This window comes from Paenibacillus sp. 2RAB27 (assembly GCF_052115445.1).
Lineage (GTDB): Bacteria > Bacillota > Bacilli > Paenibacillales > NBRC-103111 > Paenibacillus_E.
Genome location: NZ_JBFRGR010000013.1, coordinates 115,343 through 173,013, shown reverse-complemented (window position 1 = coordinate 173,013; position 57,671 = coordinate 115,343). Strand labels below are relative to the sequence as shown.

Below are 57,671 nucleotides of genomic sequence, written 5' to 3'. Positions count from 1 at the left end.
CGGGAAATATGCTGCAAGCGGCTCATATGGCTGCACATCTTGCTCATATGACGGGGTGCGAAGAACTAGCTGAGCTCGTTCGGATGATTACCCTGCGAGCCGCCCGGACGTTACAGATTAAGGATTACGGTATTGGATTAGGTCTACCTGCTAGTTTCATTATGCTTCCTGGCGAGACGGCAATGGATCTTATTCGCGGGCAGTCTCCGTGCCGTAATGTCGTTAGCCAGGGTCAACTCATTACCGAAACATTACCAGCCAAAACGTTTTGGTTCACTGATAATTAAGAAGCGCTCGCCTGTTGGAATGAGGCGAGCGTTTCATTTTGTTTGTAGAATGTTTACTTTGTTAAGAAGGAAAGCACATAACCCCGTCGAATTCATTTAATGTAAATTACTTACAGTCATTTGGGGRGAAGGTGAATGCATGCAACAATGGCTTCAAAAACATCATTTGCGGTGGAAAATAGGGTTAATTATCATATTTGGCTTATTATTTATGGCAAATCATGGTTTCGCGGAGCAGCCCAATGGTGTGAAAACGATTCCAAACTGGGAGATGAAGTGGGGGGGGCCCGATGATAAGATTCAAGATATCATAACTTCGTCAGATAAAGATCAATGGATGACGATCAAGAGCGGAGCGGAAATGCCGGACAAACCAAAAGATGTTTCTACTGCTTGGGTTCGTATCCATTTGCCAGATCAGCTTCCGAAGGACTACGGCATATATATTGACGGTATATATGCACAACAGGTATCGGTTTACATAGGTGATAGATTACTTAATCAGGTGACATTTGACTTTCTTTACGATGAGCAGCGGAGCTTGCTGCCTATAAGCACAGAGGACGGAGGGGGAAGTGTCTATTTAAAACTTCAGACTAGCATGGACCGATTGGGCATACATTCCGATATCCGATTGGATCATTATACTTCCCTGACACATACAATCATATTTCGCGATTTGCAGAATATCATTCTCGGGTTTGCTTTTCTATTCATTTCTGTCATTATGCTAATTTGTTCCTTCTTTCTCAAACAGAAACAACGTGCAAGCTGGATTTCACTTAGTCTCATCATTCTTACATTAGGTACGATCTTTCTTACCTACTCGCCTTTTCTTTATGCAAATTTCACACCTTTCGGTGCTTTAATCTTGAACACTTTTGATGTTTCTTTAGCCGTATTATTAGCCTCACTTACTTATTTTTTTGAGAAAATATTCGATAATGGCAAATTTAAATGGATCCGTATTTTTCGGAAATTTCAGATAGGGTATTCAGCTTTCTGCCTTATTTTTATGGTATTTAATCAGCTAAATCACTATAAATTCATAGGAATATATATCTTTTTCTCACTCACCCTGTTAAGTGTGATTATGATTTTCCAATTTATATTAATTATTGGTTTGTCCATCGTTTATGTCATTCGAGGCAACAGAGAGGCTGTCATTTTCTCTTCGGGCTTCGCTATATTTGCCTTAATGGGGATATTCGATCTCATACTTTACTACACGAATAATCAAAAGTATCAGTTCTTCCTATGGAAATTTGGTGTGGTTGGATTTATTATCGCTCTCATTGTGATCTTGGGCAGACGTTTCGCAATCAATCAGGAGCAGATGTCGAATTATTCAAAGGAACTGGAATTTTATAATCATCAGCTGCAGCTTTCCGAGAAAATGGAGATGATTAGCTCCTTAGCGGCTTCGGTCGCCCATGAAGTTAGAAATCCATTACAGGTTACCAGAGGGTTTCTACAGCTAGTTGCCGCTAGAACCGATGATAAGAACAAGGAATATATGACGATTGCCATCGAAGAATTAGATCGGGCTTCGGTCATTATTACAGACTTTTTGACATTTGCGAAGCCGCAGCTCGACGAATTAGTAGAATTGAATGTGAGCAAAGAAATTAGTCAGATTGAAGGTATTATTGTCCCCTTAGCAACGCTGAATGGCGGGAGAATAATAGTCAATGTTCCTCCTGATTTACACATTTGCGGGAATTCATCAAAGCTTAAGCAAATCTTGATCAACATTATCAAGAATAGTATCGAGGCTTTCCAAGTCGATGGGCAAATTCATATATGGGCTTACGAAAAAGATGAAGAGGTTTTCATACATATTAAGGATAATGGTGAGGGAATTGAGCCAATACAACTAAGGAAATTAGGTGAGCCTTACTATTCCACGAAGACGAAGGGAACGGGACTAGGCTTAATGGTGACGTTTCGGTTGATCGAGATTATGAAGGGGCATATCGAGTTTAAAAGCCAAAGATTCTTAGGTACAGAAGTGATTATACGTTTCCCCAATATGACGGTAAATTAAGAAAAGGTGTTCCGCTAATTGAGCGGGACACCTTTATTATTTTACCAAACTACTTCTACGGCATTAGATGCTACTAAGATCTTAGCTGGATTTGTAGGGATTACTAGAACAAATTCTGTCGATGTTTCTTCAACAGCTTTAACCTTGATGTCTTCAGGAAGTGTAATGTTAAATGCTTGTTTAAGCGCTGCTCTCGGGTTGGCTAGAAGTTGTTGTTTAAAGGCTTCATCTTCCCAAGCTTTTTGAATAATTTGGGCTTTTACGCTATCATTTGTGGACATTTGTAATCACTCCTAGTCATTTGGGTAATTTTTCCTACAAGAAAAATTATACCACGAACATTTCTATTAATCTATCAAAATCTATCAGAATTAGACAAAAAATAGTAGAACCCACCAGAGACTAAAGTCGCTCTTCGTTCTTTAATTTCTTGGGCTTCCCGATGGATGTTTTGCACGAGAGAATCATGGAAAGCAAGCAGTTGCTCCATGCCTACTGACAAGGTTAGTAGATGCTCGTGGTGAGAGTCAGCAGTCTTTCCGTAATCGACGAAGAAGTCATGGACATAGAGTTGCTGCTTAATCATTTCAGGTGATAGCGTATCTATTGTCGAAAGCTGCAATTGCTTGCGGATCGATGCTATTAAGCAATTATACGATCCATCGGCTAGATCCTCTTCCCAGTCTGACCAGTCATCCAACATTTGTAGTGTTACAAGGGTTTGTTCAACGGCATTGGTAACTACAGGGATGAGATCATCTTGGTTGGCAAGCAGTAGTGCTCCTGTGCTGGCATTTTTAACAGGACTAGCTTTCTTGGCAATTTGAAATTTGTCCTCGTGGAAATAATCGGATTGTCGTTCATTTGTGACACTTTTCGACCATTCTAGGATGTAGGATTCGTAATAGTCCCAGAAGGGGGAATCTGAAGGGAATAGCTCTAGATAAATCGAGAGGAATTGGACATGGAATAAGTTGGCGAGTGGCAGCTTGCTTGCGTGTTCACCTTTGCTAGCGTCCATAATATCATCTTGTATGAAGTAGTACAGCATGACGAAGACATTTGCAAGGGAAAGCTTGTTAAACGACTCCGCAGGCAGCTTGCAGAAGTCTTTCATCCAAAACGGAAGAAGATAACAAATATAATTCTTGCTGCTACCTTCGTGAGTGGGGTCAAACTTAGCTAAATAGGCAAGTCCTAACTGGTCCAATGGAGAGGGAAATTGGCGTACAGTTTCCTTTGCTTCTGCAAAAATAAGATTTAATTGATTCTTGTGATCATTTAGCCAATTCATCGTTCTTCAATTCCTTTCTGTTGGAGCGTATTTTCATATTTGAGTTGTTTACGGAAATCGTTCGGTGTGATTCCGTTATACTTTTTAAATAAGCGATAGAAATAAGAGTCGCTCGTGAAGCCTGTCTTCTCTGCGATTTCAGCAACGGACAGCGATGAGTTTAAAAGTAGATCTTTGGATTTGTTCATCCGCACATCTTGAATCACATCGGTAATGGCAGCCATCGTGTGCTGTTTGTACAAGCGGCTAATATAAATGGAAGACATCGCGAGTTCATCGGCAATCGAGTTCAGTGACAAGTTCTGATTCGCATAATCCCGATCAATGATGTCGTTCATTTTCTTGATCAGCTCCACATGCTTAGAGCTTCTTTTCTCATCTAGCTTTTTCTGAAGCTGCTTGAATACGTCAATGAACTGCGCGTTAATTTCTTCAATGGTCTCGACGTGGGTCAGTGAAGCGACAGCAGCATCCAAGTAGAGGGGGAAGGCTAGCGCATTATTCTTGTTGATTGTCGTTAGGACGTTATTAACGGTTAAGGTCAGGTGGGAAATGGCCAAATGGACGACCGTGTAAGGATATAGGGATGTTTCATTCACAATGTCGGTATAAAGCAGTTCAGCCTCTTCCGAATCGCCTGTCATGAGGCAATCGACAAGCTGTTTTTCCTTCTGCGATGGGAATTTGTACTCCTTGGTACGGTAAGCAATAATTTCATCCGACCATATGATACAGCCATGTCCTCTAAATAAACGATGATAAGAAGCCTCCAGCAGCTGCTTATAAAGTTGGAAGCACGTTATCGCTTCGTCCTGCAGCGGGCTTACTGTAATCGAAACGGATAATTTAATGAAGGAAGAGATGGAGGCTTGCATATTCTGGAGCAACTCTGTGTAATCAACAGGTTCCCATTTGAAATCTGCTTCTTTCGCAGAGAGAAGCAACAGAATATGATCATCTCCCATATCGATGCCTTCCGCGTGAAAGGTGGAGGCGCTGATTTCGGTACCGATATTCATGATGGCATAGCGTAACAAGGTAAGTTGATCTTTATAAGTCCGAATGTTTTCTTCATATTTATCAATTTTAACCATGAGAAGTAGTGAAGGGTGATCAATGGTGATTTTGGAGCCGAAATAAGTTAATTTCGATTTCAAGACTTGAGGGTGGTAGGCGTCTCTGCCCAGCATAATATTTCTCAGGAAATTTTGTCGTAAAATTTGCAAGTTATCGCGCTTTTCGATTTCTAACGTTTTTAAGCTTCGAATGACCTTATCAATGGGACCGAATAATCGTTTGGACATGAAGAACGAAATGAGCAGCCCAAGTAGAAGAATGCTAAGGGAGATGTAAATCGTTTTGAGACGCATGTCTCTGATCTCTTTTGTGATAATGGTGTAAGGGGTTGTACGGACGTAACGCCATCCTAGGGAATCAGGCGCTGTATACGAAATCAATGACAGATTCTCATTGACCTTATCGACCAAATAACCCGGTGAAGAAGCATTGGCGATAATTTTCTGGATGTAGCTTTTATCTGCATAATTGGAGAGGACAGGATTAGAACCATCGGTGGAGATCAGAATTCCTTCTTTATTAATAATAAATTCGTTGCTTGCCCGATTGTTAGCAATTTTCTTCAATGATTTATTGAAGAATGATTCTGAGATATTGACGACAACGGCTGAATTCAAGGAATTATTCAAATTGATGGCATCATAGCACAAATAGGAATAGATCCCGACAGTTGTTGTTTGAAGTGTACTGACGTTGGTTGACTTGAAGGTTCTTGGAATCGGCAAGAAAGGAATGTAATCCTGAAAATGATCAAGGATATCGACCATGCCAGGATCGCCAAGGTTGGCTTTTGTTTGGATGCCGCTCTGAAAGTTGTTCGAGCTGACGTAGAAAAGCTCTGAGGTTCCGTTATACACATAAATGGAATCGATAAATGGCATCGCTAGCCGATATAAATTCAATTGCGCCATGCTGCCTTGGACATCATAAATATCTGGTTTATCGTAAAACAGCAATTTACTGATGACGAAATCACGATAAATTTGAAATGACAGGGAGGTAGCAGTTTCTGTTATGGTTCGAATTTCTTGACTCGTTTGGAGCAGGGAGTTGGAGTCGGATTCATACACTTGTTTCAGTGCAATATTGTCGAAGTTGACATAAAGAATTGTAGAGGAGACAAGCAAGGTAATGACAATGGATAAAACAATACTGAGAAGTATGTTGCGATACATAAATTTGCTCTCTTGATTTCGAAGTATCATGCTATCCGTCCCCCCCCTTTGGTAAAAAAAGTATATCCCAACTTTATTCGGCTTGCAATGGAATCGGAGAGCTCAAGGGCTGAAAAAGCGCTATAAACGCCGAATTCTCCATGAAAGTTTACATTGTGCATATGCCGTTTAGACGATTTTGGGTGGGTTCGTTCATAAATGTTAGCAGATCTTCAGTATCCTTGATGGAACGATTCTGTCTATAATTCGAGTATGGCAACCGACAAGATGAACAGGACAATTAACGCAKGGAGGTTTACCAGCATGATCCGAAAGAAAGGATTTTTCTATGAGTTAAACAAAAATAAATTGTTGTTTCTCATGATAGCGCCAACGTTGATCTTCTTCTTTATTAATTCGTACGTACCGATGGTTGGGATCTACTTCGCATTTACTCGGTTTGATTTTAATGGGGGACTTTTCGGAAGTCCATTTGTAGGCTTGGAGAATTTCGAATTTTTATGGAAATCAGGCGTGCTGTGGACGCTTACGCGGAATACGGTGGCCTACAATTTGGCATTCATCGTGTTTTTAAATGCGGCAGCCATCTTTTGCGCCATCTTATTAAGTGAAATGACAGGGAAGTTCTTCAAGAAACTTACGCAATCCGTGATGTTCTTACCTTATTTTATTTCATTTGTTCTTCTGAATGCAATCGCTTACAACATGTTTAATTATGATACTGGTTTTGTGAATACCACGCTTAAATCGTGGGGATCTAACCCGGTGGACATTTATAACACACCTTCTTCATGGGTTTTTCTGTTGATTATGTTCTATGTATGGAAGAATGTGGGCTACACCATGGTGATCTATCTCGCCACGATAACTGGCATTAGTGATGAGTACTACGAAGCGGCAACGATTGATGGAGCGAACATTTTCCAACGGATTTGGTACATAACGATTCCGATGCTGAAGCCAACCTTCATTATATTGCTGTTATTCGCACTGGGCAGCATCATGAAAGGTCAATTCGATCTCTTCTACCAATTAATTGGGAATAACGGGATCTTATACAATGCAACGGACATCTTGGATACTTACGTTTTCCGCTCTTTGAAGGTTACGTTTGACATCGGGATGGCGACCTCAGCTGGATTGTTCCAGTCGATCTTCGGCTTTGTACTTATTATGACTGTGAACTATCTGATTAAAAAATCAAATGATGAATATGCACTTTTCTAGGAGGTGACTGCACTTGCGTACCAGAGGAATTGATTCCGTTACATTCAACATGATTGCCTATCTTGTCATTATCGCGTTTTCTGTGATCTGTTTGTTTCCCTTCCTTCTCATCATTTCGGGTTCACTAACGGATAATGAATCCATTATACGAGATGGATATCACCTCATACCGAATGTCTTTTCATTGACAGCCTACAAGGCGGTTCTAACATTCCCAGAAAAAGTATTAACAGCCTACGGGGTTACGATCTTTGTGACGGTAGTCGGGACGGCACTAGGGTTGTTCATGATGACGATGGCCGGTTACGTGCTGCAAAGGAAAGATTTTAAGTATCGGAATAAGCTTTCCTTCTATATTTACTTTACGACGCTTTTCGGTGGTGGCCTTGTCCCTTGGTACATCATGATGACGAAATATCTACAGTTAACAGATACGTATGCAGCACTGATTTTCCCAGGACTCATGTCTCCCTTTCTTATTATATTAATGCGCAGCTTCATTAAGTCATCTATTCCAGAAGAGTTAACAGAGTCTTCGAAGATTGACGGAGCGAATGACTTCACGATTTATTACCGTGTAGTTCTTCCACTGGCGATGCCTGGGATTGCCACAGTTGGACTATTTCTGGCTTTACATTATTGGAACAGCTGGTTCTCGACATCGCTCTTTATTAATGATCAGAACAAATACGAGTTGCAGTATTTCTTGTATAACATCATTAACACAGCAGCAGCGGTTTCACAGCTTGGTGTTAGTACGGGAGTGACGATGAGCCAGGACATTCCATCGGAATCTACCAAACTAGCAATGGCTATTATTGTAACTGGGCCGATTTTATTCCTGTATCCATTCGTTCAACGATTTTTCGTTAAAGGCCTAACCATAGGCGCTGTGAAAGGTTAGAACTGTAACGGAGTTATTCCGTCAGCTAACATAGATTATTGACTTATTTAAATTATGCACAAATAAAGGGAGGATTTACATGAAAAGTAATGCGAAAAAGATGTACAGTGTGTCAATGGCATTAGTGCTTGCGGGTTCCGTTGTTGCAGGGTGTAGCAGTTCCACATCCACAAGTTCGCCAAGTCCTTCCACAGCCCCAGCAACGAAAGCACCAGAAGCTACAGCAGCGGCGGCTACAGCTAAGCCAGCAGGAATAGACACATCGAAGAAAGTAGAATTGCAATTCTATATGTTAGGACCTGCACCGAAAGATCTTCCAGTTATTGAAGAAGAGATTAACAAGCTGGCCTTGAAGGATCTGAACGCGACAGTTAAATTCAATTTCACAACGTGGACGGATTGGGATCAGAAATATAAGTTATTATTATCTTCCGGCCAAGCGGTTGATTTGATCTTCACAGCAGAGTGGACACAATACCAATCCTATGCCAAAAAAGGAGCTTTCCTAGCACTGGATGAGTTGCTTCCGAAAGCAGCGCCTAAATTGAATAGCTTCGTACCGAAAGACATGTGGGAAGCTGTCAAAATTGATGGCAAAATCTACACCGTTCCTGCCACTTATAAAGAGTACGTAACGACAGGCTTTATCTGGCGTGAAGATCTCAGAGAGAAGTTCAATTTGCCGAAACCGGATTCCCTTGCTAATTTCGAAGTATATCTAGCTGGCATTAAGAAAAATGTACCTGATATGGTACCACTAGCAGCGAATAGTGATGTGAAAGGCAGTCTTTCTGATCAATACAAAAACTTAACAATCGATCCAATTGGAGCCGTTCCTTATGGGTTGAACATTGGCTATAAAACGCCATCTGATGTTAGCTTGTACTGGGGTTCTGCGGAGCACTTGAATGAGCTGAAAGCGATGAAGAAATGGCAGGATGCCGGCTACATTACGAAGAACGTCCTGAACACGAAGGATGCGATGACCGATTTGATTACAAGCGGTAAAGCAGCAGCGAATCTTGGAGATAACCCTAGCCGCTTCAATGATCAAAAGCTGAAAATTGCTTCTACTCACCCAGACTGGAAGCTTGAGTACTACCCAGCGCCAATGATTAAAGGGCATGCAGAGCCAGTTCACCCGATCCACAATGGCTTCGCAATTCCGAAAAGTAGTAAAAACGCCGAGCGTGCACTTGCTTTCTACGAAAAAATGGTAACAGACAAAACGTACAATCAATTGACTGAGTACGGTATCTTAGGCAAAAACTACACGGTTGATAATGGTTACTACACCATGATCGGTGACACGAACAGCAATGGTTTCCCTAGAGAAGCTATGCAGGGCTGGGCATGGAGAAATCCTGAGTTTATGTTATTCGATAAAGGCTACGATGGCGTGAAAAAAATCTTCGCTGATCTGGATAAAATTGCAACACCTGATAAATACACAGGATTTGCAGAAGACTACACGAGCTATCAAGCAGAAAGAGCGGCATTAGAGCAAGTGGAGAAACAATATCTGTATCCACTTGAAGCAGGTCTGGTTGCGGATGTTGAAGGCGGATTGAAAACATTTATGGAAAAAGCCAAAGTAGCCGGGCTTGATAAAATCCAAGCCGAATACAAGAAACAATGGTTGGAGTATGTGAAAAGTCAAAATATTAAATAAATAATCTTGAAAAACGCGGATGTGTGCCTGATAGATGGGCGCTCATCCGCGTTTTGTATTGACAGTCGGTGACTTTTTGTTTAAATTGGAAGCAAATCGATTGTTCACAATATGACGGAGGAAAGGAAACAACTATGAGTAGCAGTGAATTTTTGAAGCTGGAGAATCAGCTTTGTTTCAGCCTATATGCAAGCTCCAGAGCGATCACTCGGATGTATCGCCCTTTTCTCGAGGAGCTTGGTATCACGTATCCGCAATACTTGGTTCTGCTTGTGCTCTGGGAGCAGAAGGAGAGCACGGTGAAAGAGCTTAGTGAGAAGCTAGATCTGGACTCAGGAACACTGACCCCGATGCTCAAAAGAATGGAAGCGCAGAAATTGCTCGTTCGGAATCGCTCACAGGAAGATGAGCGAGTAGTCCTCATTCGCATCACAGAAGCCGGACTAGCTCTCTACGATCAGGCACTATGCATTCCGCAGACACTGTTCGCTTCGAGTGGTTTATCACCGGAAGAAATTACGAATTTCAACGCGCAGTTGAAACGAATTATCACAAGCGTTAATGCCTCCATGTAAGGAGCATCATGGGGATTCTCGATGAATTGAGGCTATGCAATGAATTATTTTGTGTATATTCTAATCAATAATATTGTTCCGATTTGTATCATGATCGCGGTTGGCGTGACCATGTATCGCGCCTTTCAAATTGACATTCGTACACTCTCGAAGCTGAATTTCTATGTATTTTCGCCAGCACTTGTTTTTGTAAAGCTGTATGAATCCGAAATGAGTCTCTCCATCCTCATGCAGGTGCTCTTATTTTTTGTCATTTTCTTCAGCCTTCTATTTGCGATCATTGAAGTGATCATCCGCATACAGAAGCTGAAGCGCGGCATGCGGATCGCCATGCGAAATAGTGTTATTTTCTACAATAGCGCTAATTATGCACTGCCACTCAATCAAACCGTATTCGGCGGCAACGCCTATACACTAGCTATCCAGATCGTTATTATGATTATGCAGACGCTCATCCCTAATACCTATGGAATTTACACCTTAAATGCACATAAGGCTTCTTGGAAGGCGACGATGAAAACGATTCTCTCGTTACCTGTCATTTATGCCATTCCAATAGCACTCTTGTTACGTTATTACCATGTGCCGGTGCCATCCTCGATCAACATCCCGTTGAACTACATCGCAAATGCCTTTATGGCCACAGCGCTGTTGACGTTAGGCGTACAGCTTGGCGCCATGAAATGGACATTTCAGTTCTCGAATGTCTTGTTGTCAAATATGCTGCGCTTGGCGATAGGTCCGCTATTAGGGTTTTTGGTTGTGTGGATGCTGGGAATTGAAGGTTTAACCGCGAAGGCGTTGATTCTGTCCTGCGCAGTTCCTACATCATTAAGTAGTGTGCTCCTTGCCATTGAGTATGAGAATGAGGCTGAGTTTTCTTCACAGGCGGTCTTTACTTCGACATTATTTAGTATGTTTACGATACCAATTGTCATCTATTTGTTGGATTTTATTTGAACATTGTGGGGAATCATGAAACTAGCAGGAATATCGACAATTTTCGGCGAATGGGTATATCTACCTAAATACATCCAATTCGAGGGGGATTTTTTACGATGAGATACCAATTTTGCCAGTACGTCACGATTGTCGATATGAATGATGAGATTATGTCCGAGGTGATATTTGAACACGGAGAATTCGAGTCGAATGCAGTCTCGATTGGTTCTTCCGTTTTGATTCATCAACTAGGTTTGAAGCAGTTCGACGTTGTCTATGACAAGCGTGAGGGAAAGACGATTCGTTATAAGATCGAAGATATTGAAGTTAATTTAATCGAGCAGCCAACCGTTACGCGTGTTTTCTTGGAGCCTGTTCGTTTAATTGTAGGCCAACATGATATTGGTGAAGTCGAGTAGTTCATTACAGCAGTGAAAGGAAATAAAGTCTTATGATGAAATTGTTTATGATTTTAGGAAGCTTGAATGCTTTCCTATCTGTTGCATTAGGTGCGTTTGGCGCCCACTATTTGAAAACGAAAATTCCTGATAAGATCGACGTGTTTCAAACAGGCGTTCATTATCACATGATACACGCGATTGCTTTACTCGTGATCGCGCTGCTCTCGGACAAGCTAGGAAATACTTCCTTGGTGAATGCCTCAGGGTGGGCTATCTTCATCGGAATTATCTTGTTCTCTGGCAGTTTGTATGGATTAAGCTTGACAGGTATTAAAGCCTTTGGACCTATAACTCCGCTAGGCGGATTAAGCTTCCTTGTCGGTTGGACCCTGTTAGCCATTGCAGCGTTTAAATTAAATTAGTCGAAAGAGCCGGAGAAATCTGGCTCTTTTTCGCATTTCATGGCAAGTTAGCAGGAAATGGCGCAACCTTTGTAGAAAGTAAACACTGATTGGTAATGTGCGCGAGATTATTTTACATCATTTGGGAGCTTGGATCGGACATCTACGAAAGGCCACCCTATTGAACATAGAACTATAGAAGGAGGCGAATTCGTGAACAATCGGCTCTATATTGGCGTATATGTCGTCGTAGCCATATGCGTTAGCATTTTCGTAAAGCCGTACGCCCCATGGATTTGTCTCTCGGGCGCACTCGCACTACTTTACGTATTGCGTGCTAAGAACTCGCTGCGACAACCGCCGATGCCCAAGGAACTCCCGAGAGATCATGCGTATCTAAGTGTACTGGATTCGCTATTTGAACATAATCCCAATGCGATCGGGATTTTTAATGATGAAGGTAATTTTATTCGTATGAATCAAGCAGTAGAATCGATTCTGGGATACTCGGTTACAGATCTAATGCATCAACCTTTTACAGGCATTGTAACGGAAGAACAGTTGGAGACAACCGAGTGGCAATTGCAGCAAAGTCGCAACGGAATTCCATATACCTTTGATACGTCGGTACTGCATCAGCGCGGTTATCGTGTCGATTTGCACGTAACAGCTGTTCCTGTCGATATCCATCATCATGCCAAAGGTAATATTCTGATTTGTCAGGACATTACGGAACGTAAACGTGGCGATGAGCAAGTCCGTTTCATGGCCTATTACGATGATATGACGGGGCTTCCGAATCGACGGTTATTTAAAGATCATTTGGACGAACGACTGCGTCTTTGTAAAGAAGAAGGACATAAGGTCGCGGTGTTTTATTTGGATATTGATCGCTTCAAACTTGTAAATGATAGCTTTGGGCATGACTATGGCAACATGCTGCTACTTCAACTTGCAGAACGGTTCACTCGCTGTTTGACCGCTGAGGATTTCTTGGCGCGTACGGAAGGTGACGAATTTGCCTTTTTCTATTCCAATGTAGAAGATGTGAATGATGTGATGACCGTTATTGCTGAAATCAATCGTGTCTTGGAGAAGCCATTCCTCCTTGAACAATATGAGCTGCATGTCACGGCAAGTATAGGTGTCGCCATTTCTTCGGAAGATACAGGTGAAGCTGATGAATTGATGAAATATGCGGATATTGCATTAGCCCGGGCCAAAGAGAAAGGGCGAAACGATTTTCAGATATTCAATTCGGATATGAAATCTGTTTCGATCAATCGTTTGAGGCTGGAGAATGAGCTGCGCAGAGCGTTAGTTAATGAAGAATTCGTACTGTACTACCAGCCTCAGGTGGATATAGGATCGGGGCGAATTGTTGGTGTAGAAGCTTTAATTCGGTGGAATCACCCGGACAAGGGGATGGTTATGCCTAATCATTTTATCCCATTAGCGGAAGAAAGTGGATTGATCGTACCGATTGGCGAGTGGGTGCTCCGCGCGGCTTGTAAGCAAAACAAAACATGGCAGTCTGAAGGGTATGCCCCTATTCCGATCTCAGTGAATTTATCGATGCGACAGTTTTTCCAGCATAATCTGAAAGGGAAAATAAGGCATGTTCTTGAGCAGACCGAGCTGGATCCGCAATATTTGGAGTTGGAAATTACTGAAAGTATGACGATGGATGTGGATCATGCCATTCAATCACTGCTTGAATTGAAAGAACTTGGTGTGAATGTGAGTATCGACGACTTCGGTACAGGTTATAGTTCGCTTTATTATTTGAAGAAATTTCCGATTGATAAGCTGAAGATTGACCGCTCCTTCGTCCGCGATATCATGGTAGATCCGAATGACGCGGCCATTGTTGCGACCATTATAGCCATGACGCACCATTTGAATCTGAAAGTTATCGCAGAAGGTGTAGAGACCGAAGATCAATTGAAATTCTTATATCAAAATCGATGCAATGAGGTTCAAGGATATTGGTTTAGTCCTCCTGTTGATCGTTTAGAGCTGGAGCATATGCTAAAGCATGGCATTTCAGTTGCAGCTGCGTCAGGTGAATAGAAAAAGGTACCCATGCAGATCGTTAGCAAGGGTACCTTTTATTCAATTTGTTGCTACGTAGTCATCAATTTCATTTAACTTGAATAGATATACCTTTTTCTCATCAACATGATAGACAGTCACATTCTGGCTGCTCGCGTCAAAATTGAGGATTCGACAAGGGAGGTTTAGTTTAATTCCTTGCGCTTTGATCACCGTCAAACGAATCAAGGTATTGTTCGTCTTGAAACTCTCTAACTGCTCAACAATGTGTTTCGCGGCTTCAGTGGGGTTCGTTCTGCCAGTTGAGGTTGGCGTAGGAGCGCCAGTTTTTTTATTTGTATGTAAGGAAGCGGGACTTCCTTGTTTCGTATTCAATTCAATAAGTTGACCGAGCTGGATGCCTTTAAGGATTTGATAATCTTTGATCGCGTCTGCATTTAACAAATGAAGGAGCTTTTCCATTGCTAGGCCATTGGTCTGATCTTCAATTAAAATCTCTACGGTGAATAAATGTCCATTCTTCGGACTTGTGTTTGAATCCCGTTGGTTCATCATAGCCTCCTAACTGCACGAAAATCGCACTCATCTTAACTATATCATGATATCATATTCAAATGTAGCCTCGTTTTCATAAATGGCTCTTCCCCTGAGTAATTTCGAGTAAATTCGAGTAGAGAAAATAAATCATTTTTACGGAGGTACTACATTGGATGATTATACGGCGAGAGAAGATTTGAGATTAAAATTGATGGAGGCAGAAGCCATTCTCAAAGAAGCAGAAGAGGAATATGCTTTATTTGTAAAGCAATTAAAAGTGTATGAAGACGTTATTAAAGAACAGAAAGAAAAAATTCGCATGATTAAGGCAACAACAGATTTGCATCTCCAGTAAACCTGAAAGAATATGGCATGAAGGAAGGTTGCGCTATGAAATGGATCGTACTTGTTATCATCCTATTGAGTGTGCTTCTTTTGATTTATAGACTAACTTTTAGAATTAGAGATAAAGTTGAGACGACGAAGATTATACAGATGTCACTTCATGGGAAGCGAGTATCCAAAGTGAATAAGCAAATGTGTTCGTTTTGTCGTAAAAAGGAAAAGAAGCTGAGTTTCTATTCAGACGAACAAGGAAGAGTTGTTGGCGTTTGTCCAGTATGTAGACCTCAAGCTGAGYGGAGAGCGCTAATGAGGTTATGAAAAAACACACAGAATCTTTACAGTGACCTCACACCGTACTAGCCGCAGGCGCATATACTACCGTAAGACTGCGAAGAGGAGCTGTGCAGAGCATGATGCGCGTAGAACCCATTCTTCTTGAAGGACATACAGCAATCGCGATAGAGGTCAAATTGCCGAAGACGACCTTGTTAGTGGTGACGACGGATAAAGGATATATTATGTGTGGCGCCCTCGATGTGGCGCTGCTCAATGAGCGTTTAAGTGACAGGAATATTGTAGCGGCGCGAGCTACCGGGGTTCGAACGATCGAGGAGCTTTTGGAAGCACCGCTTGAATCAGTAACCTATACGGCGGAAGACTTAGGTATTGTAGCAGGGATGACTGGAAGAGAAGCGATACTTAAAATGATGTAAATCATGTAACGGCAAGCTCGAGCGCTTGGGTCTCTAAGACCTAAGCGTTTTTTTGCATCATGCATGATGACAAAGCTGTGTGTGCCATCTGTGCATGAATCTGAAAATGCATTTAAATTCATACTTCCTGCAATTTCCTTGCTTTTTTTACACATAAAAGTGTTGTTATTTTATTGACCAAGTGTTAATATATGATTCGTCCATTACATAGAGCGGGGGAAAAATGATGAAAAAATTAATGATTTCTTTGGTAGCAGCAGCTTTAGTTATAACAATGGCAGGTTGTGGCTCCAAAGATAGTGGTGGTACGAAAGTTAAATTTGCAACAGATGCAGCTTATGCACCGATGGAATATATGGATAAAGACAAGGTAGCTGGCTTTGATATCGACTTCCTTGCTGAAGTGATGAAAGAAGCAGGTCTAGCTTATAGCATTACGAACACGGGTTGGGATACGATGTTGACGAGTGTTCAACAAGGTAAAGAGTATCAAGCAGGTATTTCCAGTGTATCCATTACGGATGAGCGTAAACAAACGTATGATTATACAGCTCCTTATTTCGAGTCAACGAATATGATTCTTGTTAAAGAAGGCAGCCCGATCAAAACTGCAGTTGATTTGAAGGATAAGAAAGTAGCGGTTCAAATCTCTACTACGGCTGATACACTTATGACGAAAATTATGGGTGGAGATAATAAGTCCCTCAAACGTATGGATAATAATACGCTTGCCTTGATGGAACTTGAGAGTAACGGTGTTGACGCGGTTGTTGCGGATATTGCTATTATTCGTGAGTATGTTAAAAACAATCCAAACAAAAAAATCGTTTCGATATCTGACAGCAAAAACTTCGAATCCGAGTACTATGGCATCTTGCTTCCTAAAGGCAGCGACCTGAAAGCGAAGCTGGATCCTGCGATCAAAAAAGTAATTGAGAACGGCACTTATGCAACAGTGTACAAAAAATGGTTCGGTCAAGAGCCAGATATGAAGAAATTGCTCGATCAAAAATAAAAGTTCAAAAGCATGCGTGACTCAACCTTACGCATGCTTTTCTTCTGTGAGTAGCAGAATAATACATGGAAAGGAAGTGTGGAATGGATTTTCGGTTTGATATTATTCTTGATTATGTCCCCTTGCTGCTGAAAGGTACGCTATGGACGATTGGTATTTCCATTCTCTCCATCTGTTTCGGCTCTGTTTTGGGTCTGGCAGTTGGTTTAGGTAAAATGTCACACCGCGGCTATTTGAGATGGCCGACAAGTATATATGTTAACTTCTTCCGCGGCACTCCGTTGCTGGTTCAAATATTGCTTGTTCACTTTGGGGTTGTTCCTTTGTTTTTAGGGTCAACAAACCCCATCATTGCTTCCATCGTGGCATTGTCCTTGAATTCGGCGGGGTATATGGCGGAGATTTTCCGTGCAGGTATTCAATCGATTGATAAAGGCCAGACGGAAGCCGCGCATTCTCTAGGCATGACGCATTTCCAAACGATGAAATCGGTTATTTTACCGCAAGCGATCAAACGGATGATTCCGCCTTTCGGGAATGAATTCATCGTACTTATCAAGGATTCCTCGTTATTCGCCATTATCGCAGCGCCTGAGTTGATGTATTGGTCGAACGCGATGCGCAGCCAATATTTCAAAGTATGGGAGCCATATTTGACAGCTGCACTTATTTATTTCATTCTTACTTACTCTCTTAGCAAGCTTCTTGGCTATATCGAAAGGAGAGTATAATATGACGGCTTTAATAGAAGTTAAGAACTTGAAAAAAGCGTTCGGAGATAACGTTGTTCTTCGTGACATTAGTACGGAAATTCGGCACCAAGAAGTGCTGGTTGTAATTGGTCCTTCCGGATCCGGGAAATCTACTTTCTTACGTTGCTTGAATCTGCTGGAGCAGCCCAATGGTGGAACGATCACGATTGAGGGTCGCAATCTCATGGACCCTGCGAACAAAATTAACGAGATCCGCATGGAATTAGGTATGGTTTTTCAGCGGTTTCACTTATTCCCTCATATGAAGGTTATTGATAATATTATGCTTGCGCCAATCCAGGTACGGAAATGGCCGGAGGATAAAGCACGGAAGAAAGCCTTGGAGCTTTTGGCCAAAGTTGGACTTGCAGACAAAGCAAACGCACTTCCGGATTCTTTATCCGGTGGTCAAGCTCAGCGTGTTGCGATTGCACGTGCACTTGCGATGGAGCCGAAGATCATGTTGTTCGATGAACCCACTTCCGCGCTTGATCCAGAGATGGTAGGCGAAGTGCTTGCGGTTATGAAACAATTGGCCAAAGAAGGTATGACAATGGTTGTCGTGACGCATGAAATGGGCTTCGCGCGTGAAGTTGGCGATCGCGTCATGTTCATGGAGCAAGGAGTTATTGTCGAGGAAGGCAACCCGAAACAAATTTTTGAGGCACCGACTCAGGAACGTACGAAATCGTTTTTGTCCAAAGTGCTATAGGGATATATAGGAGGAGGCTCGCGCCATGCGCGGGCTTTTTTTGTTTCCTGTTGAAGTAGCCAATCTAAATATATCGAGGAGTTACCAAAATATTTTATTAGTTTGGAGATGCGATTCAAGTAATTGGGAATCTAATGGGAAAAACTACTGAAAAACTAAACAAATGATCTAATTTTCATTTCTTCACGCAAAAGAAAGCGCTATCTATAATAATGAAGTAGGCCAATGAGATTCAAATACTACACAAAAGCACAATAGGGGAGTTGTATAAAATGAATATCAAAAAAGTAACCGCTTTATCTCTAAGTACGGTCATTGCAGGAGGACTATTAGCTGGATGTAGCTCGACAGACAAGCCAGCAGCAACCGAAACAGCGAAAACAGCAACGGGGACTCCTGCTGCAGCGAGCAAAGATCCTGTTAAACTAACGTTCTGGTTCCCGGGCGCAGATAAGGCCAATGATGAATATTTCAACAACGCCGCTAGAGAATTCGAAAAGCTTCACCCGAATGTCACGATCGAAACAACCGTGCTTCCATCTGCAGCTGAGGATATTGATACCAAGCTGAACTCTGCGAAGCTAAGTGGCACAATGCCAGATATTTTTTCTGCCTACCTTGCTTTCATGGGAACAAGAGGGGCGAAAGGCGACTTTGCTCCATTAGATGCATACATCGATAAGTGGGATCAAAAAGCAGATATCATGGATAGTGCTTTGAACGCAGGTAAATATCAGAACAAAACATTAGGCTTAGGATTCTTCCCAGCACCTGAAATTCTGACATATCGTAAAGACTATTTCCAAGAAGCAGGCCTTGATCCGAACAAACCACCAGCGAACTGGGACGAGCTTGCAAGCTACGCGGAGAAGCTTACTAAGAGGGACGCAAATGGAAATGTAACGCGTGCAGGCTTTGATATTCCACTTACGTCCGCAGACGTATTCGTTGAACCGTTCCTTCGCCAGAATGGTGCAAAGCTCATCGACGAGGCGCAAAGCGTACCTGATCTGAATGATGCGAAAGCCGTTGATGGTCTGAAATACTTAGTGGAGTTGAACAACAAGAAAGTAAGCATTCCTTACAATTATCAGAAGAAAGATGAAATTCCTTTTGTAAGCGGTAAATCGGCGATGTCGTTCCTGCAAACAAGTGGAATCAGCAACCTGATCAAAAACAATCCAGACTTGAAAGACAAGTTAGGTTTCGCTCCAGTACTTCAAAAAGAAACAAAAGTAGGCTTCAATGGCTACCGTCTATTCACAATTGGAAACGCAAGTAAGCATAAAGATGAGTCCTTCGAATTTATTAAATTCATGATGTCCAACGAGCAAGTTTGGAAGCGTTATAAAGATTTGAAAATCCCTGTGGTCAAGAAGTCACTTGGCAAACAATTTACAGATGAAGATCCAGCATTCAACAGCGTATTGCTCGATTATGTAAACAATGGAAAAGGTAAGCCAGTTGTGCCTTGGTTGGCTTTGTATAACAAATACATCATCCAATCCTATGAAGAAGCGATCAGCAAGAAGAAAACACCTGAACAAGCACTCAAAGATGCACAAGAAAATCTTCAAAATGAACTCAAAAATATAGCTAAATAAATTTCGTTAAATCAGGAAGAAGCAAGCGGGCTTTCAGACAGTGATTCATCGGAGCTGTCTGCCCGCTCATCTTACTCCGTTAACAGGCTGGAAGGAGAGTCACCATGAATGCAAGCCTAGCACCTCGTGAAGCTTCAACTGTTCCAAAAGTGAAGAAGGGACAGCTTGATAGCGATCCCATCGGATATGTACTTATCGCGCCATTTTATTTCTTCTTGCTTATTTTTGTGTTAGTTCCGATTCTCATGAACATTTATCTCAGCTTCACGAACTATGACATGAACAGCATGGATTTTATCGGGTTCAAAAATTACAAAATTTTGTGGGGAGATAAGTTTTTTTGGATCTCGCTCAAAAATACGTTCATATACACATTCTTTACGCTCATCTTTACACTAGGACTCGGCTTAATTTTCGCCAGCTTATTGAACAATAAATTAATCGGGCTTTCGTTTTTCCGAACAGGATTTTTCACACCGCATGTGACATCCATGGTTGCTGTATCGATGATTTGGTTGTGGATTTATGAACCATCTCGCGGCATTGCGAACAGTGTACTCGGATTTTTCCATATCGCAGGCAAGCAATGGTTGTATGACCCGAACTGGGCGATGGTTGCCCTTATTATTATGGGGATTTGGAAATTCGTAGGCTACAACATGGTGATTTATTTAGCAGGTCTTCAAGGTGTACCGCGGGATTTATACGAAGCAGCTTCCGTAGACGGGGCTAGTACGCTTCAGAAGTTTTTCCGAATTACGGTTCCAATGCTTAAGCCGATTACCTTCTTCCTTCTAATTACGGGACTTATTAATAATTTCAATGTATTCGAACAGATCAAAATTTTAACAAACGGCGGTCCGATGAATTCGACGACTACAATTGTTCATCAAATATATAACCGAGCTTTCGGGGAATTCCAGCTAGGATACTCTTCAGCAATGGCAACGGTTTTACTTGGAATTATTGCGGTTATTACCATCGTCAATTTCAAATATGGCCAAGGTAATGACATCGATTAAATAAGGTGGTTGATGAAAAATGGAACAAACCAAACCCAAAATTGCGCTCTCCATTATTGTTCTGATTTTTTCGCTTCTCATGATTTTTCCTTTTCTACTCATGGTACTGACATCGCTCAAAACAATGGGAGACATCATGTCACCAAGCTTTATCTTCTTCCCCAAAACATTCGTCTGGCATAACTACGTGGAAGCCATGTCGCGTGGGAACTGGAGTCGCTACTTTTTCAATTCGCTCTTTGTTACCATGATCACGGTTGTAGTCAGTTTGTTACTAAACTCCATTGCGGGTTACAGCTTTGCTAGATTGAATTTCAAAGGACGAGATTTGCTCTTCTTAATCTCTTTGATTGGACTTATGATTCCTCCACAAGTGACCATGATTCCCGTGTTCTTAATTCTGAGACATGTCCCGTTCGCGGGTGGAAATGATTTCTTAGGGCAAGGCGGCTTAGGGTGGATTAACTCCTATATGGGCTTGATTGCGCCTTATGTAGCTGGTTCCTTCGGAGTGTTTTTGTTCAGACAGTTCTATCTCGGCTTTCCGAAAGAACTGGATGATGCTGCGAAAATTGATGGCTTAACACGCTTCCAAACATTCATGCATATCTATGTCCCAGTAAGTAAGCCAATCTTTGCTACTTTGATTGCACTAAAGGCTACGCAGTCGTGGAATGAATACACATGGCCGCTGATCGTGACGAACGCGGATTCGATGAAAACCGTTCAACTTGCGCTCACGATGTTCCGGGATGAGACACAAGTGCAGTGGAATCTGTTGATGTCTGCAACCACACTTATTATTTTACCATTGCTCATTCTCTTCTTATTTACACAGAAATACTTCGTTGAAGGTATTGTTACATCGGGTATCAAAGGCTAATTTACAAGCGTAGAGAAAGAAGGGGAATTCAGGATGAAAGCAATTGTTTTGCTAATGGACTCCGTCAATAGGCACTATCTCAGTGCCTATGGTGCAGAAGGTGTGGAGACACCGAATATCGACAGAATTGCCGAGAAGTCGGCTGTGTTCACGAACCATTGGGCAGGCTCGCTCCCCTGCATGCCGGCACGCCGCGATATGATGACTGGGCGGCTTGGTTTTCTAGAACGAAATTGGGGCCCCTTGGAGCCATTTGATCAATCCCTGCCGGAAGTATTACGGGATAACGGTATCTTTTCACACATATCAACAGATCATTACCATTATTTCCGCGTAGGCGGGGAGAACTACTGCCAACAGTTCAATACGTATGATTTCATTCGAGGACAAGAGTTGGATACTTGGGTATCGAAGGTGACGCCGCCGGAGAAGCCAGAGCAAATTGGCAAATATTTGCCACAGTACGCGTTGAATCGTACACAATTCCAAACGGAAGAGGACTATTCTTCACCCAAGACCATTAAGTCAGCAATTGATTGGTTAAATAACAACAAGGATGAAGATAACTTCCTTTTATGGGTGGAGGCTTTCGATCCGCATGAACCATTCGACTTGCCAGAGCAAGAGCTGACGAATTACGGGGATGATTATGAGGGTCCCTCCTACTATTGGCCAGAGTATGGACAAGTAAACGTACCGGAAGATGCGGTTCAGCACATTCGCAAACGATATGCCGCACTTTTGACAATGACGGATCGCTGGGTAGGAAAGTTGCTAGATAAGATGGATGCCAATGGCATGTGGGATGATACGATGCTGATCTTTACATCTGACCACGGCTATCTGCTAGGCGAGCACAATTTTATGGCCAAAAATGTCATGCCAGCGTACAACGAAATTTGCCATATTCCACTGATGGTGCATGTGCCAGGGAGCGATTGTGCGGGGAAGCGGATTGATGCTTTAACACAAAATATCGATGTATTTCCTACGCTTTTAGAACACTTCGGAGTGGATCCAAATACATGCCGGAACAAGCTGCATGGAAAATCGTGGATACCGCTGCTGAGCGGAGAGTCCGAGTCGATTCGAGATAGCGCCATTTACGGCTACTTCGGTAAAAATGTGAACATTACGGATGGGAAGTATACGTATTTCCGAGCTTCACCACTTGCGAATAATTCTCCCATATACTTCTATGGCTCCATGTTAACTACCATTGGTCATTACTATGGCGCGGAGCAAATTGTGGACAAAAGTCAAATTGAAATGGGACCCTTCCTCAAGTGGACGGACTTCCCTGTTTATAAAATCGCTGGAAGTAATGTACAGATGAAGGACCAAACGCAAGCTTTTCATATCAATGGTGCGCTTATTCGGGAGAGTCTGCTTTACGATAACAGTGAAGATTATGGACAGCATCATCCTATCCAGGATGAAGTGATAGAGCAACACATGATGGAGCTCCTGCGCAAAGCATTAGCTGATCACGATTCACCAGATGAGCAATATGTACGTCTTGGTTTAGAGTAACATCGTCAGGAAGGTCCAAATTAATCCTGCTACTAGGACCTTCCTTTCGTTTACTATAACAAAAACAGCTTCAGGGAGGTTACGATGGTTAAATTAAAGAAAAATGTAAGCGGATTCACGAGTCTTGTTCTGGGTACTTCGATGCTAGTCGGGGGTACAATCGCACCTCTGAGCGCAGCTGCTGCGGAGGCAACGACGACACAAATTACCGTAAACCCAAGTGATGTAAAGCATCCAATTCAACCTGGTCTATTCGGTGTAAATCACCGCTATTTCGTTGATGGTGTGGGCATGTGGGATGCGAAGGAAAAGCGTGTGTTCCCTGAGTTTGATAAAGTCGTGAAGGATATTGGACTGAAAGCTGTTCGCTATCCAGGAGGGACGACTTCGAATCTATTTTGGTGGAAGCGTTCAATTGGACCAACGGAACAAAGGATGAATCAAATCAATCCCTACTTAGGAAATGGACCTGAGAAACCGAATTTCGGCTTAGATGAAGCGATGCAGTTCTCTGAAAAACATGGCTATGTCACACCGTACGTGTATAACATCGGGAACGGGAATCCACAGGATGCTGCTGACTTGGTTGAGTACCTGAATGCCCCAGCAGATGTTGCGCATCCATGGGCGATGAAGCGAGCTGAGAATGGGCACCCAGCGCCGTATAACATCAAAACGTTTGAAATGGGAAATGAAGTAAATTTCTTCAACTCCCAAACGTATTGGATGGAAGGGCAATTGGTATCTACCGACCCGACGCTCCTAGCCATGGACAGAAATGATCGCATAGCCTATCTCTATGCGAATGGCGGAACAGTGAAGTTTACACTACAGAAGACTGGCGGTATAGATGATTGGCGGGATGGAACGAATAAGGCAGATCCGACGGATGCGTCCAAAAGCAATGGCAAGCCTAATCAAGTGAAGTATGCGTACTACGCACCGATTGATGTAGGTACACCTGTAGCGGTATCGGTTGGAAACAATGTGTATAACACAGCAACTGGGAAATCGGATTGGGTTGGTGAAACGTGGACTCGCGTGACTAATTTGGTTGGTGCAGGCGATAAAAATGTCTATACGCTGGATGAAAAGTCAGGCGCTATTACTTTTGGCAGCGGTGGCAGCAATGGGAATATTCTGGCAGATGGGAAAGAAGTCCGAATCAGCTATCAGACAACACATGCAGGTTTTGGTGAATTTTATACGAAAATGAAAGCTGTTGATCCTTCGATTAAGATCTATAGTGCGATGGATAAAGAGTATGCGATTAAAACCTTCGGCAGCAAAGTCCCTTATGACGGCGTTGTTGTACATCCGTATACGTTCGATATGACAGGTCAAATCGCCTACAATCCGAATGATATAGCTACGTACAACAATTATTTTATCGCTGCTTCGGAGGATAAAATCAAAGAAGTGAAAGAAGTGGAAGAGTTATCTACGAAGTATTCTGGGCGTGATCTGAAAGCGATTGTCACGGAATTCGGTCTTCATGATTCTGAGATGAAGATGTACAAAGACGAGAATGGCGTTACCAAATCCGCACTCTTGTATGAGGGATCTTTAGGTGCAACGCTGCAAACAGCCAATATGCTGATGCAGTTCATGGATATGGACATCGAGTATGCGTTAAGACATTCTTTAATTGACAGATGGTTCGAAAATAAATCAGCGGTTCCGATGGCACTCTTCGATACGTATTCCTTCTTGCCTTCTGCGTCTGCCCATATGTACAAGATGTTTACAGCTATGAGTGGCGAGAACCAAGTAGCATCTGTCATTGCCAACAATCCGGTGCGTGCAATTACCTACAATAAAGAAGAGCGTAACATCAATAAATTGATGACGGTGGCTTCAGCAACGGGAAACGATCTGTATGTCATCGTTCTTAACCAGGATGCAACGGATGCCGTTAGCTCCGATGTGCAGTTGAAGGATTACACAGCGGGGACAGCAGAGGCTTGGACCTTGAATGGGGACAAGCTGGACTCCATCAACACGGATGCGAAACCGAATACGGTGAAGATTGATACCGCGAAGATGAACATCAACGGCGATCACTTTACGTACACGTTCCCAGCTCATTCGTTGACAGCCTTTAAAATTGATTCCAAGTGGAAAGATATTACAGGACACTGGGCAGAGAAGCAGCTGCAGGAAGGTGTGACACAAGGGATCATCAATGGGTATGAAGACGGTTCTTATTTGCCTAATCGTGCGATTTCACGTGCAGAATTCGTAGCCATAATGGCGAGAGCCTTACATGTACAAGGAAATACAACGAATGCAGGCTTCTCAGATGCTAGCCAAATTCCAGCCTGGGCATTAGCCGATATGAATAGCGCGGTCAACGCGGGTTGGTTGACTGGCTATGAAGACAATACCATTCGTCCTAATCAACTCATTACGCGTGCTGAAATTGTTTCAATTCTGGGACGTGCGATGAAGTTGGTTGAGAATGGTTCAGCAACAACGAGCTTCGCTGATGATGCGAGCATCCCTGGGTGGGCGAGAAGTTTCGTTGCCCAAGCCGCGGCAAATGGGATCGTAAACGGTCGTGAGGGCAATACCTTCGCACCGAATGAGAAAGCGACAAGAGCCGAAGTTGTCGTGGCCGTCCTTCGTATGCTGGCTGCAGCTGTGAAATAATCCGATTCGAAAAGAAAAAAGCTGTCCCCAGAGTTGTTTACTTTGGGAACAGCTTTTTATTTATGATACAGTTTGCTGTAATCTGATGGTTTCATCCCAACAATTTTCTTGAAAACCTGACCGAAATAACTCGGATTCGGATAGCCAATGGCTTGGCAGACGTTATAAATATTGGGGTTGGATTCTCTCAGCATCGCCTTGGCTTCATTAATCCGCAGATGAGCTAAGTAGTTATTGAAATTTTCTCCTGTTTGAACTTTAAAAAGCTGGCTGAGATAACTTTTATTCAGATGGAATTGCTGAGCAATTGACTGAAGCGAAATGTCTTCACTAAAATGTTGATGGATATAATCGAGAATGGCTTGGATGGTCGGGCTCATCTGAGCATTTCGTTTGTGCTTCAATTGGTGTTCGATCTCCATGAGAATGTGCTGAAACATAGCTAAGCATTCGTCCAGATGACGGGAGTTCTCGATATCCTTGAAAAAAGTAAGTTTCTGCGTATTCAACACTTCAATATCAAATGCTTTTTCATCAAGCCGGTGGATCACATAATATAATACTTCGATGAACCCATTTCGCATAGCATAGGGATCAACATAATGTTGATGGCGTAGACTCTCTTGGACAATGGCGTCGACATGCCCATAAAGTCCTTGGAAGTTTTGCTTATCAATGAAGTCGTTCAGCAACTTGAATTGTAATTCCAAACGACTGCTGCGTTCACGATAGTCAGCTCCTTGTAATACGGTGCCGGACGGTTGATAGAATCGAAAGCTTGATATCGCAAGCAGCTGTTGATATACATAATGAATGTCCTCCAAGCCTGAGAGGATTTCATTAACACAAAGCCAGTACTGCACATCATAAGGGGCGAGACTTGTTGTCAACCATCCTAGATCGTTAGAATCTGAATCATTCTGGAGAATGAGGATTTGCTCCGGATTCACCGCAAAGCAGCAGCCATTCTTCCACTCACTGAGTTTACTCTGTATCTCATCGACGATGACTTGAGAGATCACTTGGTCGGGTTCGACAAGAAAGGAATCTCCCTCTTCATATTCAAGCTGTACCAGAATTAGGCGTAACTGGCTGGATTGCAGCGAAATATCGAAATCAGACAGCTTATTTAGAATGACTTCACCCGTATCCGTGCTAGGTGACAAGAGACTTTTCAAGTAACTGAGCCTGGAAAAGCTGCTTGGTTTATCAGGGCGAATTGAACTTGCTTGCTGCAGATGGGTCAGTTTCGCTTTTTCCATCGCATTGACGAGGTCCGTATATTGCATCTTAGGCTTCAATATATAATCAAGCGCTCCCAGCTGTAGCGTATCTTTAACGTAATCAAAATCATTGTAAGAACTCAGAATGATCACTTGAATATGTGGGTACGAGTGCTTGAGGATGCGGGTAAGCTCTATGCCATCCATGACGGGCATGCGAATATCCGTGACGACGATGTCAGGTTGAAGACGTTCCACGAGGCCCAATGCTTCAACGCCGTTGGCAGCATCGCCAACAATTTCAAATCCACTTCGGGTCCAATCTGTCATATGAATAAATCCCTGACGCAGAAGCTTTTCGTCGTCAACAATGATGACTTTATACATGTCTTGCACCTCATTACATTAGAGTACGATAGGAAGTGTCAGGGCTACTGAGGTGCCCTTACCAGGTTGACTAGTGATCGTTAAACCGTATAGTCTGCCAAAATTTAATTTCAAACGCTCATCCACATTCCGAACGCCAATACCACTGAAACGTGAATGAGCTCGTTCACCTGAATCATCCCAAATGGATTCGATTTCTTGTTCTGTCATGCCTACGCCGTTATCGATAATTTCAATACGTATACCATCCCGATAGCGAGAGCCATAGACCGAGATCGTTCCCTCGGACGAATTAGGTTCAAGCCCATGGAAAATCGCATTTTCAATGATAGGTTGTAAGAGCAGCTTAGGCAGTTTATACGACAAAAGCTCTTCATCAATATGGTAATGCATCGTAATCGGATTAGACGTTCTAATTTGCTGGATATAGATGTAATGGTCCATATTCTCGACTTCATCTTTGATGCTAATGTACTCATGACTGCGATTGATGGTGTGCTCTAGCAGATTGACGAGCGCATTGATCGTCGGTTCAATGAGATGTGTTTTCTGTACCCAGACAAGGCATTTAATAGAATTGAGTGTATTGTATAAAAAATGCGGATTAATTTGCATCTGCAGAGCTTGGAGCTCCGCCACACGTTTCTCTTCTTGATTTTTGACTAATTCGCTAATGGTGCTCTCTAGTTTGTGAATCATCTTATCATATTCCGTTGCTAATAGATTCATCTCATTCACTGGAGCATTTACTTTGACCGTTTGCACATTGCCTTTGAGCACATAGCTTTGTATCCGCCTAGACAACTTGCGCAGCGGCAAGGAAAATGTGCGTGAGATTAATACAGCGGCAATGAGGGACAGCAGAATGCAGATAAATGCGATGTAAAATATTTTGGATTTCAGCACATCAATATCTTTATAAATTAAAGTCATAGGAATTCGTTCAACAATATACCAATTCATTCGGTTTACTTTTTTGTAAAGCGTAAGGTATTTCTGGTTATTGATCATGGAGACATTGTAATTTTCCTTATTTGCAGTCAACTTCTCCAAATTGGGATCATCCGCAAGCTTGCTGCCAACTAGGCCACGAGTGCTATTGGAAATAATATTCATGTTCTCATCAACGATAAAGATGTCTTTGCCTTCACTTAATAATCCCTTATAAATGTTGTATAAGCTAGTCTCTTTGACGCTAAGCACGAATACACCATACGATTTATTAGTGTTATCCGTTTGAAGTAATTTGGCAGCTGTGAACACATTGCTATCTTCATTGTTTTTTAAGAAGCTTTTATGAGTGCTTAACCAGGTTATACGGTCAGGCGATGCAGCTAATAATTCCTTCCAATTGTAACTGAGTAATCTAGTTGGATCGACAATGTTATTCTGATAATTCTGGGTATAGATTAAGCCATTTTGACCGATCAAAAAGGATTGGAAATTGAGCCAATCGAAGGCGAAGGAATACCGCAGCATGCTATTTTCTACTTTGGCTTGATCTAGCAGCTGCTCGTAAATATTGGTATACGTTTTCGTAAGATTAGCTTCAAGCTCATTATTCATATTGTAAATGTTAACGATAGCTGTAACTTGGTCAAGCAGGACGTTGATGTTTTTATCCATTTGTTCCAGTGTATCCGTATTGGACCGACTAACTTGGGCATCAAGAAGCCTCTCGGATACCTTGAAGGACACCAAGCCAATTGCACTCATGGGTATGATACTAAGCAGGATGAATGTAAGGAATAACCGTCCGAAAATGCTATTTTTGAAAGCTCTTAGTTTGCCCATTACGTACCCAATCCTTAAGTTGAATGATAACGATTTCAATTGATGGAAGTATTGTAGACTGAATGCTCTAAATAAGCAAGAAAATAGGGGGATTTCCCCGCATTTTAAACAAAAAAAATGAAGCTACAAAAATTTCCAATATGCTATGATAGAAAATAAGTTCATTCAGATAACTATCCATTCGCAAATGAAAGGTGACATATGCCATCGTTGTTCTCTCACCTCACGAATCGATTCCAACTTCGTGTGTTTCTCTATGTATTTCTGGCGGTTTCCTTGCCACTAGGACTTGTGCTGTATGTGGGCTATCAGCAGTTCACAGCTTACATGGACAAAACGGTCATGCATGCCGTGGATGTACAACATGATCAAATCATCACAGGATTACAGCAAGAATTACGCTATACAGCGGAGATGGCACATCGACACGCAGCGGACTACGGCCTAATTTCTTATACGAAACTCAACGATACTTCTTCACAGACTGCCAAAGAACTGAGTACCTATGTGAATAACTTGTTATCCGAGCAAACGATGCATACACGTTATATCGAGCAGGCATGTCTGACCGTTCAGTCAACCAATAGAACGTTATGTGCGCATACTGGGGAAACGGATGGAGCATTCGTTGCACAAGTGAAACGTACGAACAAACGTTTTGAGCCGTTAGGAGAAGAATCAAGTCGTAATAACGCCTATCTAATGACCTATTCGGAGTCAATTATAGACAGTTCAAGTACGCAAGAACTTGGTAAGCTTACAGTTTGGATGAATATGAACAAGGTTTGGAAGGAGTTCACAGTAAAGAGTCCAACACATACCTATGTATTGATGGATCCAGATCAACGGGTGCTGTATCGAGAAGGTGTTTACACTGGGGATTTGCTGCAAGGAGCAGACACACCAGTTGACAGCGTGTATAGGGATGGGAAGATGATTCATTCAGTGAAACAAATGGAGGTAACCGGAAATATTCCGTGGTTATCGTATTATGAAGCTCCTATGCCAGTAGGCCTTCTAGATGTATTTCCTAATTACCGTACTTGGCTCATCGCCCTCATCACTTTCGTAATCGCACTTAGCCTAGGTGGGTTGCTTCTCTTTATCAACGCTGTGACGAAGCCGCTTTATGTTCTGAAAGCATTAATGAATCGTGCAGAGCGAGGCGATCTGAGGGCTTATTGGACGTTCAAAAGTTCGGATGACTGGACGCAAGTGGGCGAGAGCTACAATCAGATGTTGAATCGATTGGAAGATTTAATTAAGCAGGTGAAGCGGGAGGAATCCCTGAAGAAAGAAGCGGAAATGGAAGCACTCCATTATCAATTGAATCCCCACTTTCTATACAATACATTGAATACGATCAAATGGGTGGCCAAAATCCATAAGACACCTCAGATCTCAGAGGTAGTTAGCGCGTTAGTTCGACTTTTGCAAGCTAGCTTAGGTAAAAAAGGGGACTTTATCACCTTACGTGATGAAATTGGTTTAACGCATGATTACATGGAAATTCAACGATTTCGTTATGGGGATCGCATTCAGATGGATATGCAAGTAGATGACATCACATTAGGTTGTTTAGTTCCCAGGATGCTCTTACAACCGTTGGTGGAGAACGCGATCATTCACGGCATTGGTCCAACCAAGCGTGAAGGCATGATTACGATTCGGACATGGTTAGATCGTGATCTATTATTTTGCCAAGTGGAAGATAATGGGGTAGGTATGCAGGTCGAAGAGGGCGGCTCAGCGTGGAATGCGATGGCTGCAACTGGAACTGGAGGTGCGCAGGCTGATCGTATGTTGAAGGAGCGCATGAGCGGTGTGGGGATTTCACATATTCGAGAGAAAATAAAGCTGATCTATGGACCCGAGTACAAAATGCATATTAGCAGTAAACCCGGAGAAGGAACCACGGTTCGCATGTTTCTTCCCATTCATCAAGGTGAGGAGTGAAGCGTACATGAATGTGCTTGTGGTGGATGATGAACCTATCATTCGGCAAGGTTTGCGAGAGTTGGTAGATTGGGAACATTTTGGCTTTACTTATGCGGGTGATGCAGAGGATGGCATGGAAGCATATGAGCTTATTGATGCCTTACATATCGATATCGTCATAACTGATCTCATTATGCCTCGAATGGATGGCTTAGCTTTAATACGAAAGCTCAAAGAATGTTCAAGACCGATCAGCAGCGTTGTCCTGAGCTGTATGGATGACTTCACTTATGTCAAAGAAGCGATGAAGCTGGGAGCCAAAGACTATATTCTGAAACCAACGATGGAGCCCGAGTCGTTAATGGACATCTTGGTTGGCGTTAAGCGCGATCTGGAAATACAGCGAAATGAGCGAAGGGAGCAGGGGCTGCGAGAGCTGGAGCTTGCCTCCACCCTGCAGATGCAGCTATCGACCCGACTGCAGGCCTATCTGCAGTCGGGAGTGGGCGAAGCAGAGCTGCAGGCTGAACTGTTCGGCGCAGCAGCAGGCAGTTCAAGGGCAGATGCAGCTAGCAGCCTAGTCAGCCTGCTGCTGCACACCGGTGCCAGCGCCGCTGCCACGGGCTGGCGCTGGACCGGCTGCCTCGCGGCGCTGCCGCTGGCCGCGGACAGCGTGCTGCTGCTCATGCCGGCAGCAGCAGCCACAGACGGCGGCGCTCTCGCCGCTGCCGCAGCGCTCGAGCGCGCTGCGCAGGTCCGGCTAGCAGACGCGCCGGACTGGTTCATTGGAGCCGGCGTCGTCCTCCGCCGGCTCCAAGATGTGCAGCCTGCTGCGGCGCTTCATGCGCAGCAGCTGCACGAGCGATTCTACGGCATGAGCCGGAATCGCCGAATTGTGCTTGCGCCGGAGGCCGCAAGCAAGCCAACTGCAGCGCTGCCGTATGACATACGCAGCGACCTGCTGCGCTGTATCGTGCACGATAACAGCGAAGGGTATCTGCATCACGCGGACGTTCTCTGCGCGAGACTGAGGGAGCAGCGCCCTGAGAAGGAGCGGGTGCTGCCTTTTATCCAAGAGCTGCTTGCGCTAGCCGCGGGTTATGCTCGTGAACGCGGCTATGCGGAGATAGATCGCTATGAAGAGTTGTTTGTACATAACAAAGCACTTCAGCAATTCGCCAGCTTTGAACAGGTGCAGCTGTTTCTTCTGCAAGCGATGAGCACGCTCAGCGAGCATCAAATGGCGCTTGGGAACGATCAGAAGCATCGCTCCGCCAATCCGTTTATCCGGAAGGTACTCACGTATATGCGAGAGAATTATGCCTCACCGATCAGTACATCGGATATGGCTGATCATGTCAGGCTTAGCCGCAGCTATTTAAGTGATTTATATAGTAAGGAAATCGGAGAATCTCTGAGTGAAACGCTGACTCGAATTCGAATGGAGGAAGCGAAGCGGAGGCTGCGTGCGGGCGAAATGAAAGTATATGAAGTAGCGGACGCCGTAGGCTTTCCTGATGCCAAAACATTTGCCAAAACGTTCAAGCGTGTTGTCGGTTGTTCACCGAAAGAGTTCGAGAAGCCGAATTAAACCGTTACGAAATGTCCACTTAGTTAGTATGGTCTCACAAAAACGAACAAACAGACACCTTTTCCAACAAAGGCAGTCTGTTTATTTGTTATGTAAAGGTTTACATTTATAGAGAAGATGCAGGATTAGCGTAAAGATGGGGTGTTCACTTTGACTATGCAGGACAATCAGGTTCCTATGGTGCAAGCCATTGGTGTAACACGTGTATTTGGAAAGGGGTCCGGTTCGGTTCATGCCTTGCGCGGAGCGAATCTCTCGATTCCCAGAGGCAGACTCGTAGCCTTGCGTGGAAGATCCGGTTCAGGGAAAACAACGTTACTTAACATCATAGGCGCATTGGATCATCCGTCCGAAGGTGCCGTTTACTTGGAAGGGATGGAGATCAGCACACTCTCTGAATCCAAGCGAAATGAACTTAGACGGAAGCAAATCGGGCTTATTTTCCAATCGTTTGCCTTAGTGCCGTATATGTCCGCTTACGAAAATGTTGAGTTTGGTCTGCGTATATCGGGTGTACCTCCCAGTCAATACAGGACGCTTGCTGAAGAGGCACTGCAATTCGTGGGGTTAAAGGCGAGAATGAAACATCGACCCTATGAACTATCTGGCGGAGAACAACAGCGAGTTGCCATAGCAAGAGCGATTGCTCATAAGCCTAAGCTGATTCTGGCAGATGAGCCTACGGCGGAGTTAGATAGTCGAATGGGGCTTCAGATTCTCAAACTATTCAAGGATTTAGTGAAGGAAGGGATGACCATAATTTTGACTACGCATGATTTGGCGATTATGGAAATTGTAGATGAAGTTTATGCATTGGAGGATGGTTCCATTGTCGATGAAGGTTAATAAAATCGCATCAAGGCTTGTGCTGCTATCAGGTGCTCTTCTCATACTTGCTGGCTGCTCGTTGCTGCCCAAAGAAGAAGAAGCGTTGAAGCCGCCTCTGGTAAAGCCAGTCAAAGAAAACTTTGAGCTGTATGAAGTGAAGAAAGGCTCCATTACGAGGAAAGTCAGTGCGATGGCGACACTAAGATCGAGCAGAACGACTAATTATTTTTTTAAAGAATCGGGTCACCGACTTGCTGGATTACGTGTCAAATCAGGGGATATCGTGAAGCAGGGGGATGTGCTTGCAGAACTAGAGCAGGGTGATTTAGAAACGAAAATTGCCTTGCAGAAGTTAAATCTGGAGAAGGCTCAGATCGCTTATACACAAGTTAAGATGTCCTCGACTTCGTCTGACCAAGAGTGGTCTATTCGTCTTAAGGCTATCGATGTGGAAGCAGCGCAGCTGCAGCTAACCAATCTACAAACTGAATTGGCGAAAACAAAACTAATAGCTGAAGCCGGAGGCATCGTTACCTACGTGACGGAAGCTCAACAAGGAAATATGGTGGATGCTTACAGCACGCTAGTCGTTGTGTCAGATCCGAGTAAGCTGCAGTTATTTTATGAAGCACCGGACAGTGGAACGCTTACAGGAATTGAAGTGGGGATGAACGTGGAAGTGAAGTTCGGATCTAATGGAAGTGTGGTGCCAGGTAAAGTGCTTCAGACCCCTTCAAGTGCTCCACGGAGCGATAATAAGCAGATAGCTGATAGAAATGCCAAAACGATCATAGTAGGAATTCCAGAAGGCACAGCTGGCGCAGAGATCGGGGCATCTGGAGATATGACGATCATCGTAGAGAAACGTGATAACATCCTTATTATTCCAAGAACAGGTCTCCGTTCCTATCTAGGTCGAGATTATGTGCAAGTGCTGAATGGCGAGAGCCGCAAAGAAGTCGATGTTGAGAAGGGGCTTGTCTCCGCTACGGAAGTAGAAATCCGAACAGGGCTAACGGAGGGCCAGAACGTCATTTTAAATAATTAGTACACTTGAAGGATAAATGCTCACGATGCTAGTTTTGCTAAAGCAAAACTTTTAGGAGGATTACAATGGCTTTATTACTGATGATTCTCCGCAAAATGGCAAAGAACCGTTGGTTAGAGCTTAGTTTATTACTAGGGTTAATTATTTCTGTCGCCCTTGCGAGCTCCATGCCGATTTATACGCATGCCATTTTGCAACGTATGTTGATCAAAGACTTGGAAGTTCAACAAACGAATACACAGAAGTATCCAGGACTTGTAGCTAACCAAGCTTACTTTGCCAAATCCAAAGAAGGCGATAAACGATTATCAGAGACCGATGCGCTCATGACCGATATGAGTCAACGCTTTGATTTGCCCATTCTGCTTTCTACGATAATCCGGGCCACGAAGACGTTTAAACTTACACCTAGCGATCCAAGTAAATTAGATCCCAAAGTAGACAGGTATGGCGAAATCGCTGCCATGACTGATTTGGAAAAACATATTCGTTTTGTTGATGGCGTTATGCCTTCCACAAAGCTCGTGAACGGCGTTTATGAGGCCTGGGTATTTTCAGAGTTGTTGACGAAGCAGAAAATCGTATTAGGCAATGAAGTCACCATCGTGGACAATGATTCGAAGCAAAGTATTCGAATTAAGCCGGTTGCCGTGATTGATCGAGCAGATTTCACAGATATATATTGGTCGAATACGTTGAAGGATTTGGATTCAAGATTTTTCATTCCATCTACCTTATTTGAACAAGATTTTACGAAAAGCAATACTTTTATGGATCAGTTTTCACAGTGGAGTATCGTCTTGGATTATCATCAATTGAAGTTAGAGGGAATTAACACCTTTATCGCGACTCAGAAGGAAATGGATGACTATTTTAGTCGAAATTTAGAAACGTATACATCCAGTAATACAACGGTACTCACTTTGCAATCCTATGGAGAGAAAGAGAAGAAGCTCCGTATCCTGTTATGGTCATTGAATGTGCCCGTTTGTATTTTACTTGCTTTCTATTTATTTATGGTTGCGAATTTGATTACCGATCGGCAGAAAACAGAAATCGCCGTGCTGCGAAGCCGAGGTGCAAGCCGAGCTCAGATCATGATTGGGTATGTGATCGAAGGTATACTACTAGGTGGAGTTGCTCTGTTAATCGGTCCTTTTGTAGGGCTGCAATTAACGAAAGTCTTGGGGGCTTCGAATGGCTTTCTGTCGTTCGTCCAACGTGCAGCCATTGAAGTAAAGCTAGGTCAAGAGGCGTACCAATACGGGTTAATTGCAGTAATTGCATCGGTTGGTATGGTGCTCATTCCCGCCGTACTCGCTACACGAGTGAGCATAGTGGGTCATAAACAAACACTCGCGAGGAAGAATAAGCTTTCATTTGTCCATAAAATATATCTAGACGTCGTCTTATTGGCTGTTTCCATGTATCTCTTGCAAAGCTTTAAGCGACGGATGGATGATTTGGTAGCTCTAGGGTTAGATTCTCTGGACATGAAGGTTGATCCACTTTTATTCGTCGTCCCCGCCTTTTTCATATTCGCTATGGGGCTTTTCCTGCTCAGGATCTATCCTTGGGTCATTAAGCTGATCTATGCAGTCGGTCGAAAATGGTGGCCGCCCTACTTATATTCAACGTTGTTGCAAGTGGGGAGATCAACCACCCAGTATCAATTCATCATGTTATTTATTATTATGACATTGGCTACGGGTATTTTTAGTGCGAGCGCAGCGAGAACGATGAATAAGAATGTGGAAGAGAAAATTCAGTATAAGAATGGATCGGACATCGTCCTGCAAACCGCATGGGATAATGATGCGCCACCTCCACAGTCTGGTCCGCAAGGAATCGAGAGTGAAGTGAAACCGCAAGGGAGCGAAGGCGGGGGGAAGAAACGCGTCCAATACGTAGAACCTCCGTTCATGCCGTTCACACAATTGACCGGTGTAGAGTCAGCGGCAAGGGTATTTAAGAAAGAAGATGCCTATATTTCCATTGGCAAAGATACGAAAAAAACGGCACTCATGGGGATTGATACCGATGATTTCGGCCATACAGCCTGGTTCCGTGATCATTTGTTAGATCACCATTTCTATGACTACCTGAACGTCTTGGCCACGGATTCCAAAGCAGTGCTGATCTCTAGGTCCATCGCTGAGGAAACGGGAGCCAAAGTAGGAGATGTCATTCGAATCGGCTGGAATGATGTGGAAGGCGCCACATCGGTGATCTATGGCATCATTGATTATTGGCCTAGCTGGAATCCGAATCCGATCTTAACGGCCTCATCGAGTTCAGGAAGCAAAACAAATGCACCGAAACTCGTCATTGGCCATCTTTCTTTTATCCAAAATAATTTAGCTGTAGAGCCTTATGATGTGTGGTTAAAGTTGAAGCCGGGAATGACAAGTCAAGCCTTATATGAAGCATTGGAGCAGAAGCGCATCTCAGTCACACGGCTAGTGGATACGAATATGATGGTGATTCGGTCGAAGAACGATCCCTTCCAACTGGCAGTGAATGGTGTTATGACGCTTGGATTCCTGATCGCAATTGGCATCAGCTTCATTGGATTTCTTTTGTACTGGGTACTCTCGTTGTATGGCCAGATCTTACAATTTGGTGTGCTTCGTGCTATGGGAATTTCCTATAGACAATTGATCGGAATGCTAGTCGCCGAGCAGCTTCTAACGTCGGGGGCAGGCGTGCTGATTGGTATGATTACAGGGAACGTGGCTAGCCGCTTATTCGTTCCTTTATTCCAGTTAACGTTCGATTCGTCAAGCCAAGTGCCACCTTTTCAAGTCAGCTTTGAACCGAAAGATCAGCTTCACTTATATTTGATCGTTACGATCATGATTGGGCTTGGATTGCTGCTGCTCGGCACGATGCTCTCCAGAATTAAGATTCATCAAGCTGTTAAGCTTGGGGAGGATTAGGTATGATTCATTGTGAGAATTTAGTTAAAATTTATAAGGCAGCAGATCTTGAAGTTGTTGCGCTGCAAGGCCTTGACCTTCATATTCAAGAAGGGGAGTTGATGGCCATTATCGGCAATAGCGGCAGTGGGAAATCAACGCTGCTCAACATGCTGGGAGGGCTGGATCGACCTTCGGCTGGCAATCTGAGTGTGGATGGGAAAGATTTATTGAAGTTTAAAGAGTCCGATTTGGTCAAATATAAGCGCGAAACTGTTGGCTTCGTATGGCAAAATAATGCCCGTAACCTGATTCCCTATTTGACGGCATTGGAGAATGTAGAATTGCCCATTCTGCTGCAGGGGCGACGCAAACGCTATCGTGCGCTGGATTTATTGGATGCTGTAGGCTTGAGCCATCGTAGAAATAACAAACTTAATGAGCTGTCTGGTGGTGAGCAGCAACGCGTCGCGATCGCGATTGCACTGGCCAATCAGCCTAGGCTTTTGCTGGCGGACGAACCGACCGGATCTGTCGATACGAAGATGGCGAATCAGATCCTTGATCTGTTTCGAGAGCTGAATCGCAACTTCGGTCTGACCGTCGTGATCGTTACGCACGATCCTCATCTGGCGAAGAAGGTAGACCGTGTCGTTGCGATTCGTGATGGCAAAACTTCCTCTGAGATACTTCGACGCAAATCGTATCAGGAAGAATTGCTGGAGCTGGAGCAGGGGATTATTTCGTCGGAAGAAGATTCCCATGTTGAATATGCAGTCGTCGACAAAGCGGGCAGATTGCAAATTCCGGCCAATTATCTGGAATCCATTGGTGCTGCGGGGACGAATAAAATGCGTGTAGAAATGGAAAATGGACGCATTATACTACTCCCTCAGGACAAAACGTGAGGAAAAGCCCGTAATCGAAATTCGTTTCGATTGCGGGCTTTTCCCTATTGGAAATTCTTGTGTTGACTTTAGGTAGATTATTCCTTTAAACTTATATCATACTATTTTAGTAGGAATTATTATAGTATTATTTCTTTGGTGGATCCCACATTGAATCACTCATTATCCTAGGAGGCATGTTCATGTCAAATTCGGAACGTAAACATTTACCAGAAACACTAGCGATTCACGCAGGTCAAAAGGTTGACCCCACGACTAATTCACGAGCGGTTCCTATCTATCAAACGACGTCCTATGTGTTCAACGACACCGAGCATGCTGCGAATTTATTTGCACTGAAGGAATTTGGCAATATCTATACACGGATTATGAATCCAACGACAGATGTATTTGAACAACGTATTGCTGCACTAGAAGGTGCACCTGCCGCGCTTGCGGTGGCGTCCGGTCAAGCAGCCATCACATTTTCGATTCTGAACATTGCTGAAGTTGGTGATGAAATCGTATCTGCTTCGGCTTTATATGGCGGGACTTATAATTTATTTGCCAATACATTGCCTAAATTAGGGATTAAAGTGAAGTTCGTTGATGCTAGTAATCCTGATAATTTCCGAGCTGCGATTACGGAGAAAACGAAAGCCATCTATGCCGAATCCATTGGCAATCCCAAAGGGGATGTCTTGGACATTGAAGCTGTAGCGGCGATTGCACATGAAAATGGTATTCCGCTTATCGTAGATAATACGTTCCCAAGTCCGTACCTGCTTAGACCGATTGAGCATGGCGCCGATATTGTGGTGCACTCTGCGACCAAGTTTATCGGAGGTCACGGTACGACGATCGGTGGGGTTATTGTTGACGGAGGGAAGTTCGATTGGGCAGCAAGCGGCAAATTCCCAGGTTTGACGACACCAGACCCGAGTTATAATGGTGTTGTATATACGGAAGCGGTCGGTCCGATTGCCTATATTATCAAGGCACGCGTGCAATTATTACGAGATTTGGGAGCATCCCTATCCCCGAATAGTTCATTCTTATTATTACAAGGCTTAGAAACGCTGCATCTTCGTCTTGAGCGTCACAGCTCCAATGCGTTGAAGGTAGCTCAATATTTAGAAGCACATGAGTCCGTGGAGTGGGTAAGCTATGCTGGTTTAGAAAGCCACCCGTCGTATTCACTGGCTAAGAAATACTTACCGAAGGGTCAAGGCGCAATATTGAGCTTTGGTATTAAAGGCGGCATCGAAGCGGGCAAAAAGCTGATACATGCTGTAGAGCTATTCTCTCATTTGGCCAATGTGGGAGATTCCAAATCCTTAATTATTCATCCTGCAAGCACGACACATTCGCAATTAAATGAGCAGGAACAAGCATCAGCTGGTGTATCTCCTGGACTTATTCGTCTATCCGTTGGAACAGAAGCGATTGAAGATATTATTTATGATTTGGAACAAGCGATCAATGCTAGTCAAAAGTAAACTTGAAACGTTAACCCGTTCCGCATAAAATATGAGAAGGCTGCGATTTAGGAGCTCAACCTAAATGCAGCCTTTTTAAGTTGAATGAATGATCGTCAGGTATGAAACTTTTTTAATTAAATAGCTGTCTATTACTTTGAAAAGCATATAGAACTTCTAGGAGGCATGAAGACAAGAAATGAAAGGGAAATGGAAAGACAACATGGTTAACAAAACGAAAACTAAAATGAACATATCGATCGCCATCCTAATGGCATTAACTATTGTGGCAGGTTGCGGCAATAAAAGTGATGTCATATCTACGGTTTCGCCTTTGCCAACAACAATAACAGGTGGTGCAACGACAGAACCAACGGTTTCACCAAGTGTTGGAGCGACACCGACGACAACACCGACGGCTTCGTCAACGGTTGCAGCTACTGCTACTGCGAAACCATCGTCTAGTCCAGCGGCTTCACCCGCGGCAAGTCATACACCACCTAAGAATGGCGCGGTTCAGGTAATTGCTAAACCGGAAAGTATTACAGCTCTGGTCAATAAGCAGAACGCGTTGCCTTCCAGCTATGAGCCGACAGATCTTGTCTATCCGAACATTGCATTTACATTTAGCGAAAAAATTGATAAGCGGAAAATGCGCCAAGTCGCAGCAACTGCTATAGAGAAGCTATTCGCTGGAGCGGCAAAAGATGGTGTTCCGTTAGCAGGTGTTTCTGCGTACCGTTCGTATGCCACACAGAAAGCCCTATTTGATAGTTACGTCAAAAAGGATGGCGAAGAAAAAGCCAAAACCTACAGCGCGGTACCTGGAACTAGTGAGCATGAAACAGGGCTTGCCATCGATGTTACCGGCAGCAATGGGAAATGTGCAGCTGCGGATTGCTTTGGTGGAACGAAAGAAGCAATTTGGTTAGAGAAGCACGCGGGTGAGTATGGTTTTATTATCCGCTACCCACAGGGAAAAGCAGCAATTACAGGCTATCAATATGAGCCATGGCATTTGCGATATGTGGGAGCAGACATTGCAAATGAAATCCAGTCGAAGAACTTGACGATGGAAGAATATTACCATACCGTTCCAGTTTCCAAATAAATGTAGGCTCAAAACCCCACCTGGACTTTTGTAGTCCAAGTGGGGTTTTGGCTTTGGTTTTACCATCCTCGTTGATAAGGTCCTGGTGGAGCAAGCTCGACACGTAAGTCACKGGCGGCTGATCTTGCCCAGTAAGGATCTCGTAACAGCACTCTACCTAGAAAAATAAGATCGGCACGGTGATTCTGAAGAATCTCTTCCGCTTGCTGTGGTTCCGTGATAAGCCCGACGGCACCAACAGGAATCTCAGCTTTGGTACGAATTTCTTCGGCGAAAGGCACTTGGTAGCCTGGGAAAAAGTGCGGAACGATCGGTGCATTGCCGCCGGAGCTGACATCAATCAGATGGACGCCAAGTTCTTTGAGTTGAGTCGCGAAATAGACATGATCCTGAGGTGTAAGTCCGCCTTCTACATACTCATGGGCCGAGATACGGACAAATAGGGGACCATCCCACCGGGTTTGAATAGCCTGAACCGTTTCACGCAAGAAGCGGAATCGTCCCTCTTGATCACCACCGTACACATCTTGACGATGATTCGAATAGGGGGATAGGAATTCATTAATGAGATAGCCATGCGCCGCATGTATTTCAATAACGTCAAAACCCGCTTGCTTGGCACGATCAGCTGCATCAGCGAATGCTTTGATCGTATCCTGAATGTCCGTGAGTGTTGCTTCCTCAGGTGTTTTGAACGTATCTGAGAAAGGGATGGCAGATGGGGCTATAATGGCCGTATCCAGGACGGCTTTTCTGCCTGCGTGGGCAAGCTGAATGCCTGCATGAGAGCCATGATGATGGATGGACGTGACAACACGCTTCAAGCCATCAATATGAGCGTCCTCCCAGATTCCTAAATCCCGCGTTGAAATCCGTCCTTGTGCAGTGACTGCTGTAGCTTCAAATATAAGTAGTCCCACTTGGCCAACGGCCCGTGAGGCGTAATGAATATGATGCCAATCCTTGATTTCACCGGATTCATCCGATGCATACATACACATAGGTGACATGACGATACGGTTCTTCAAGGTTATGCCGGCAATGGTGTAGGGTGTAAATAACATGCATAATCAACTCCTTACAAGGATAGAAATAATTATTTAATTGTATACTATTCCAGTTGGAATTATCAACTTTAAGTTTCTGACCACATAAGAATTTATTGGTTTCCGGTACATGGAAAAACAAATTCTTATTGGCGATAAAAACAACCTTTGAAACGCGGTCGCTCATCCTTGAAGGACTTCGATAGAAGTTTTTTTCATTAAAAAAGCTTGACGTACTAGACATTCTATCCTAATCTTCGTGTAAGATAATAAAACTATGCATGTCGTAATTTTGCACCTTCATCTGTCACGAATTCGAAATTTATCCGCTTTCATGCCCGTGATACAATGAACCCAAGTCACTTATTTGGAGGTCATTTAGGATGAAAGTAGCAATGTTGAGTTTCTGGCATGTACATGCAAAGGATTATGCGAAACAGGTAAACGAGCACCCGGATACAGAGATCGTTGCGATTTGGGACGAGATTGCAGAAAGAGGACAGCAAGAAGCTGAAACACGAGGTGTGGCCTTCTACGCAAGTCTTGAAGAGTTACTGGCCAATCCAGAAATCGAAGCCGTTGTTGTAGATACGCCAACCAACCTTCACCGAGATGTCATCATCGCTGCTGCACGGGCAGGTAAACATATTTTTACAGAGAAAGTCATTGCTCCTACGCTACACGAAGTGAACGAGATCCTCGCAGCAGTTGAGGAAGCAGGCGTGACCTTAACGGTCTCCTTACCGCGTTTGAATTCACCATCAACACTCGCTATTCAAGATATCGTTGCTAAAGAGTTATTAGGTCAAATCACGCTTGTGCGTACACGACTCTCTCATAATGGCGGAATTTCGACTACAGCGAATCCGAATGGCTGGCTTCCGCAGCATTTCTATAATGCCGAGCAATGTGGTGGCGGAGCACTCATCGATCTTGGCTGTCATCCGATGTATCTCAATCGTCTATTGCTAGGTCTACCAGTCGCTGTAAGCGCTTCTTATGGCTATGTGACGGGAAGAGAAGTTGAAGATAATGCCGTATCATTGCTCCAATATGAGAATGGTGCGTTGGGTATCGTTGAAGCAGGCTTTGTGAATGCTTTCTCGCCTTTCGTTATTGAAGTACATGGCACGGCAGGAAGCGTACTATACTCAGAGCAAGATGGCCGTGTCATGCTGCGCACGAACAAGCTGGAAGAAGCGACTGGACAATGGGTGGCTTACGAATCTATACCGGAGGCAAAGCCAACAGCGTTTGATCAATGGGTAGCACATATTCAAAATGGTACCAAAGCCACCGAAAATATCGAATTGGCTATAGACTTAACGAAGCTAATGGAAGCTTCCAATCTATCCGTGGCTAGCAAAAGCCAAGTTCGATTGGATTCTCTGGCGAACTAATCCTCACCATCTGGAAAGGAAGCGGTGTTTCCCCTATGAGTCAACCCTTTTACTTCGAACCTATGCTAGAAAATCCGATGGCGTTAGATCGTCTGGAATTAAGCTTCCGTTGGGGAGCTTACGGAATTCGAGTATTGCGTTGTCATCTGACTTCCTTTCCAGCTGGAGCCATCGTAAATTATCATCAACATTCCGAATATGAGATTCACTATATCCCTTGCGGCAAAGGGAGAGTAATTCTAGATKGGATTACACATCCACTCCATGAAGGACTGCTCTACGTCACGGCACCTGGTGTCATTCATCGGCAAGAAGCGGATGAGCATGAAGCGATGGGCGAACTATGTCTCCACGTGGATATTGTGAAACTATCGGATCAGGAAGAAGCAGGAACCTCCGCGATGTCCTCCTCTGGTTGGGGAGAGGAATGGGAGATGGCAGAAGCTGAAGCGTGTATCGGACAGCTTAGCGAGCTGCCCCATACGCCTGCAGTGGATCGCCATGAAGCGATGAAATGCTTCCTTGTCGCTTATGAAGCTTGGCGGAACAACCAGTTAGGTCAGTACACCGTTATTAAACAGTCCATCATCCAGATGCTATTAAGAACCGTTAGTGCATATAAACCGGAACAGCAGGGTGTTAATCTGCCAGCCCGTGATATGAAGAACTATCGCTATCAGATGGCGGTTCAATTCATTACGGACAACTTCCGTCGTCCTCTGACCTTGGAGGGAGTTGCAGAACGCGTGCAGATTAGTTCTAGGCAGCTTCAACGGATTTTCAAGGAGAAGGCTAATGTTTCCTTCAGCGAATACTTGGAGCAGATTCGCCTTAAATTCGTATGCAGCGAGCTGCTGCAAACCACGCTGACGCTGGAGAAAATTGCCGAGCGCAGCGGCTTCACGTCCAGCAATTACTTGCACTATGTATTTAAGAAGGCGCACGGCACAACGCCTAATGCCTACCGCGAGAATACAATGCTTCAACACGCGAGCACGATGTAACCCAAACAGAGCTGTCCGTAAAGTAGAGAATCTACTTCTGGACAGCTCTGTTTGGTAATTTAGTCATGCACTCCTGCACATTAGCAATCTAGCACATCCAGTACCTCATTCTCAACGACCCTCTAGCTACTCCAACCACCTCAAAACAGCAGTTAGCACATCAGCAAACTTATTTCTAGCATCTCAATCACATCTGAACCCTCTAGCTACTCCAATCACCACACAAATCAGCCTCCGCAACCCACCAACTAGCCGCCATACGCTAGCACCCTACTAACTGGAAAACATACAGCTATTTCGCTCCGATTTCGCACTTTAAGCCAAATAACTGGAAAAACTCCAGCTATTTTTCGGCTTTCTCCGCAAAAGAAGCAGATAGCCGGAATTTAACTGGAGTTTTTCCATCTAAACTTATATCTAAGCTGAAGTTGATGAATTTAAATGGACTTTTTCCATCTAAAGTTCATCCAACGAGGATCTATTCGAAAAGCTTACGCAGGTTTTCACCATAAGGTGCCTGAACGATACCTTTTTCCGTGATAATCGCGGTTACATACTCGTTTGGCGTCACATCAAACGCCGGATTGAACACTTTCACGCCAACAGGTGCTGTGCGTTTGCCAAATCCTTGCGTGATCTCGTCCTCATGGCGCTCCTCGATCGGGATATCGCCGCCAGTCGGCGTGTTCAAGTCGATCGTCGACAATGGACTTGCCACATAGAACGGGATGCCATGCGCCTTCGCCAGCACAGCTACGCTGTAGGTGCCGATTTTGTTGGCTACATCGCCGTTCGCCGCAACACGGTCCGTTCCGACGATGACCGCTTGAATCCAGCCCTTCGCCATGACCGCGCCGGCCATGTTGTCACAGATCAGCGTGACGTCTACGCCTGCCTGCTGCAGTTCAAAAGCCGTGAGCCGCGCGCCTTGCAGCACGGGCCGTGTTTCATCGGCGAACACTTTGATGTTCAGCCCTTGCTCCTTCGCCAAGTAGAACGGCGCTAGCGCCGTGCCGTACTTGGCGGTAGCCAAACCGCCGGCGTTGCAGTGCGTCAGCACGCCGAACCCATCCTCGAACAGCGTGAGCGCATGTTCGCCAATACGGCGGTTGGTGTCTTCGTCCTCCGCCTGAATCACTTGCGCTTCTGTCAGAAGCGCAGCCTTGAACGCATCCGGGCTCACGCCCTCGGATGCCAAAGCTCCCGCTCTCGCACGCATGCGATCGAGCGCCCAGAACAAGTTCACCGCTGTCGGACGTGACGTCGCCAGGTAATCCGCTTGCTTCTGGACTTCTTCCAGAAGCCCATCAACCGCAGCATCCACGCCGCGGATGCCAAGATATACCCCGTACGCGGCGGCGATCCCAATCGCAGGTGCGCCGCGAACCTTCAAGTGCCGAATCGCTTCCCACACCTCAATTGGTGTCTCCAGCGGCAAATAAACAATCTCCTCTGGCAGCAGTCGTTGATCCAGCAAATCCAGCTGCTGGCCATTCCAGCGCAAGGATTGCAAAGCACCTTGCACTTCATCTTTTACATCATTCGTAGTCGTCATAGTACAAAACCTCTTTCTGCTGCTCGTGTTGCGATTGCTATTAGTTCATCAATCGTCGTTACCTGACGGTTAGCTCGAATGCTGGCCGTGCCGATCATTAACGCCATACGCTGAGCGCGTTCTCTTGCAGCAGCATCTTCGATTTTATCGATATCGGCGACGTGGGCAAGACCCACTACGCGGCGGACCATTTTGGCTCCTGCGAATCCGACMGTATCACGCAGCAAGTTTATCATGTAATAATCTTGAAAACCCGGAGCGGTAAATACGCGGTCAACGCCGTGCTCATTCCATAGGGCGCGGAAGTTTTCTTCAAAGTGCGTCCATACGTCCTTAATGGTTTGTGTTAAATAAGCACGGAAAGCGGAACGGCTTTCTTCATCCTTACTCCAACCTTCTTGCGCAGCAAAGTTAAGCAAGAGGTTGGCGAGAACGGCTCCGATATCGAAACCCATAGGGCCATAATAAGCGAATTCAGGGTCAATCACTTTCGTAGAATCGGGTTTGATGAAAATGCTCCCTGTATGCAAATCGCCATGAAGCAGGGCTTGCGCCTCAGTTAAAAATTTGTTGCGCAGAATCGCAACTTCGAAGTGAAGCTCATTATCTGCCCAAAGTTGTTCCGTTGCATCACGGATAGCTGCTTCAAAATTATTTGTTTCCGCATCACGGTATGGATCATCGAAGATCAAATCTTCCGTGATTTTGCAAAGTTCAGGGTTGATGAAGCGTCCAAGTTGAATCTTTTTCTCTTGTTGATTTTTGCCTAAATCTGAAGTGAAGAATAACGTATTAGCTAGAAAGCGCCCAATATGTTCAGCAAAAAGCGGGTATTGGTTACCTTCAATCAACCCTCTGCGCATAATCACGTGATCACTTAAGTCTTCCATCACAGTTAGCGCTAGGTCTGCATCATAGGCGTACACATGGGGGACTAGGTCTGGCACGAGCCCTTCTTCAATGATCAATGCTTCGCTTTCAATACGCGCACGATCGAGCGTCAGCGGCCAGGATTCCCCTACAACTTTGGCGTAAGGTAGAGCTTGTTTCAAAATAATACTTTTTCCTGTAGCAGCTTCTGTTATACGAAATACGAGGTTTAAATTCCCATCCCCGATTTCTTGGCTGACTAGATCAGAACCTGGTTGAAATAATTGCGGAATAAGGCGTGCGTATTCGATGGCTTGCACTTCCGATAACGGATGATAAGTGGACATGGATGAACCTCCTAAATGTTTTCGTCAGAAAACTGACTTCGTAAGCGTCMTCTAAAGTGATTGGAATTAATTCCAACTAATTTACTGAGTATTAATTGTCTTTACCTAGTATAAGACAAATTGTTTCCGCATGAAATACACTTTTCAGAAATGTCGTTTATTTTACATAAAATCCGCGAGATTAACGTAAATTAGCGTGTACAAGGACGATTTTAGGCAAAAAGAAGGAGGATTTAAATGACGAGCGCAACATTAGTTTCAACGCAATCCATTCAAACTGTTCTTAATAAGCAAATTTCTAACTGGAATTTACTGTTCGTTAAGCTTCATAATTTTCATTGGTATGTAAAAGGGAATCAATTTTTTACGCTTCATGTAAAATTTGAAGAACTCTACAATGAAGCTGCGCTGCATGTGGATGAGTTGGCTGAACGATTACTGGCGATTGGCGGTCAACCTGCCGCTACGATGAAAGCCTACTTAGAGATTTCTTCGCTAAAGGAAGCATCCGGAACAGAAACTGCTACGAAAATGGTTGAAGCGATTATAGAAGATTTCACGATCCTTACGCAAGAGTTGAAGGCGGGCATGCAGATTTGTGAGGAAGCGAGTGACGATACCACATCAGATATGCTTTTGGCGATCCAAACTTCTTTGGAAAAGCATCGCTGGATGCTGCAATCATTCCTGGGATGAGAAATTTACACAATCTTTAATTCGAACAAACATTCACGATATGAAACTCCATTATCCTAGAGACAGACGATTTCAAAGGATGTGAAATGGATGAAAATTCTGAATGTCATATTCGCCATTGCTGTGTGCACCATTTTCCTACTCCTTGCGTATCAGGCAGATGTTCCCGACAGCACCCATGATCCGAATCCAATGAAACATAATCTTGATCAGTTTAACCGAATGCAGGTTACGTATGAAAAGGATGTAAAGAAATAAAGGAATGGCCGATTATTAGGGCTGTTCCTTTTTATTTTTCCTGAAAAATGTCAATCTTCATTTGTTTTGCTTACAAAGTTTATTTATAATAGATAGATTAATGAGGAGAACGAGGGGTTGGCGAGATGGGGAATGGGAAAGCATTGAAGGAGTGGGCCTCTGCGGTAAAAGCGTTAGAAGCAGGCTCGCAAATTTTTATTATGAGAAAAGGAGGTATTGTTGAAGAAACAAGAGATTTCCAGGTAGAATCGAATGATTTCTTTCTCTATCCAACATATGAGCATCAGAGAAAAGAACTGCTGAAAGAGCGGTATCGCGGGATTATCGATGAAACGTTGGTCAACTGGAGCGCGCAGGATACACACGTAACAATCAATACATTTGCCCGAATGGTGGAAGATATCGAAGTCAGCGACCAAGAAAAGCTGAATCAGCTATTCCCTTTTCATATTTGGACAGAAAATTTCACAGAAGAGCGATTGAAGTGGAAACGTAAAAACCCGCTGCATATAATGATTTTAAGGGTCTATACGTTGAACCAACCGATCCAAATTGAGATCGAACAGGCCTATATTGGCTGCAAATCATGGATACAACTGCAGGCATTGGTACCGGATGATTCCGAAATGACCCCTGTGTTGAATGAGGAAGAATTTACCGCGCAAGTTGCTGAAATAAAACGTACTTTGGCGTAAAATTCACATAGCATTTCACAAAAAGCTCGCCTTTTTCATGGAATTGCCCTTTCTTGATTTGTTACAGTAAGTTATAATAGAATTATTCTAATGAGAATCAGTGATAATCATTACATTTGATTGTCATCTATCTAGTACACTCAAACATTATGGAGGCTTAAAGAAAATGGCAAATTCATCAACATTTACAATAGAGGGTCTGAAAGCGACCATCGAAGGAAAGGAAATTTTGAAAGGTCTTAGCMTAGAAATTAAAGGCGGCGAAATTCACGCGATCATGGGGCCGAACGGTACTGGTAAAAGTACATTGGCATCCGCGTTAATGGGTCACCCGAAATATGAAGTAACAGAGGGCTCTGTTACATTAGATGGCGAAGATGTACTTGAGATGGCTGTTGACGAAAGAGCTCGCGCTGGCTTGTTCTTGGCTATGCAATACCCAAGCGAAATCACTGGTGTAACGAATGCTGACTTCTTGCGCAGTGCAATGAATGTTCGCCGCGGTGAAGGTAACGAAATTTCTTTGATCAAATTTATTCGTCAAATGGAAGCGAAAATGAAGCAACTGGAAATGAACCCTGAGTTCATGCACCGTTACTTGAACGAAGGCTTCTCCGGCGGTGAGAAAAAGCGTAATGAAATTCTTCAAATGCTTTTGCTTGAGCCTAAATTCGTTATCCTTGATGAAATCGACTCCGGTCTAGATATCGATGCTTTGCGTATTGTTGCTGAAGGTGTTAATGCGATGCGCAGTGAAGAGCGTGGATTCTTAATCATTACGCATTACCAACGTTTGTTGAACTACGTTAAACCTGATTTTGTACATGTTATGATGCAAGGTCGCATCGTGAAATCCGGTGGCCCTGAACTCGCTGAGCGTTTGGAAGCGGAAGGTTACGATTGGATCAAAGAAGAACTTGGCATTGTAGATGAAACTGTTGGTCAAGACGAGGAAGAATTCAAAGTTCCAATGAACACACCAGGGCCGAAGTACTAGGAGATGAGAGACTTTGATCTTAGGGTCAAAGATACTTATAAATGGAGGAAATCATGAGCACTAAAACAACACTTTCCATCGATACTAATGCTGTTACTGAGCTCTCCCGCAGCAAGCAAGAGCCGGAGTGGATGACAGCCCTTCGTACTGAAGGGGTAGCATTAGCGAATTCGTTGGAATTACCTATACTAGAAAAAACAAGAATCGACCGTTGGAGCATTTCCGCCTACGGTTCCTATAAATCACAAGCAGCTTTGAGTTCACTGGATGAATTGCCAGAAGTGACCAAAGGCTTAACGAATAACGAAAACCTGATTGTACAACGGAACTCCGGTATCGTGTACAATCAAGTTTCCGAAGCTTTGAAACAGCAAGGCGTTATTTTCACAGATCTTGAAACGGCTGTTCGTGAGCATGGAGATTTGGTTAAGCCATACTTCATGAAAGCTGTTCATGCGAATGAAAATCAACTTACAGCTTTGCATGCAGCGTTGTGGAATGGCGGTATTTTCATCTACGTGCCCAAAAACGTTGTTGTAGATATCCCACTTCAAGCATTGTTTGTTGCAGATGATGCAGAAGCTACGTTTGCACCACACGTTCTCATCGTTGCTGAACAATTCAGTTCCGTTACGTATGTAGACAACTTCGTGTCTTCCGTTGGGGGCGCAGATCTTGTACAGAACGGGATCGTTGAAGTGTTTGCAAAACCAGGTTCACGTGTTAGTTATTCCTCCATTCATAGCTTGGAAGCATCCGTAACAGATCTCACGTATCGTCGTGCGATTCTTGAAGATGACTCCCGTATTGGATGGGTTATTGGTGAGTTGAACTATGGGAATTCGATGTCCGATACGACATCTATTCTCAAAGGGAAAGGCTCCGACTCCGATGCGAAAGTAATCTGTGTGGGTACGCACGAACAGAAATTAAACTTGACGACTCGCGCTGTTCATTGGGGCAAAGCGTCTACAAGCGATATGATTACACGTGCAGTTATGCGCGATAGCTCTACAGCGATTATCAACGGAATCACGAAGATCGAAAAAGGCGCACAAGGCTGTAACGGTCAACAAACCGAGAAAGTCCTGATGCTTAGCCCGAAAGCTCGCGGAGACGCGAACCCGATTCTTCTAATTGACGAAGATGATGTTAAAGCAGGTCATGCTGCAAGTGTTGGGCAAGTGAATGCAGAACAAGTTCACTACCTAATGTCCCGTGGGATTACCAAAGAAGAAGCTCAACGCTTAATCATTTACGGATTCTTGGCACCAGTTGTTTCCGTAATTCCAGTTAAGAGCGTTGAAGAACAGCTGCAAAGCTTAGTGGAGAGGAAGCTAGGACAATGATATCTGCCGAGATACGTGAACTTTTTCCCATTCTGAAGCAAGAAGTGAACGGTCATCCTCTGGTTTACTTGGATAGTGCTGCTACTTCCCAGAAGCCTATTCAGGTGATTGAGGCACTGAAGCATTACTACGAGTGGGATAATGCGAACGTTCATCGCGGGGTTCATACCCTAGGTTCCCGAGCAACAGATGCGTATGAAGGAGCTAGAGCCAAAGTGGCTAAGTTCATCGGCGCAGCCAGTGAGCAGGAAATTATTTTCACTAGAGGCACAACAACCGCAATCAATATTGTGGCAGCTAGCTTTGCTGAATCGGTACTTCGTGAAGGCGATGAAATCGTCCTTACACCGATGGAGCATCACAGTAACCTGATCCCTTGGCAGCAAGCTGCTAAGAAATCAGGCGCCACTTTAAAATATATTCCGCTGCAGCCAGACGGATCTATCTCCCTTGCAGATGTAGAGAACACCATTACCGATCGTACTAAGATTGTTTCGATTGTGTATGTGTCCAATGTGCTCGGCGTTATCAACCCGATCAAGGAAATTGCCGCTATTGCCCACAAGCATGGTGCCAAAATCATGGTCGATGGTGCGCAAAGCACGCCTCATATGAAAGTGGATGTGCAAGATTTGGATTGCGACTTTTATGCATTATCCGGGCATAAGATGTGTGGCCCTACCGGAATCGGGGCATTGTATGGGAAGAAGTCTTTATTGAATAACATGGAGCCTGTTGAGTTTGGCGGAGAAATGATCGATCATGTCGATCTGTATGAGTCGACTTGGAAGGAACTTCCGTGGAAATTCGAAGGCGGAACACCTATGATAGCAGGAGCAGTTGGGCTTGGAGCGGCCATCGACTTCTTAACCGAAGTTGGGATGGATAATATATTTAAACATGATGTGGAGCTCACGAACTACGCATTGGATCGTATGATGCAGATTCCAGACTTAGCTGTATATGGGCCTACAACGAATCGTGCAGGACTGGTAACGTTCAACCTTGGGGATGTTCATCCTCATGACGTAGCAACCGTATTGGATTCCATGGGTATTGCAGTTCGTGCTGGTCACCACTGCTGCCAGCCACTTATGAGATGGTTAGAACAAAGCAGCACAGCGCGTGCAAGCTTTTATCTATATAATACGGAAGAAGATGTAGACCGTCTTGTGACGGCTTTACTGAAAACAAAGGAGTACTTCGGCGATGCAATTGGATGATTTATACCGTAGAGTAATTATGGATCACTATAAAACTCCTCGCAACCGTGGGAAATTTGAGTCCGGCGAGTCCGTTACGATTGACCTTAACAACCCAACCTGTGGAGATAAAATTTCCCTGCAGATGCAAGTTGAAGAGGGAATCGTTAAGATGGCGAAATTCACAGGTGAAGGCTGCTCGATTAGTTTATCCTCTGCATCCATGATGACGGATGCTGTCAAAGGCAAAACAATCGAAGAAGCACTGAAGATGGCTGATGATTTCTCTGGCTTGATGAAGGGCGAATCTGTAGAATTTGAATATGAAGACATTGAGGCACTGTCGGGCGTTAATAAATTCCCAGCGAGGATTAAATGCGCAACTCTAGCGTGGAACGCACTACGCAAAGGGATTGAACATTCTCATAAGACCGATAACTAACGCATTTGCGGGTGGAATAGGTTAACTATATGGAAATAAGAGAACGTTAAGGAGGAATCAACCATGGCGAAACAAATGCCAGATTTAGAAGATTACAAATATGGTTTTAGAGATGAGCACAAATCCATTTTTCAATCCGGTAAAGGCTTAACTCGTGAAATCGTTGAAGAAATCTCAAGAATTAAAGGCGAACCAGAATGGATGTTGGAATTCCGTCTGAAATCCCTTGAGCAATTCTTCAAAATGCCTATGCCGCGTTGGGGCGGAAACATGGATGATTTGGATTTCGATGATATCCAATACTATGTTCGTCCATCCGAAAAGCAAGGTAAAACGTGGGAAGAAGTTCCTACAGAAATTAAAGAAACGTTCGACAAACTTGGTATCCCTGAAGCAGAGCAAAAGTTCCTTGCTGGTGTATCTGCACAGTATGAGTCTGAGGTTGTTTACCACAGCATGCAAAAAGAGCTTGAAGATCAAGGTGTTATCTTCACAGATACAGACACAGCTCTTCGTGAATATCCAGAGTTGTTCAGACAATATTTCGGAACGATCATTCCGCCAGCTGACAACAAATTTGCTGCATTGAACAGCGCAGTTTGGTCCGGCGGATCCTTCATCTACGTACCAAAAGGCGTGAAATGTGAAGTGCCTCTACAGGCTTACTTCCGTATTAACTCCGAGAACATGGGGCAATTCGAGCGTACGTTGATTATTACGGACGAAGATAGCTTCGTACATTACGTTGAGGGCTGTACAGCTCCAATCTATAGCACGAACTCGCTTCATAGTGCTGTAGTAGAAATCGTTTGTTTGAAGAACTCCCGCGCTCGTTACACAACCATCCAAAACTGGGCACCTAACATCTACAACCTCGTTACGAAACGGGCGGTTGCAGAAGAAGGAGCTACAATGGAGTGGGTTGATGGTAATATCGGTTCCAAGCTGACAATGAAGTACCCAGCAGTTGTTCTTAAAGGCCGCGGCGCTAAAGGGATGGTTCTTTCCATCGCTGTTGCAGGCAAAGGACAACATCAAGATGCGGGCGCGAAAATGACGCATTTGGCACCAGATACAACATCAACGATTGTTTCCAAGTCGATCTCCAAGCATGGCGGTAAAGTAACGTACCGTGGTCTGGCTTCCTTCGGACGTAACTCCCAAGGTTCCAAAGCTAACATCAAGTGCGATACGTTGATCTTGGATAACGAATCCACTTCGGATACAATTCCGTACAATGAAATCTTGAACGATAACATTACGCTTGAGCATGAAGCGACCGTATCCAAGGTATCTGAGGATCAATTGTTCTACCTCATGAGCCGTGGTCTTACAGAAGCAGAAGCAACGCAAATGATCGTTATGGGCTTCATCGAGCCATTCACCAAAGAACTTCCGATGGAATATGCCGTGGAAATGAACCGTCTCATCAAGTTCGAGATGGAAGGGTCGATCGGTTAATCTCCTAATAAAAAAGCGTGCCAGAGAGTTTTCTCTGGCACGCTTTTTCGTATATTATCCGTTAATTCGCTTACGGTTCTGTGTCGCTGCCGATTGGAGGGCTACATATAAAGACTGGATATTGAACTTTTTCTTGAATTCAAAACGATAAGCCGCCGTCGTAATGTTATTCGCTTTGTAATATGGTGAGGTTATGTAATGAATAATGAGCTCGCTATCATCAAACCCAGTACCGCCAGATTCCATCGATACCTCATAGATGGCATCTAGATCAATCGTGGAGACTTTCGTTTTCTTGCCAGTGACACCTTGATGATCAATCAGGATAATGCGCTCGTCTGTGATAAAAATACCCACTATCATCACTCCTCCTTGAACAAATATATGTATCAATTCTACATTTATACGGCGTACTCCCTCACAGATTCYATTACTTCCAACAAACGCCAAGCCCATTTGAACGAACGGATTGCATATTTGCATGCCACTTGTCTCACTCTATAAAGGACAATAATGTGTCCCTTAAGGAGAGAGAATTTCATGTGGAATAAGCTAAAGATACCGGCAATAGGAAGCGTGATTGTCATGCTGGCGATTTCGACGGCTTGTGGGAAGGAGAATGCGAGCCCACCAAGTGTAGCACCGTCGCAAAGCCCGACAGGTTTAACTGGCTCCGGCAATTCGGTTACGAAGAGTATGTCACAAGCTGGGAAAGATATCATTGCGCTAGCAAGCAATGATGCAGTCCTACCGATGAAACAAATTGGGAACGTTAATTATGTTTCTGCTCAAGATTTAATCAAAACACTTAAATTCCAGTCTGAATGGGAAGATTCTGAAGGCAAGCTGATTTTAGGGGACAATGATGCTAACTTTGAGTTGATCATGAACTCGAATAAAGCCATGAAGGATGGGGCGGATATTCAATTAAGCCAACCGGTAGTGAAAGAGGGCGGAACGGCTTATTTACCTGTCTCGGACTTAGCTGACTTATTTCAAGATGATATGTCGTACGAAGTTAGAAAAGGGGACGTCATTATTCATGCTTCTCCCGTTGCGATCATTGAGCATGAAGATGACCCTGCAAGTGCGAATGATAACTCACCAGAGTTGAGTTTCGGGGATGATCCTACAGACCCATTCAAAGGCAACGGGGCAGGTGCAAATCCTGCAGGGATGCCTATTCAGACCCAGCAGGATCTACAAGTATGGTCGCCAAATGATCAAAATGACGTTATGCCGGTTTTGAAGAATATCGATATTAATGCATTGATTAGTAAAGGGGAAAATTATATGGGTGTAAAGTATAAATTTGGTACGGGCCCATATCCCCAAACAGGACGATTTGATTGCTCGACATTTACACAATATATTTATGGGAAATATAATATTAAACTGCCGCGGGTAGCTCGGCAACAAGCTACTAAAGGTAATTTGGTTTCTCGCAAGTCGTTACGCAAAGGGGATTTGATGTTTTTCTACGTGCCAGGTCGTTTCAAATCGAACAAAACCGTTGGTCATGTAGGGATTTACATTGGAAACATGAAGATGCTGCATGCCTCCCCGGCGCCGAAGAATGGGGTACAAATCAGCAATATTGATAAAGCTTATTGGAAAAAAACATTTCTAAAGGCAAAGAGAGTTGCCTATTAATAGGAGTAATGGGAAAAGTCTATCCGATGGATAGGCTTTTTATTTTTGTCTATTTTGAAACAATTGAATCCCTCGTGCGTTTAAATGTGTAGAAAGCTTTTTGTGGAGGAGGCTAGCCTTATGACAATCGTGCTTTATGAAAAGTTGCCCGAGGGGCAACTGCTCAAACTTGGTGAACGTGCCTGGGATGAACAACTTATTCAAGCCTTGAATGTGGCTAATTTTATTCTCGTTGGCGGGAAGGAATACGAAATGATTGAGGGCCGTTTGAATTTGGATCTCCATGTGTTTGAGTTGCTGCTCGTTAAAGCCGGCGCAGAGGGGGGAGGGAGCAAGGAGTGAAACGACCGCTTAAAGTACTATCAACTTCACTGAGTTTGATCTTGTTAGGCCACATGCTGCTAGGAACAGCACAGGCTGCGGAGACACCAAGTCCCAATACAGGCTCTATGGGATGATCTGCTGCTTTATCATCTGATTTTCAATACCGTAAGCCCTTATTCATCTAGCAGCTGGGGGAATAATCATCGCTCGTATTATTATCGATCCAATACACCCTATGTCAATAAAACGTATCAACCAAGCTCTTTTACGAATCGTTCGACAACGAAAGCTCCAACAACTTCAAGCGGTAGTGGCACCTTTACATCGAATTCGAATAAATCGTCAACGACCACCAAATCAGGTACAACAGGTTCCTCAGTTAGCGGCTCCAAGTCAACCTCGACCTCATCAGGCAGCATAGGTGGTAAATCAAGCGGTTTTAGCTCCTCCTCCAGCTCAAGCTCTGGGGGTTAATTGCATGGTATTTGAAGTGATTGGGACACCAGCCCTTGACAGAAATTCTCGCGTACGGCAACTAGCTGAGCTTGGATTTACGTGGGCTAATTTGGAGAACGAAGAGTACTGGATTGATCAACTTGTCGTTATGCCGAATGAGGTATATGAGGACCTTATTCATGCTGCTGCAGGACTTTGGCAGGTGTTTGATAAAGCTGCTCGTTACGTTTTCGGCAAAAGGGAGCTTTATGCAGACTTATCGATACCGGAAATGCTTTGGGATGGGCTGGATCGACTTGAGCCGAATGGCGAGGGATTTATAAGCCGCTATGCGAGATTTGATTTTACAGTCGATCAGGCAGGTAACATTAAATTACTAGAATTAAACGCAGATACACCTACGGGTTATGTAGAAGCCTCTATCGCGACTCCATGGCTTTGTGTACAATATGGTTTGGAATCACCGAATGGCAGGATGAAGGAGCTTCTCAAGGCAGCCTGGGAGATCGAGGCACCAGATTACGCAGCTTGTATAGCCTACGGTGTACATGCGGAAGACACAGGAACGATAGATGCACTCGTTGCTCATAGCGGAAGAAAAGTGACATGCGTGGACTGTTTGAATTTATGGATCGACGAGGGCGTCGTAAAGGTTGGTGCTGATCAGACCATTCAGCGTATGTTTGCCTTATATCCGAAGGAGTGGATGGGGGTTGACGACGGGGGAGAAGCGCTGTCGTATGCAATTGAGGAGCAATTCGTTCATTTGTTCAATCCCTTGCATGCTGTGATTTTACAATCCAAAGGCTTGCAAGCATTGATCTGGGATCTTCATATAAAGCAATCAGCATTATTTACGCAAGAGGAACATGAGATCATCAAGACTTA

General features: G+C 44.0%; 52 protein-coding genes (2 of these 52 running past the window's edge). 41 read left to right on the top strand and 11 right to left on the bottom strand.

What is annotated here, in order from left to right:
• Together AB4114_RS19045 and AB4114_RS19040 are read left to right on the top strand one after the other, a co-directional pair.
• A protein-coding gene (locus tag AB4114_RS19045) for an amidohydrolase family protein (RefSeq protein ID WP_441989903.1) crosses the window boundary here: on the top strand, positions 1 to 287 show its 3' portion. Its footprint begins 955 nt before the window's first position; only the last 287 of its 1,242 coding nucleotides appear in the window; the start codon falls outside the window, past its left edge; the stop codon is at positions 285 to 287.
• A gap of 139 nt (positions 288 to 426) precedes the next feature.
• The gene (locus tag AB4114_RS19040; protein ID WP_441989890.1) at positions 427 to 2,334 is read left to right on the top strand and encodes an ATP-binding protein; all 1,908 of its coding nucleotides are present in this window, start codon (positions 427 to 429) and stop codon (positions 2,332 to 2,334) included.
• 41 nt (positions 2,335 to 2,375) lie between these two features.
• Here the strand turns inward: AB4114_RS19040 and AB4114_RS19035 are convergent, their stop codons facing one another.
• The 3 genes from AB4114_RS19035 to AB4114_RS19025 all read right to left on the bottom strand — a co-directional run bounded on the left by AB4114_RS19035 (position 2,376) and on the right by AB4114_RS19025 (position 5,910).
• Positions 2,376 to 2,615 (bottom strand): NHLP leader peptide family RiPP precursor, encoded by a 240-nt coding sequence (locus AB4114_RS19035; protein WP_441989889.1) that lies wholly within the window; start codon positions 2,613 to 2,615, stop codon positions 2,376 to 2,378.
• A 74-nt stretch (positions 2,616 to 2,689) separates the two neighbouring features.
• A complete protein-coding gene (locus tag AB4114_RS19030) occupies positions 2,690 to 3,628 on the bottom strand; it encodes a hypothetical protein (RefSeq protein ID WP_441989888.1) in 939 nt (312 codons plus the stop codon).
• Positions 3,625 to 5,910 carry an AraC family transcriptional regulator gene (locus AB4114_RS19025; RefSeq protein WP_441989887.1) on the bottom strand — a complete coding sequence of 762 codons (2,286 nt, stop codon included), beginning with the start codon at positions 5,908 to 5,910 and terminating at the stop codon, positions 3,625 to 3,627. Before AB4114_RS19025 ends, AB4114_RS19030 begins: the two co-directional genes overlap by 4 nt.
• Before the next feature lie 273 nt (positions 5,911 to 6,183).
• Here AB4114_RS19025 and AB4114_RS19020 point away from each other — a divergent pair, with 273 nt between their 5' ends.
• The 8 genes from AB4114_RS19020 to AB4114_RS18985 all read left to right on the top strand — a co-directional run bounded on the left by AB4114_RS19020 (position 6,184) and on the right by AB4114_RS18985 (position 14,075).
• Positions 6,184 to 7,107: an ABC transporter permease gene (locus AB4114_RS19020; RefSeq protein WP_171638036.1), complete on the top strand. Its 924-nt coding sequence runs from the start codon at positions 6,184 to 6,186 to the stop codon at positions 7,105 to 7,107.
• 49 nt (positions 7,108 to 7,156) lie between these two features.
• Positions 7,157 to 8,011: a carbohydrate ABC transporter permease gene (locus tag AB4114_RS19015; protein WP_441989902.1), complete on the top strand. Its 855-nt coding sequence runs from the start codon at positions 7,157 to 7,159 to the stop codon at positions 8,009 to 8,011.
• Positions 8,012 to 8,084: 73 nt separating this feature from the next.
• Complete coding sequence (locus AB4114_RS19010) at positions 8,085 to 9,683, top strand: extracellular solute-binding protein (RefSeq protein WP_441989901.1); 1,599 nt, start codon at positions 8,085 to 8,087, stop codon at positions 9,681 to 9,683.
• Positions 9,684 to 9,817: 134 nt separating this feature from the next.
• A complete protein-coding gene (locus tag AB4114_RS19005; protein ID WP_436238041.1) occupies positions 9,818 to 10,258 on the top strand; it encodes a MarR family winged helix-turn-helix transcriptional regulator in 441 nt (146 codons plus the stop codon).
• A 39-nt stretch (positions 10,259 to 10,297) separates the two neighbouring features.
• Positions 10,298 to 11,218: an AEC family transporter gene (locus AB4114_RS19000; RefSeq protein ID WP_441989886.1), complete on the top strand. Its 921-nt coding sequence runs from the start codon at positions 10,298 to 10,300 to the stop codon at positions 11,216 to 11,218.
• Positions 11,219 to 11,316: 98 nt separating this feature from the next.
• Positions 11,317 to 11,619 carry a hypothetical protein gene (locus AB4114_RS18995; RefSeq protein ID WP_171638030.1) on the top strand — a complete coding sequence of 101 codons (303 nt, stop codon included), beginning with the start codon at positions 11,317 to 11,319 and terminating at the stop codon, positions 11,617 to 11,619.
• Positions 11,620 to 11,654: 35 nt separating this feature from the next.
• Entirely contained in the window at positions 11,655 to 12,023 is a 369-nt protein-coding gene (locus AB4114_RS18990) for a DUF423 domain-containing protein (RefSeq protein WP_056624735.1), read from the top strand.
• 192 nt (positions 12,024 to 12,215) lie between these two features.
• Positions 12,216 to 14,075 (top strand): putative bifunctional diguanylate cyclase/phosphodiesterase, encoded by a 1,860-nt coding sequence (locus AB4114_RS18985; RefSeq protein ID WP_441989885.1) that lies wholly within the window; start codon positions 12,216 to 12,218, stop codon positions 14,073 to 14,075.
• A 42-nt stretch (positions 14,076 to 14,117) separates the two neighbouring features.
• On the opposite strand, the gene AB4114_RS18980 is transcribed toward AB4114_RS18985, so the two are convergent.
• On the bottom strand, positions 14,118 to 14,612 hold the full coding sequence (locus AB4114_RS18980) for a hypothetical protein (protein ID WP_441989884.1): 495 nt from the start codon (positions 14,610 to 14,612) through the stop codon (positions 14,118 to 14,120).
• Positions 14,613 to 14,763: 151 nt separating this feature from the next.
• Here AB4114_RS18980 and AB4114_RS18975 point away from each other — a divergent pair, with 151 nt between their 5' ends.
• The 10 genes from AB4114_RS18975 to AB4114_RS18930 all read left to right on the top strand — a co-directional run bounded on the left by AB4114_RS18975 (position 14,764) and on the right by AB4114_RS18930 (position 25,825).
• A complete protein-coding gene (locus AB4114_RS18975; RefSeq protein ID WP_441989883.1) occupies positions 14,764 to 14,949 on the top strand; it encodes a hypothetical protein in 186 nt (61 codons plus the stop codon).
• Between the two features lie 400 nt (positions 14,950 to 15,349).
• Positions 15,350 to 15,652 (top strand): YunC family protein, encoded by a 303-nt coding sequence (locus AB4114_RS18970; protein WP_056624253.1) that lies wholly within the window; start codon positions 15,350 to 15,352, stop codon positions 15,650 to 15,652.
• Between the two features lie 226 nt (positions 15,653 to 15,878).
• Complete coding sequence (locus AB4114_RS18965; RefSeq protein ID WP_441989900.1) at positions 15,879 to 16,667, top strand: basic amino acid ABC transporter substrate-binding protein; 789 nt, start codon at positions 15,879 to 15,881, stop codon at positions 16,665 to 16,667.
• An 83-nt stretch (positions 16,668 to 16,750) separates the two neighbouring features.
• A complete protein-coding gene (locus tag AB4114_RS18960) occupies positions 16,751 to 17,398 on the top strand; it encodes an amino acid ABC transporter permease (RefSeq protein WP_056624247.1) in 648 nt (215 codons plus the stop codon).
• 1 nt (position 17,399) lies between these two features.
• Positions 17,400 to 18,131: an amino acid ABC transporter ATP-binding protein gene (locus AB4114_RS18955; protein ID WP_441989882.1), complete on the top strand. Its 732-nt coding sequence runs from the start codon at positions 17,400 to 17,402 to the stop codon at positions 18,129 to 18,131.
• 272 nt (positions 18,132 to 18,403) lie between these two features.
• The gene (locus AB4114_RS18950) at positions 18,404 to 19,735 is read left to right on the top strand and encodes an ABC transporter substrate-binding protein (protein WP_441989881.1); all 1,332 of its coding nucleotides are present in this window, start codon (positions 18,404 to 18,406) and stop codon (positions 19,733 to 19,735) included.
• A gap of 104 nt (positions 19,736 to 19,839) precedes the next feature.
• On the top strand, positions 19,840 to 20,757 hold the full coding sequence (locus tag AB4114_RS18945) for a carbohydrate ABC transporter permease (RefSeq protein WP_441989880.1): 918 nt from the start codon (positions 19,840 to 19,842) through the stop codon (positions 20,755 to 20,757).
• Positions 20,758 to 20,776: 19 nt separating this feature from the next.
• Positions 20,777 to 21,640 carry a carbohydrate ABC transporter permease gene (locus tag AB4114_RS18940; protein ID WP_441989879.1) on the top strand — a complete coding sequence of 288 codons (864 nt, stop codon included), beginning with the start codon at positions 20,777 to 20,779 and terminating at the stop codon, positions 21,638 to 21,640.
• 33 nt (positions 21,641 to 21,673) lie between these two features.
• Positions 21,674 to 23,173, top strand: a complete 1,500-nt coding sequence (locus AB4114_RS18935; protein WP_441989878.1) for a sulfatase — start codon at positions 21,674 to 21,676, stop codon at positions 23,171 to 23,173.
• A gap of 84 nt (positions 23,174 to 23,257) precedes the next feature.
• Positions 23,258 to 25,825: an S-layer homology domain-containing protein gene (locus tag AB4114_RS18930; protein WP_441989877.1), complete on the top strand. Its 2,568-nt coding sequence runs from the start codon at positions 23,258 to 23,260 to the stop codon at positions 25,823 to 25,825.
• Positions 25,826 to 25,881: 56 nt separating this feature from the next.
• Here the strand turns inward: AB4114_RS18930 and AB4114_RS18925 are convergent, their stop codons facing one another.
• Positions 25,882 to 27,435 carry a response regulator transcription factor gene (locus AB4114_RS18925; RefSeq protein ID WP_441989876.1) on the bottom strand — a complete coding sequence of 518 codons (1,554 nt, stop codon included), beginning with the start codon at positions 27,433 to 27,435 and terminating at the stop codon, positions 25,882 to 25,884.
• 18 nt (positions 27,436 to 27,453) lie between these two features.
• Positions 27,454 to 29,229, bottom strand: coding sequence for a sensor histidine kinase (locus tag AB4114_RS18920; RefSeq protein WP_441989875.1), 1,776 nt, complete (start codon positions 29,227 to 29,229; stop codon positions 27,454 to 27,456).
• A gap of 201 nt (positions 29,230 to 29,430) precedes the next feature.
• Between AB4114_RS18920 and AB4114_RS18915 the strand changes: the two genes are divergently transcribed.
• The 8 genes from AB4114_RS18915 to AB4114_RS18880 all read left to right on the top strand — a co-directional run bounded on the left by AB4114_RS18915 (position 29,431) and on the right by AB4114_RS18880 (position 41,028).
• Positions 29,431 to 31,185 (top strand): sensor histidine kinase, encoded by a 1,755-nt coding sequence (locus AB4114_RS18915; RefSeq protein WP_441989874.1) that lies wholly within the window; start codon positions 29,431 to 29,433, stop codon positions 31,183 to 31,185.
• 7 nt (positions 31,186 to 31,192) lie between these two features.
• Positions 31,193 to 32,758, top strand: a complete 1,566-nt coding sequence (locus AB4114_RS18910; RefSeq protein WP_441989873.1) for a response regulator transcription factor — start codon at positions 31,193 to 31,195, stop codon at positions 32,756 to 32,758.
• A 156-nt stretch (positions 32,759 to 32,914) separates the two neighbouring features.
• Complete coding sequence (locus AB4114_RS18905; protein WP_441989872.1) at positions 32,915 to 33,604, top strand: ABC transporter ATP-binding protein; 690 nt, start codon at positions 32,915 to 32,917, stop codon at positions 33,602 to 33,604.
• Entirely contained in the window at positions 33,594 to 34,634 is a 1,041-nt protein-coding gene (locus AB4114_RS18900) for an efflux RND transporter periplasmic adaptor subunit (RefSeq protein WP_441989871.1), read from the top strand. The genes AB4114_RS18905 and AB4114_RS18900 overlap by 11 nt, the downstream gene beginning before the upstream one ends.
• Positions 34,635 to 34,699: 65 nt before the next feature.
• Entirely contained in the window at positions 34,700 to 37,573 is a 2,874-nt protein-coding gene (locus tag AB4114_RS18895; protein ID WP_441989870.1) for an FtsX-like permease family protein, read from the top strand.
• Between the two features lie 2 nt (positions 37,574 to 37,575).
• Positions 37,576 to 38,460, top strand: a complete 885-nt coding sequence (locus AB4114_RS18890) for an ABC transporter ATP-binding protein (protein WP_441989869.1) — start codon at positions 37,576 to 37,578, stop codon at positions 38,458 to 38,460.
• A gap of 182 nt (positions 38,461 to 38,642) precedes the next feature.
• Entirely contained in the window at positions 38,643 to 39,938 is a 1,296-nt protein-coding gene (locus AB4114_RS18885) for a homocysteine synthase (protein ID WP_441989868.1), read from the top strand.
• Between the two features lie 178 nt (positions 39,939 to 40,116).
• Positions 40,117 to 41,028, top strand: coding sequence for a M15 family metallopeptidase (locus AB4114_RS18880; protein ID WP_441989867.1), 912 nt, complete (start codon positions 40,117 to 40,119; stop codon positions 41,026 to 41,028).
• A gap of 59 nt (positions 41,029 to 41,087) precedes the next feature.
• Here AB4114_RS18880 and namA read toward each other — a convergent pair whose 3' ends face one another.
• Positions 41,088 to 42,092 (bottom strand): NADPH dehydrogenase NamA, encoded by a 1,005-nt coding sequence (gene namA, locus AB4114_RS18875; protein ID WP_441989866.1) that lies wholly within the window; start codon positions 42,090 to 42,092, stop codon positions 41,088 to 41,090.
• A 365-nt stretch (positions 42,093 to 42,457) separates the two neighbouring features.
• On the opposite strand from namA, the gene AB4114_RS18870 reads away from it, so the two are divergent.
• Both AB4114_RS18870 and AB4114_RS18865 read left to right on the top strand, forming a co-directional pair.
• A complete protein-coding gene (locus tag AB4114_RS18870) occupies positions 42,458 to 43,474 on the top strand; it encodes a Gfo/Idh/MocA family protein (RefSeq protein WP_441989865.1) in 1,017 nt (338 codons plus the stop codon).
• 35 nt (positions 43,475 to 43,509) lie between these two features.
• Positions 43,510 to 44,478 (top strand): helix-turn-helix domain-containing protein, encoded by a 969-nt coding sequence (locus tag AB4114_RS18865; protein WP_441989864.1) that lies wholly within the window; start codon positions 43,510 to 43,512, stop codon positions 44,476 to 44,478.
• Between the two features lie 478 nt (positions 44,479 to 44,956).
• Here AB4114_RS18865 and mtnA read toward each other — a convergent pair whose 3' ends face one another.
• Positions 44,957 to 46,033, bottom strand: a complete 1,077-nt coding sequence (mtnA, locus tag AB4114_RS18860; protein ID WP_441989863.1) for an S-methyl-5-thioribose-1-phosphate isomerase — start codon at positions 46,031 to 46,033, stop codon at positions 44,957 to 44,959.
• Positions 46,030 to 47,250 (bottom strand): S-methyl-5-thioribose kinase, encoded by a 1,221-nt coding sequence (gene mtnK / locus AB4114_RS18855; protein WP_441989862.1) that lies wholly within the window; start codon positions 47,248 to 47,250, stop codon positions 46,030 to 46,032. Before mtnK ends, mtnA begins: the two co-directional genes overlap by 4 nt.
• A gap of 237 nt (positions 47,251 to 47,487) precedes the next feature.
• Between mtnK and AB4114_RS18850 the strand changes: the two genes are divergently transcribed.
• The 8 genes from AB4114_RS18850 (at position 47,488) to sufB (ending at position 54,350) form a co-directional block, all read left to right on the top strand.
• A complete protein-coding gene (locus AB4114_RS18850) occupies positions 47,488 to 47,946 on the top strand; it encodes a Dps family protein (protein ID WP_441989861.1) in 459 nt (152 codons plus the stop codon).
• Positions 47,947 to 48,036: 90 nt separating this feature from the next.
• Positions 48,037 to 48,204, top strand: coding sequence for a hypothetical protein (locus AB4114_RS18845; protein WP_441989860.1), 168 nt, complete (start codon positions 48,037 to 48,039; stop codon positions 48,202 to 48,204).
• 125 nt (positions 48,205 to 48,329) lie between these two features.
• A complete protein-coding gene (locus AB4114_RS18840; protein WP_441989859.1) occupies positions 48,330 to 48,899 on the top strand; it encodes a DUF1802 family protein in 570 nt (189 codons plus the stop codon).
• Positions 48,900 to 49,065: 166 nt separating this feature from the next.
• Positions 49,066 to 49,896 carry a Fe-S cluster assembly ATPase SufC gene (gene sufC, locus AB4114_RS18835; protein ID WP_441989858.1) on the top strand — a complete coding sequence of 277 codons (831 nt, stop codon included), beginning with the start codon at positions 49,066 to 49,068 and terminating at the stop codon, positions 49,894 to 49,896.
• Positions 49,897 to 49,949: 53 nt separating this feature from the next.
• On the top strand, positions 49,950 to 51,245 hold the full coding sequence (gene sufD / locus AB4114_RS18830; RefSeq protein ID WP_441989857.1) for a Fe-S cluster assembly protein SufD: 1,296 nt from the start codon (positions 49,950 to 49,952) through the stop codon (positions 51,243 to 51,245).
• A complete protein-coding gene (locus AB4114_RS18825; RefSeq protein WP_441989856.1) occupies positions 51,242 to 52,468 on the top strand; it encodes a cysteine desulfurase in 1,227 nt (408 codons plus the stop codon). The genes sufD and AB4114_RS18825 overlap by 4 nt, the downstream gene beginning before the upstream one ends.
• Positions 52,455 to 52,889: a Fe-S cluster assembly sulfur transfer protein SufU gene (sufU, locus tag AB4114_RS18820; protein ID WP_057310356.1), complete on the top strand. Its 435-nt coding sequence runs from the start codon at positions 52,455 to 52,457 to the stop codon at positions 52,887 to 52,889. Before AB4114_RS18825 ends, sufU begins: the two co-directional genes overlap by 14 nt.
• Positions 52,890 to 52,952: 63 nt before the next feature.
• Complete coding sequence (sufB, locus tag AB4114_RS18815) at positions 52,953 to 54,350, top strand: Fe-S cluster assembly protein SufB (protein ID WP_056624188.1); 1,398 nt, start codon at positions 52,953 to 52,955, stop codon at positions 54,348 to 54,350.
• A gap of 54 nt (positions 54,351 to 54,404) precedes the next feature.
• Here sufB and AB4114_RS18810 read toward each other — a convergent pair whose 3' ends face one another.
• Positions 54,405 to 54,707: a PH domain-containing protein gene (locus AB4114_RS18810; protein WP_441989855.1), complete on the bottom strand. Its 303-nt coding sequence runs from the start codon at positions 54,705 to 54,707 to the stop codon at positions 54,405 to 54,407.
• A gap of 183 nt (positions 54,708 to 54,890) precedes the next feature.
• Between AB4114_RS18810 and AB4114_RS18805 the strand changes: the two genes are divergently transcribed.
• Positions 54,891 to 56,003 carry an NlpC/P60 family protein gene (locus AB4114_RS18805; protein WP_441989854.1) on the top strand — a complete coding sequence of 371 codons (1,113 nt, stop codon included), beginning with the start codon at positions 54,891 to 54,893 and terminating at the stop codon, positions 56,001 to 56,003.
• A 120-nt stretch (positions 56,004 to 56,123) separates the two neighbouring features.
• Positions 56,124 to 56,345, top strand: a complete 222-nt coding sequence (locus AB4114_RS18800) for a hypothetical protein (protein ID WP_441989853.1) — start codon at positions 56,124 to 56,126, stop codon at positions 56,343 to 56,345.
• Positions 56,346 to 56,578: 233 nt separating this feature from the next.
• Here the strand turns inward: AB4114_RS18800 and AB4114_RS18795 are convergent, their stop codons facing one another.
• On the bottom strand, positions 56,579 to 56,746 hold the full coding sequence (locus AB4114_RS18795; protein ID WP_441989852.1) for a hypothetical protein: 168 nt from the start codon (positions 56,744 to 56,746) through the stop codon (positions 56,579 to 56,581).
• Positions 56,747 to 56,805: 59 nt separating this feature from the next.
• On the opposite strand from AB4114_RS18795, the gene AB4114_RS18790 reads away from it, so the two are divergent.
• Positions 56,806 to 57,671: the 5' portion of a glutathionylspermidine synthase family protein gene (locus AB4114_RS18790; RefSeq protein WP_441989851.1), read on the top strand. It continues 331 nt past the right edge of the window; the window shows 866 of its 1,197 coding nt (coding positions 1-866); it begins with the start codon at positions 56,806 to 56,808; its stop codon lies off the right edge, out of view.

Excerpts from the sequence above, each read along its gene's own strand:
- AB4114_RS19040 (WP_441989890.1), top strand. The coding sequence starts at position 427 with ATGCAACAATGGCTTCAAAAACATCATTTGCGGTGGAAAATAGGGTTA.
- AB4114_RS19035 (WP_441989889.1), bottom strand. The coding sequence starts at position 2,615 with ATGTCCACAAATGATAGCGTAAAAGCCCAAATTATTCAAAAAGCTTGG.
- AB4114_RS19030 (WP_441989888.1), bottom strand. The coding sequence starts at position 3,628 with ATGAATTGGCTAAATGATCACAAGAATCAATTAAATCTTATTTTTGCA.
- AB4114_RS19025 (WP_441989887.1), bottom strand. The coding sequence starts at position 5,910 with ATGATACTTCGAAATCAAGAGAGCAAATTTATGTATCGCAACATACTT.
- AB4114_RS19020 (WP_171638036.1), top strand. The coding sequence starts at position 6,184 with ATGATCCGAAAGAAAGGATTTTTCTATGAGTTAAACAAAAATAAATTG.
- AB4114_RS19015 (WP_441989902.1), top strand. The coding sequence starts at position 7,157 with ATGATTGCCTATCTTGTCATTATCGCGTTTTCTGTGATCTGTTTGTTT.
- AB4114_RS19005 (WP_436238041.1), top strand. The coding sequence starts at position 9,818 with ATGAGTAGCAGTGAATTTTTGAAGCTGGAGAATCAGCTTTGTTTCAGC.
- AB4114_RS19000 (WP_441989886.1), top strand. The coding sequence starts at position 10,298 with ATGAATTATTTTGTGTATATTCTAATCAATAATATTGTTCCGATTTGT.
- AB4114_RS18995 (WP_171638030.1), top strand. The coding sequence starts at position 11,317 with ATGAGATACCAATTTTGCCAGTACGTCACGATTGTCGATATGAATGAT.
- AB4114_RS18990 (WP_056624735.1), top strand. The coding sequence starts at position 11,655 with ATGAAATTGTTTATGATTTTAGGAAGCTTGAATGCTTTCCTATCTGTT.
- AB4114_RS18980 (WP_441989884.1), bottom strand. The coding sequence starts at position 14,612 with ATGATGAACCAACGGGATTCAAACACAAGTCCGAAGAATGGACATTTA.
- AB4114_RS18970 (WP_056624253.1), top strand. The coding sequence starts at position 15,350 with ATGATGCGCGTAGAACCCATTCTTCTTGAAGGACATACAGCAATCGCG.
- AB4114_RS18965 (WP_441989900.1), top strand. The coding sequence starts at position 15,879 with ATGAAAAAATTAATGATTTCTTTGGTAGCAGCAGCTTTAGTTATAACA.
- AB4114_RS18960 (WP_056624247.1), top strand. The coding sequence starts at position 16,751 with ATGGATTTTCGGTTTGATATTATTCTTGATTATGTCCCCTTGCTGCTG.
- AB4114_RS18955 (WP_441989882.1), top strand. The coding sequence starts at position 17,400 with ATGACGGCTTTAATAGAAGTTAAGAACTTGAAAAAAGCGTTCGGAGAT.
- AB4114_RS18950 (WP_441989881.1), top strand. The coding sequence starts at position 18,404 with ATGAATATCAAAAAAGTAACCGCTTTATCTCTAAGTACGGTCATTGCA.
- AB4114_RS18945 (WP_441989880.1), top strand. The coding sequence starts at position 19,840 with ATGAATGCAAGCCTAGCACCTCGTGAAGCTTCAACTGTTCCAAAAGTG.
- AB4114_RS18940 (WP_441989879.1), top strand. The coding sequence starts at position 20,777 with ATGGAACAAACCAAACCCAAAATTGCGCTCTCCATTATTGTTCTGATT.
- AB4114_RS18935 (WP_441989878.1), top strand. The coding sequence starts at position 21,674 with ATGAAAGCAATTGTTTTGCTAATGGACTCCGTCAATAGGCACTATCTC.
- AB4114_RS18930 (WP_441989877.1), top strand. The coding sequence starts at position 23,258 with ATGGTTAAATTAAAGAAAAATGTAAGCGGATTCACGAGTCTTGTTCTG.
- AB4114_RS18925 (WP_441989876.1), bottom strand. The coding sequence starts at position 27,435 with ATGTATAAAGTCATCATTGTTGACGACGAAAAGCTTCTGCGTCAGGGA.
- AB4114_RS18920 (WP_441989875.1), bottom strand. The coding sequence starts at position 29,229 with ATGGGCAAACTAAGAGCTTTCAAAAATAGCATTTTCGGACGGTTATTC.
- AB4114_RS18915 (WP_441989874.1), top strand. The coding sequence starts at position 29,431 with ATGCCATCGTTGTTCTCTCACCTCACGAATCGATTCCAACTTCGTGTG.
- AB4114_RS18910 (WP_441989873.1), top strand. The coding sequence starts at position 31,193 with ATGAATGTGCTTGTGGTGGATGATGAACCTATCATTCGGCAAGGTTTG.
- AB4114_RS18905 (WP_441989872.1), top strand. The coding sequence starts at position 32,915 with ATGCAGGACAATCAGGTTCCTATGGTGCAAGCCATTGGTGTAACACGT.
- AB4114_RS18900 (WP_441989871.1), top strand. The coding sequence starts at position 33,594 with ATGAAGGTTAATAAAATCGCATCAAGGCTTGTGCTGCTATCAGGTGCT.
- AB4114_RS18895 (WP_441989870.1), top strand. The coding sequence starts at position 34,700 with ATGGCTTTATTACTGATGATTCTCCGCAAAATGGCAAAGAACCGTTGG.
- AB4114_RS18890 (WP_441989869.1), top strand. The coding sequence starts at position 37,576 with ATGATTCATTGTGAGAATTTAGTTAAAATTTATAAGGCAGCAGATCTT.
- AB4114_RS18885 (WP_441989868.1), top strand. The coding sequence starts at position 38,643 with ATGTCAAATTCGGAACGTAAACATTTACCAGAAACACTAGCGATTCAC.
- AB4114_RS18880 (WP_441989867.1), top strand. The coding sequence starts at position 40,117 with ATGAAAGGGAAATGGAAAGACAACATGGTTAACAAAACGAAAACTAAA.
- AB4114_RS18870 (WP_441989865.1), top strand. The coding sequence starts at position 42,458 with ATGAAAGTAGCAATGTTGAGTTTCTGGCATGTACATGCAAAGGATTAT.
- mtnA (WP_441989863.1), bottom strand. The coding sequence starts at position 46,033 with ATGACGACTACGAATGATGTAAAAGATGAAGTGCAAGGTGCTTTGCAA.
- AB4114_RS18850 (WP_441989861.1), top strand. The coding sequence starts at position 47,488 with ATGACGAGCGCAACATTAGTTTCAACGCAATCCATTCAAACTGTTCTT.
- AB4114_RS18845 (WP_441989860.1), top strand. The coding sequence starts at position 48,037 with ATGAAAATTCTGAATGTCATATTCGCCATTGCTGTGTGCACCATTTTC.
- AB4114_RS18840 (WP_441989859.1), top strand. The coding sequence starts at position 48,330 with ATGGGGAATGGGAAAGCATTGAAGGAGTGGGCCTCTGCGGTAAAAGCG.
- sufD (WP_441989857.1), top strand. The coding sequence starts at position 49,950 with ATGAGCACTAAAACAACACTTTCCATCGATACTAATGCTGTTACTGAG.
- AB4114_RS18825 (WP_441989856.1), top strand. The coding sequence starts at position 51,242 with ATGATATCTGCCGAGATACGTGAACTTTTTCCCATTCTGAAGCAAGAA.
- sufU (WP_057310356.1), top strand. The coding sequence starts at position 52,455 with ATGCAATTGGATGATTTATACCGTAGAGTAATTATGGATCACTATAAA.
- sufB (WP_056624188.1), top strand. The coding sequence starts at position 52,953 with ATGGCGAAACAAATGCCAGATTTAGAAGATTACAAATATGGTTTTAGA.
- AB4114_RS18805 (WP_441989854.1), top strand. The coding sequence starts at position 54,891 with ATGTGGAATAAGCTAAAGATACCGGCAATAGGAAGCGTGATTGTCATG.
- AB4114_RS18800 (WP_441989853.1), top strand. The coding sequence starts at position 56,124 with ATGACAATCGTGCTTTATGAAAAGTTGCCCGAGGGGCAACTGCTCAAA.
- AB4114_RS18795 (WP_441989852.1), bottom strand. The coding sequence starts at position 56,746 with ATGCTGCCTGATGAGGTCGAGGTTGACTTGGAGCCGCTAACTGAGGAA.